This window comes from Methanohalobium sp. (genome assembly GCF_018609725.1).
GTDB lineage: Archaea > Halobacteriota > Methanosarcinia > Methanosarcinales > Methanosarcinaceae > Methanohalobium.
The window spans coordinates 1-57,671 of sequence record NZ_JAHENT010000045.1 but is presented as its reverse complement, the minus strand read 5'-3'; the positions used below and the strand labels follow the sequence as shown (position 1 = coordinate 57,671).

Genomic DNA, 57,671 nt, shown 5'->3' with positions numbered 1-57,671 from the left:
TGCATCAGGTAAAAAATAACGTTTGCTATTTGTTTAAACAATCATTTATAACCGTTCTGGTTATTTATTTTTATAAACAATTATCACTTTAAATAATTGATTGCTGTAGTTCAATTATAATTTAGGTCTGGATAAAGGAGAGTTATATTATGAATGATGAAATTGAAGTTGAATGTCCATCATGTTCACCAGATATACCTGTTTTACATGAAGTTTTAAAATCCGGTCAGAATATCCTTGTAAAATGCAAGGAATGCGAAGAGATACATTCACCAAGAATCGAAAAGGAAAAACCCGTTTATATAAAAACGGTAATAAGTAAAGGCGAAAAAACTTTTACTCATACAAGCCTGATGTATAAAGGTGAACTGGTAGAAGTAGATGATGAAATAGTGGTTGATGATGGGGTTTCAGAAGAAGTGTATCCTATAATTGTAACTTCTATTGAGTCACAAGGAAAACGTGTGGATTCAGCAGAGGTAGATTATATTGACTCAGTTTGGGGAAGGGCTATAGATGAAGTCGATGTAAAAATTGCACTTCATTCCGACCAGAAAACATATTCTATAACCAAAAGAGTATCAGGTGGTTATGAATTTGTTGTGGGTGAAAAATACAATTTCGATGATATTTCCTTTGTAATAACAAGAATAAAAATCAGAAACAATGGATTCAGGATTAAAGATGGAGATGTTGTGGAAGCAAAATACATTAAACGTCTTTTCGCACAGGAAATTTTTAGAGAAAAACATCGGGGTAGAACTGCATGGAGTATAAAGAGGAAAGGTTAAGGCTTATAGACTCTCTTAAATATCAAGGTCTGAGCCAGGAAATACTGGATGCTATGTATCGTGTCCCGAGACACTTTTTTGTTCCATCAGATTCACTAATAGATGCTTATGTGGATGCCCCTATAATGATAGGGCAAAATCAAACGATTTCTGCTCCTCATATGGTAGCAATGATGTGTGATTTACTTGATTTAAATGAGGGGCATGTTGTTCTTGAAGTGGGAACTGGTTCTGGTTACCATGCAGCTGTAATATCAGAACTTGTAGGTGAATCAGGACATGTATATTCGATAGAGTGCACCGAGGAACTAGTTAATTTTTCCAGAAACAATCTTAAAAATGCAGGATACAGTAATGTGACGGTAATCCATGGTGACGGCTCTGAAGGATATCCGGAATATGCACCCTATGACCGGATACTTGTAACAGCAGGAGCACCAGATGTTCCTGACAGTTTATTGAATCAATTAAAGCCTGAAGGGATACTGGTTATACCGGTGGGTTTCTATTTCCAGGACCTCTATCAGATAAAAAAGGAGCTTGACGGCTCTATCAGTAAAAATGAAGAAGGTGGTGTAATGTTTGTACCACTCACCGGGAAATACGGTTTTAACATGAAGTCGTGAAGTCCCCTTCCAAAAGGTAGGGGATTAAAAGACTTCTATAGATATTGTCACATAATTAATCACAAAACAATTTTTTATAGTTACAGTTATGTTAAATATTATGTAACTATGAACTATAATTTAGATAAAAGTAGTCATTCTGTATATTCACTAAATTATCATTTTGTACAATGTGTAAAATGCAGAAGGAACGCTTTGAAAAACCCAGATGTTATAGACTTACTGAAAAGAAAAATAAATGAAATCATCCAAACCTTTGATGTTGATGTTTTGAACATCGAATGTGATGAAGACCATTTCCATATGATTTTCAAATCTAATCCATCACTCGATATTCCAAAATATATCAATTCAATAAAAAGCTTAACATCAAGAGAAATACGCAGGAACTACCCAGAAGTAAAAGAGATATTAGGTAAAGATGCCTTCTGGTCAAGGTCTTACTTTCTGGCAACAACAGGTCAGGTTACGCTAGATGTTCTTAAAAGCTATATAGATAATCAAGGTGTAAAAAGTGCTTCTGACAAAGAAATATAAGATAAAACCGACCAATGAACAATTGGATGTACTCTGGAACCTACCAAAACAATACACCTTGATTTACAAATTATCGTTGTCTGAAAGGAAAGAAGTATGGAAGCGTGAACGTAAGAATATAAAATATAGCCATCAACAGGACAATCTTGCGATATTAAAAGAACAATATCCATCTCTATATTCACTTTATTCCAAGACCTTTCAGGGTGTACTGCAAAAATTGGATGCAAACTACAAATCATTTTTTTGATTAAGAAAAAATGGTGATAAGAATGCAAAACCACCCAGATTCAAGAAAAGTGTGTATTTTTTAACTATTCTATATAACCAGAGTGGATTCAAAATAGAAAATGGAAAAATAACATTCAGCCATAGATATAATAAGACATCTCTTTCTTTTAATATTCCACAACAACTCGAAAATTATAATTTAAAACACGCCGAAATCTTCAATTCCGAGCCATACAAAGGCAAAGGTGACTTCTTCGTATCGGTAGTTTATGAAACATTTCCGCAAACGAATTACAAAGACAATGAAAAATATCAAGCAATTGATCTAGGTATTACAAAAACCATCACTGCTGTAAACACTGATGGAAAAATCCTTGAAATCACAAACCCACGGTTTGACAAATATTGGGACAAAAAGATAAACCATGCAAAATCAAGGAGAGACCACTGCAAAAAATACAGCCGCAGATGGTTCAGGATAAATGATGCGATACGAGTGATGACTAAAAAGAAAAATAATCAGATTAAAGATTGGCAGCACAAATTATCCAGGAAAATGGTCGAGAATACCAGATCAAACACTATAATTGTGGGAGATCTAGATGTCAAGGACATGATAAACTCCAAAAAGCTACCAAAATCCCGACAGAAATCCTTGAACCGTTCCACACAGAACAACGGATACATATCACGTTTCATCGAATTTTTGACCTACAAATCAGAATTTTTAGGTAAACAATTAACAAAAATTGATGAAAGTTACACTTCAAAAATCTGTTACGTTTGCGGTAAGGTACACGATATGCCTCTCTACAAACGTAACCTATCATGTGATTGTGGTAATGAGATCGATAGAGATAGAAACAGTGCAATAAATATCATGGTCCGTTACCTATCACAGAATGCCATTTGGACAGGCTACAGGCGATTCGCCTATAATCTACGACAAACAGGTTTATTGACATTCGATGTTTATAAAATACATCCAATGGATGAAATAAACACTCGTAGAAATCTCCATGCGTAAGCGTGGTGTAGTTCAATAAGATATTAATAACAGGCATGATTATTATTATGTATGACTGAGGATGATATGCTACAAGTCAGTGTAAAGGGAGTGTATGTTGTCAGGGTCAGAGAGGGGTTTGGTGCACCAACAGTTTTGCTTGAAGACAGCACAGGGCGCATCATGCCTATTTATATAGGTCATCCCGAAGCGTTATCAATTAACATGGTATTAAATCAGGAAACCATGCCAAGACCGATGACCCATGACCTTATGATATCTATCCTCGATAGGCTTGAAACGGATGTTGTAAACATATTTATTGATGATAAAATTGAAAATACCTATTATGCCAGACTGGTGATTAACAGAGACGGGCTTTCAATGGACATAGATGCAAGGCCCAGCGATTGTATCGCACTTGCTCTCAGGTCCGAGGCATCAATATATGTTAAAGAAGATATATTTGAATCGGTTGCTATAGACAAAGATAGTCTGCAGGATATAGAATCCCTTGACACCTTTTAAAATTATACTCGAATCTGAAAGGAGTTAACAATGGTTTCACGTGTATTTTACAATCCTTTCAGTATTGTTTTCATGTTTCTACTGCTAATTGTTTTATCAGTTATTGTAGGGATTCTTTTTTTCAGCCTTGTAAGTACCGCCTTTACAAAAATTGGTTTTGCTTGGTATGATGCTTTTTTGCTACTGATTTTATCCCTTTTTGGTAGCCATGTTAACATACCGGTTAAAAAACTCAAATCCAGTAAGCCAGTTGTAGAAAGAGAATCTGTACGTTTTATGGGTATGGTTTATAAACTTCCTTTCAAAAAAGCAGTTCAAAAACAGACAACTATTGCAGTCAATCTGGGTGGTGCAGTTATACCCGGACTTGTATCCCTGTATTTACTGTTGAAATTCCCTGGGGCATTTTTTTATTCGATTGCTGGAATTTTACTCGTTTCGGTTGTGACTTATTCAATATCAAAACCTGTCAAAGGGGTTGGAATTGTAACACCAGTTCTGGTTTCACCGATTGCCGCTGCTCTGAGCGCTATACTAATCGTATCAGTATTTTCAGTACCACATGACCTCATCTTTGTTATAGCCTACACAGGAGGAACACTGGGCACTCTTATAGGGGCGGATATATTCAATCTGGATAAAATCAGAGACATTGGAGCCCCTGTAGCCAGTATAGGGGGAGCAGGAACATTTGATGGTATTTTTCTTGCAGGAGTTATTGCGGTACTCCTTGTCTAAATATTGTCTAGCATTACCTATTAATATAGGGATATATTCATAAACATTCATCCATGCTTACAAAAAGAATAATTCCTTGTCTTGACGTAACCCTTGATAGCGAAGGAGGAACTGTTGTAAAAGGGGTAGAATTTTTTAACCTCCGACATGCAGGTGACCCTGTAGAATTTGCAAAACTTTATAATGAACAGGGTGCGGATGAAATAGTATTTCTGGATATCACAGCGTCCCATGAAGGCAGAACCACCATGATAGATGTCATTGAAAGGACAGCAGATGAAGTCTTTATACCTCTTACAGTAGGTGGTGGTGTTGGTTCAGTAGAAGATGTACGACAGATTCTTCGTGCAGGAGCGGACAAAGTATCAATAAATACATCGGCTGTAAAGAATCCAAATCTTATTAAAGAAACGTCTGACATTTTCGGTTCACAGTGTATAGTAACTGCAATCGATTGTAAACGTAATACTAATGTAGCAGATAATTCTGACAAGACAATTCTGACCCTTGAAGATGGAACGCCTGCATGGTATGAAGTAGTTATATATGGAGGTCGTAAACCCACAGGTATAGATGCTGTTCAATGGGCAAAGAAGGTTGTAGAACTTGGTTCAGGTGAGATAATGCTCACAAGTATGGACAGAGACGGCACATATGATGGATTCGATGTACCTGTAACAAGGGCGGTTTCTGAATCTGTTGAAGTACCTATAATAGCTTCAGGGGGTGCAGGTAACCCTCAACACATGTATGAAGGGTTCACCAGTGGAAAAGCGGATGCGGCGCTTGCTGCAAGTATATTCCATTTCGGTGAGTATACAGTACCTGGTGTAAAGGAATATTTAAAAAACCATGACCTCCCCATCCGTATTTAAACCCTTTTTTATTATCAAGAATCGAATTAAAAACTTATAAATACCCTGGGAATTTATTTTCTAAGGGTAGCGATTTATGGGGGGAACTTTAAATTCTTACAGAATAATCGCAGCAATTGTGGCTGTAGTTATTTTCATAGCATTTAGTGGTTGTGTTGAGGAAACAGCAGAACCAAGCCGTTTGAGAGTAACAAACATGGATATTTCTGCAGATGAAGTGCAGATATCCTATGTTGATATTAATGTGACTACCTATATCGAAAATCACGGTGCAAATTCTGATAATAACACATCACTTCTGTTGAAAGCATATAATGAAAACACCGGTTTATTGGAAACAGAAAAGCTAAAAGATATTGGTGTTGTGGAAAGTGGGAAGACTCATCGTGTAATACAGTCGATGGAGCTTCCAAAAAAAGGTGATTACAGAATAACAGCCACTGTTTTTGAAAATGATAAACAAGAAAGCACCGGTCAAATAAAAATACATAATCTGGAAAATTTACAGGCTGACGTTTTAAAAACCGGAATCGAAATTGGTGAAATTGATTTCATAGTTAAAAGAGTTGAAGATGGTAGAGCATTAATCCAGAATGATATCTACCTTACAAATGAAGGTCGCAGTACAAGCAGTAATTATCGCATACTTGTAAAGGCACGACAGGTTGATTCCGGTTTGATAGCCGATAAAGAATGGACAAGTACAGCTTTTATCCAACCTGAAAATACTGTAATAAAAAGCATCGACCTTGAAGTACCGGATAATTACAACTATCGTGTTGAAATATTGCTATGGAGCAATAATACCATAGTCAACAGAGGTGTGGATTATGTACAGCTTGAACCCGAAAAAGAAATAGACAAGGATACCCGTACTGAAACAAAAGATATTGAGACCAGTGACTTTGTAAGTGATACTCGATCAAGAACGGAACCAGAAGAAGGAGAGACATCAGGATTCAAAGTCCTTCCGGGTATAGCTGCTATCTTTGCAATGGTATTAATCCTGAAGAGGAAGTTGAATTGAACAATACAGACACAACTAATAATTCGCAGTCCAGAACCGTAGTAATGGAAGATTACTTTAAAAAAGGTGTATTTGCCCTTGCAATGGGATTTATGGTTCTGGCACTCTTCCAGACTTATTTCTTAATAGATGATATAATCGGGATGTGGTTTAAAACCAGATATATTCCGGTGTTTAAGGCTATTTTTAATCTGGTTGTTCTTGGAATCAGTCTGTATATAATAAGGCTTTATCTGATAAAACGATAATAGAGTTCAACCAGACAACCGATATTTTATATAAAAACCTCCTGTTTTATTGGTGTTAATATGTTGAAAAAACCTGAATTGACGGCACCAGCAGGTGATATGACCTCTCTTACAGCAGCAGTGGAAAATGGAGCAAATGCAGTATATCTGGGGATGAAAAACTTCAGTGCCAGAGGTTATGCAAATAATTTCTCACTGGATGAACTTGTAGAAGCGGTTGATTACGCCCATTTAAAAGGTGTAAGGGTATATGTTACATTCAATGTGCTTGTAAAAGATAGTGAACTTGAAGATGCTGTCAACCTTTTATATTATCTTCATGATATAGGAGCAGATGCAGTGATATTGCAGGATTTGGGTTTAATTACACTTGCAAGAAATCTTGTCCCTGAACTTCCAGTGCATGCAAGCACCCAGATGACAGTACACAACCTTGAATCAGTTCGTTTTCTTGAAGATATGGGTGTAGGGAGAGTTATACTGGCAAGAGAACACAGTCTTGAAGAATTAGAATACATTAAAAAAAACACAGGTATAGGTATAGAAACCTTTGTTCACGGAGCTTTATGTATATCCTATTCTGGACAGTGTCTTTTTAGCAGTATGATAGGCGGTCGCAGTGGTAATCGGGGATTTTGTGCCCAGCCGTGCCGTAAAGAATACAATCTGTGTAAAAATGGGAAAAAAGTTGAAACCAGTGGGAAATATCTTCTAAGCCCGAAGGATTTAAACACCGCAAAAATACTGCCTGAACTTATCAACACCGAAGTAGATGCGTTCAAGATAGAAGGACGTATGAAACGTCCTGAATATGTGGCAGGTGTGGTGTCCATATACAGAAAATTGATAGACCGATATATAGATAACCCATCAGGTTATTACGTTTCCGATGATGAATTAAAACAACTTGGACAGCTTTTTAACAGGGATTTTACAACAGCTTATCTTCTTAACAAAACTGTAAATCTCATCAACCCTATTCGTCCATACAATCGGGGACTTCCGGTAGGTGATGTGATTGTATATAATCGCAAACATAAAACCTTGCAGATAAAACTTTCAGACACATTAAACATCGGTGATGGAATAGGAATAGAAGGGGAAAAAGATACAGGAGATACTGTAACCGGTATATATAAAAAAGGAAAGAAAATCAATAGTGCAGATTCAGGTTCTATAGTAGAAATACCCTTTAAACACAGAGTAAAACCAAGGAGCAGGGTTTACAAAACCTTTGATAAACATCTCAATGAAACCCTTGAGAATACCTTTACTTCTTCTATCCCTAATAGAAAGATACCGGTTTCTATAATTTTAAAAGCTTTCTCTGGTTCAAATCTGGAACTCCAGATAAGTGATGGAACAAATAATGTTTCAGTAGTTTCTGATTATGTGGTCGAAAACGCATTAAGTAAACCAACCTCAAAAAAACAGGTTGAAAAACAGATTTCAAAGATGAGAAATACCGCATTTGACCCTTCAGAAATAACCATCCATTCAGACAATAAAATATTCATACCAATCAGCCAGCTAAACAGTATAAAAAACAAGGCTATAACTCGACTTAAAAAAAAGCGAACAGAAAAATGGAGACGTTCCCAAAAACAGGGGGATGAATCCTACAGGATGTATTTGAACTCGGATTTTATAACCCCCAGAAGTTCCTCTCCACAAATTGCAGTGAATGTGGTATCAACAAAACAGTTGGAATCTGCTGTTTCAGGTGGAGCTGATTTAATCTATTTCGAGTATTTAAAATACCAAAATTCTGAGGTTATAAACAATGATTTTGGAAAACTGGTGGAAACTGCTCATAATTCTGGATGCAGGATTTATCTTAATACTCCCAGAATAACAACTGATAATGAGATGGATGATATAAAAAAGGCGCTTGACCGTGCGAAAAGTAATAATTTTGATGGAGTCTTGGTATCAAATCTTGGCGTTTTAAGGGTAGCAAAAAGTATGGGTTTGCCTGTAATAGTGAATGCTTCGCTGAATATTTTCAATAAAATATCCTTTGATTTCATGTTCAAATGCGGTGCTGAAAAAGTTGTGTTATCTCCTGAATTTACAATTGACCAGATAAAACCAGTTTCATCTAAAGGGCAGGCAGAATGTATTGTCCATGGACCATTGGAAGTAATGGTGTCTGAATACTGTTTTATTGGTGGTATATTTGGCAACAAAAAATCTTGTGGATATCCCTGCAGGAACGCAGAATATGAGATTGTTGATGAAAAGGGATATAGTTTCCCGTTGGAGATGGATGAAAACTGCAGGACACATATTTACAACTCAAGGGATATATGCATGCTTGACAATATTGATGACATCCTAAAATCGGACGTTTCCAGTATAAGGATTAATGCAGGGACGTATAAACCCTCTTATGTTGATAAACTGACAAAAACGTACAAAAAAGCAGTAAATGATAGTACAACATCTGATACAGGGTGTACAGATATTTTAAAAGGACATACAACAGGTCATTATTATAGAGGTGTATTATGAAGGTATTCTTCTCAGGTTCTATACGTGGAGGACGGGATATGCTCCCTGTCTACAATCATATTTGCAATTTTTTGTACAACAATGGGTTTAGAGTAATGAGCTGGTATGTGGTGGATTCCAATCTGGAAGATACCGAATCCGAAATGAGTGAACAGGAAGTTTATAATAGGGACGCTGGTTTAATCGATAAAAGTGACCTTCTTATAGCTGAAGTCAGTGTCCCGTCTATAGGTGTTGGTTATGAAATTTGTTATGCAATATCCAAAAATTTGCCCGTTATTTGTCTGTATAAATCAGGATCAAATGTGTCTTCCATGGTTCTCGGAAATACCTATGATAAACTGATAGTTGCTCAATATTTGAATACTGATGAACTGAACAAAATAATACAAAATTCAATAACATCGATAACATCAGAGGAAAATTTGTCATCTCAGTAATTTTTATATAAACCTAATACCTCTTTTGAAAGGGATAAGTATGCCTATAATACCAACACCAGAATTATCGGTTATAGTAATAGCAATAATAGCAGCAGTAGTATTGTATATATTACTAAAATCTGTAAAAAAGCTCATCATAAATACTGTAATGGGACTTGTCGTTCTTATTGGTGCTAATATCGTCTTTGGATTAGGTATTGCCTATTCCTGGATTGTATTCCTCATATGTGCAATAGGCGGTGTCTTTGGAGCATTGCTAATAATCCTGTTGAATTATCTTGGAATAGCGTTTTAAAACATTTGTGCAACTGCACGTATATGGTGTCTGGTGTAGGTGTCACCATTAAACCTTTTTTCGGTTTTTATATTCGTTATATCGGTTATCTGGAAATTGTATTTTTTCAGAACTGATTCTATTTCTTTATCTGTAAAATAGTGATAGATGATTCCACCGTTTCGAAGGAATGTATTCTCCTCTTCTACATCATCACCCTTACCATTCCTCATATCATCCACCCCGAAAACTTCCAGAACCAAAATACCGCCAGAAGTAAGGACTCTGGAAAATTCGGATATTGTCAATTCCCTTTCATGTTCATAAAAATGCTGCAATACACCCAGTGAAACTACACCATCAAATATGTTGTTAGAAAAGGGTAGATGGGTTACAGTAGAAACACTGTGATGTGCAAAACAATTGTTTTTTTCAAGGTGGAGTTTTGAATTTTTGAGTGCGGATGGAGATATATCAATCCCTGTAACATGATAAATTTTTGACAGAGGGTGAAGATGTCGACCGTTTCCACACCCTGCATCCAGTATCTTATGTCCCGGTGAAATTCTGGAACTCACCATCTCTATAGACCTTGAACCACCCCATTTGACATGGGAATATTCCTGTTCCCATGCCAGATATAGGGATTTTAAGTTTTTCTTTTCAATTTCGGTAATCATAAATTAGGGACTGTATGTTGAAGCCTCTTTGAATCTTTCAATAAGGAAATCCTTATCAAATGAAGAAAGGAACCAACCAGCTTTTGGACCTGATTTTTGCCCAAGTATTGTAATGTAGATGGCTTTAAACAGGTTTTTGGGATTAGGTTCCAGTTCATCTGGGTTAATGCCGAGAATATCAGCCATTTTTGTATGTATTTTTGAACCTCTCTCCTTTGCCTGATAAACCATATTATGATATTCTTCACCGCTTAGGTAACCGCTTTCTTCGATAACTTCAGCAAGAGCACCAAGAAACGCTTTTTGTTCATCTGAAAGGTTTGCTGCTTTCTCGGGTAATTTTTCTTTGACACTGAATTTAACAAAATCCGGTGCATACATCTCAAGCCAGTTTTCTACATTGCTGACAAGCTCACGTATACATTTTTCATTCTCTGTATCATATCCGGCTCTTTTTAAAATCTGAATTATCTGGTCAAAATCGCCTCTAGCAACTTGATATACTGTTACCATGTGTTTGAATGGGATGTCTGTATGGCAGATACCAGAAGCATGTGAAAGTTCAAGTACTTTTTTGTTAGCTTCATCAATGTCATCACTGGATTTTAAACGTTCAAATTCATCAACAAGTGTTAGCAAAGGCATGCCTGGGTCGAATGAAATATGTTTTTCCGGTTTAGTTTTGATTATCAGGTATCTCAATACTTCAGGAGGTACAACTTTAAGCATATCTGAAATCGTTACTACTACACCACTTGATGAAGACATGGCGCCCTGTTTACCGAGCATAATCCATTCATAAACTACAGGATAGGGGGGTTCATATCCATAGATTTCTTTTGCTATCCGTTCACCGGTATCATATGAGCCTCCTCTTGAAGCATGGTCTTTTCCAAAGGGTTCAACCGTGACACCAAGTATTTGCCATCTTGCAGGCCAGTCCACACGCCAGCTAAGTTTACCCCCACCGGTCATTGAAACAGTTCCAGAGTGACCATAGGAACAGACAAAATCAACGGTTTCGTTTTCAATATCGTAATCGACTACTTTGGTGGTGTTTATCCTGCCACAAACGTTGCATATAGGGTTGAACGGGCTCCATTCAGGATCAGGGTCTTTTCCGGTTTCTTCTTCTATGATTCTTGATATTTTATCCCTGTTTAAAAGAGCAGTTTTTATTGCATCAGTATATGCGCCACTTTTATACAGTTCATCCCCTTTGTACACTTTTGGATGAATTCCCATCTTGCTAAGAGATTCAAGGAAAGGGGTTAAAAAATGCTGTACGTAATTTTCACAGTTTCCACACGGACAGGGAATTTCTGATAGTGGTTTACCTATGTGTTCTGAATAGCTGTCAGGGAGGAAGGGATATACCTTCCTTAATGGGTCATAGGTATCTGCGATATAGATGAGTTCAGCATTTTGATCTCTATCAAGCAATGCTCTGTAGACTGCATCGGCGGTTACTACTTCTCTCATGTTGCCTATATGTATGTGACCAGAAGGAGTTATACCAGTTGCAACAAGATGTTTTTGTCCGTGTTCCATTGCTTTATCTGCTGCAACATCTGCCCAGTGTTTGATATCTGCCATATTGTTTCACCGATTTTACACTTTTATATAAATGAATAGAAATTAAATTCCGGCTGTACTAAACAGCAATAATATATTAACTTTAAACCAGTTATCGTTTTATTTCTATATAAACCTCTATCCTGATTATTATTAGATAAAAATCTAATGATAAAACAGATTTGTTCGTATTTATACGAACTGAAAGTATTTAATAACAAATAGACGATATTAGAACGTTATTGTAATTGATAAACTTAGTAACACACTGTTGGTTCGTGAAAGTGAGAATATTTTCGCCATTTTTCTTTTTATATTTTGGTGGGTTGGGTTTTGAATAGTAATTTTCTGGGTTCTTCTTCCAGTCTTTAATTGATTGGAAGAAAGATTTCCAGTTTTTATCCATCATTTTTAGTGTCTGTTGTGCTGTTTGTTTGGGTAAAATAGAATAATTTTCAGTACCTTTTAACTGTTTATTTAGTTCTTCGTATCTTATCCAATCACCTTCATCATTTAGAGATTGCTTAACTATGAAGTTTGCCTGGTTGTATAAGTTCTTGGAAATATGACACAACCAGCTAAGGTTTTTATCATAATTTAGGTGTATCGTTTCGGTTCTTTTTACCATAACAATCTCCATGATGAATATAATTGATTATATTTTATGTTATCAATTCTTATATTTTTTACTTATAAAGTATACTATAACCATATCATTCATATATAATTGATTTAATTACTAAAAGACTTTTTATATACAGTACGTATTATAATAAGGGTTGTATTTATTAATTAGAAAACAGATTATAGGAAAATAGTAAAACCAATAAAGATATAAAGATGTATAATATCCTCAATATTGATATATTTTAACATAGGAGGAGCTAAATTGACATTCGGAATAGAATTTGTACCAAGTGACCCTGTACTTAAAATCGCTCATTATGCAAAATTAGCAGAACAGAGCGGATTTGATAATGTATGGGTGACAGACCACTTCAACAACCGCGATGTATATACTACATTGGCAGTACTTGCCAATAATACCAACAGCATCAAACTGGGTACTGGTGTTACAAATCCATATACCAGAAATATAGGAATCACCGCATCAAGTATAGGTGCTATAAACGAAATATCTGGCGGCAGAGCAATTCTTGGAATTGGTCCTGGAGATAAAGCAACCTTTGATTCAATGGGTATATCATGGGAAAAACCATTAACAACAACCAAAGAATCTGTAACCGCCCTTAGAGGATATTTCGCAGGAGAAAATGTATCTCTTGATGGAGAGATGGTCAAAGTCGGCGGAGCAAAAATGGCATTTAAGACTGGAGACATCCCCATATACTTGGGTGCCCAGGGTCCAAAAATGCTACAGCTCGCAGGAGAAGTTGCAGATGGAATACTGATTAATGGATCCCATCCAAGAGATTTCGACGTCGCTCTTGACAAAATTAAAGAAGGCGCGGAAAACGCTGGTAGAGATATGAATGATATTGATATCGCAGCCTATACATGCTTCTCGATTGATAAAGATGCTGAAAAAGCAAAACAGGAAGCCAAAGTAGTTGTTGCATTTATTGTAGCAGGCTCACCAGATGTGGTACTTGAACGCCATGGTATCGACCCAGAAGCCAAGAAAAACATCAGTGACGCAATATCCAAAGGTGATTTCAAATCATTGATGGGAGATATGGTCACCGACGATATGGTAAATGCTTTTTCAGTATGTGGTACACCTGAAGACTGCAAACAGAGAGTGGATGAATTGTTCAATACAGGTGTAACACAGATTGTTGTAGGCTCTCCAATCGGTCCCAAAAAAGAGAAAGCCATTAAACTCATAGGAAAGGAAATTATCGGAGGAAAATGATTGCACCCAAAAATATTGGATGTTATTGAAAACGATGTATGTACAGCCTGTGGGGCATGCGCTGCCGTATGCCCCGTCGGGGCTATAACAATTGATAAAAAAGCACAGATACGTGACCCGAATAATCTGGAACTGTATGAAAAAGGAGCTGCACCTTCGGTATGTGAAGATTGTTACGCTTGTGGTAATGTATGCCCGGTGATTCACGGATATGTAGAAGATGAACTGTACAATGTCAAGCAGTTCTTCGGAGCCAGAAGTAGCATACCTGGGCAGGACGGTGGAGTCACATCTGCTATATTAAAATCCCTGCTGGACAAGGGTGAAATTGATTGTGTTGTAGGCATAACCAGAAATGAAAACTGGGAAACCGAACTGGTGTTAATGACAGAACCATCACAGGTAGATCAAACCGCAGGTACAAAATATACCTATGATTCAGTAATTTCTGCCCTTAGAGAACCATTTAAAGACTATGACAGGATTGCTGTTGTAGGTGTACCCTGTCAGGCTCATGGTGCTCGTCTGATATTTGAAAACATAAACGATAAAATCGCCGTCATAATAGGATTGTTCTGTATGGAAAGTTTCCATCATGAAACCATGTTAAATGATATAATACCAAAGGTTCTTGGGCTTGATATAGAACAAGTCGTTAAAATGGACTTTGCCAAAGGAAAATTCTGGGCATATACAAAAGACGGTGAAGGACACAGTGTAAAAATCCCTACTGTAGCAGAATACGCCAGAAACCCGTGTCATAACTGCTGTGACTATACCGCAGTCCATGCAGACATATCCATAGGTTCAGTAGGTGCCCCTGATGGCTGGAATAGTGTACTTATACGCACCGATATAGGAGAAAAGTACTTCAAAAAAGCCAGCAAAGACCTGGAGATGATGGAGAACCCAGAACCTGGAATGGACCTTATCAAAAAACTGCTCAATATGAAACACGAGAAAAATGAACCACATTATCTGGAAGCCTGTGAAAAATTCTCATTTGAAGCAGGTGGAATAAAATAACTTATTTTACAAATCTCAACTATGCACAGGAAAAGAGCATTTTATATCGGACGATTCCAGCCCTACCATCTGGGGCATAATTCTATTATCAACCGAATCGCCGATGAAGTCGATGAAGTAGTTATAGGAATAGGTAGTGCCCAGAAAAGTCATAGTCCATCTGATCCTTTCACAGCCGGTGAAAGAGTGATGATGATTCGTAATGCTCTTGAAAAGGAAAAAATTCCAAATTATGCTCTTCCTATCGAAGACATCCAGCAAAACTCATTATGGGTATCTCATGTACTTTCAAGGACTCCTTTATTTGATGTGGTCTATTCAAACAATCCACTGGTAATACAACTGTTTGAAGAGGCAGGAATACCTGTAAAACAGTCACCCATGTACCAGAGAGAACAATATTCAGGCACAAGAATTCGGAAAAAGATGATTGAGGATAATGACTGGAGACACCTTGTACCTGATGCTGTAGCAGACATTATCGATGAAATAGATGGCATCACACGATTAAAAAATGTTTCAAGAACCGACATGGACTAAATGAACTGTTAAAATTTTATATATAAAAAATGCTCCAAAAAATTTTTTGAAATATTAAGACAAATATTAAAATATAGTAACTCATTATCTTTATAAAAGTGGGGCTAATCAAAAGGAGGTTTTATATTGGCTGATAAAAAAAATCCACCTATTTTTTGTGAAAAGTACTGCATCATCTGCAAAGGTGCAAGATCAGGAAATAAAATCTGTAAGACCATACAGAATCTGGAATTAAAAATTTTTGGAGATAAAGGGTGTCCTTTCGGTCAAGCAAGAGCTGAATATTATGGAGTTAAACCTGATGAAAAGCTACCTATTGAAGATGAAGAATGACCTATGAAATTATGAAGGTTGCTGTAACACGTTTACATGAAAAAGATGATGGAACATACAATCTTTTCAAAAAGTATGGACTTGATGCAATTCTAATACCCACCATACAATCACGTGAGCCTTCTGATAAATCATCTATGCAAACTCTTATAAAAAAGTTGGAATCGCGGTGTATAGATTTTCTCATTTTTACAAGTACACTTGGTGTTATCAAATTTTTCAAGTGGACTACAGAAATTCCCGATAGAACCAAAGTAATCAGTGTGGGTCCCAAAACAGCAGAAAAGATAAACCAGTATGGATACCAAACAGAAGTACTAGATTCATACTATTCTGAATATTTTACAACACATCTTGGTGAAAAGGTACCAGGCAAAACTGTCGGCATCTCCAGAGCAAATACACCTGATTCAGGGCTTAAACAATCTCTGCAGTCAATGGGAGCAACTGTTATTGAAGGGTTCTGTTATGAACTCATAGAAACCCCTAATGAATTGAAAGATTACATAGTGGATAAAAAAATTAGAGGTGTTGTGTTTACAAGCACAAAATCCTTTCTGGCTTCAAAACTTACAAATTCTGACGTCAAAGATATCATCACAGTGGCGATTGGACCAAAAACAGCAGAAAGTATGGAAAATCACGGTATAACACCCACTCTTGTAGGCTCAGGTACTCTTGATTCATGTGCTCTTTTGCTTAAAGATTTAGAATAAAATTATACAAAGTTCTTGGCCAAGTTTCGACATTCTTAGTAGGGTAAACAACTAAACACAATTTATTTAAATATTAGTACACTCTAACCTATTAAAGGAGGAGTCGTATGAACTGCCAAATTTGCGGAGTTGAAAGTGACAGTAAATACTGTCAGGAATGTGAAAAAATCCTTAATGAAGTAGTTAGAAGAGTAGGGGAAGCACGCTGGAACGCTATGGAAGATTGTTCATTTATATATCCAATGATAAAAAGAGTTGCAAAAGGTGAACTAACAGTAAACGATATAATACAGCAGTTGGAAAGAGAGGATTAATTTCCAGTTTTCCTTTTCATTTTATAATCTTTACCAATTAATAAACTGTTTTTCCATTAGAGGAGATGTGATTGACAATAAACCTTAAAGATCAATACGTATGTACTGTATGCAGTTACAACATGGTTGGATATTTACCTGAAAGGTGTCCTTTCTGCAATGCTCCCAAAGACAAATTCATAACCGCAGAAAAATGTTCAAGAGATTATGATGTACAAGAGACACCTGTAATAGATTCTGTTACCAGGTTAAGTTCTGTTCCAAAACTGGGTATCGAACACGCTTCATATCAGATTAATAAAGACAACAAAACCTACCAGATAGACTGCCCGTCAAGTTTTGACACCAGTATAAAACCAATGGATGAAATCATATTCACACATTTCCATTTTCTTGGTGCATCCAATCTATACAGAAAATATTTTTCATCAAAAGTATCTATTCATCAATCAGATTCTGATTTCAAATTATGCAGAGGATTTAGTTTTGACAATACGTTCCAAACCAGTTTTATAAAAGATGGGATAGAAGCCGTTCATATTGACGGGCATACTCCGGGATTTACATGCTATTTTTTTAAAGATGTTGCATTTATCTGTGATTATGTTCTTTTTAGAAACAACAGAATGATATTTAACCCGTTTGGACCTCAAACAAGGACTGTAAAAGGTGGGCATCATCTCAAACAGCTCCTTGACGAGAGGAATATAAACAAAATCTGTGGAGTCAATTACGTTATGGATTTTGAAGACTGGTATCCAAGATACAAAAGTCTGCTGGAATCAAAATCTGGATAATATTACGTTCGTCATTTAAAATTTATTGTAAAACAATGGAAAAAATACATCAACCTTAAAAGTGTTGAGATTCCTATAGAATCAAACATGGGACGTGAAATAAAATTACTCCACACTGCTGATACACATATAGGCTACCGCCAATATCAGAGCGAATCTCGCCGACAGGATTTTCTTGATGCTTTTTCCACTGTTATAAACGACGCTATTGAAATGCAGGTTGACGCTGTTGTACATGCAGGAGATCTTTTTGATTCAAGAAACCCAACACTTGAAGATATACTGGAAACTATGAGAATTATTTCACATTTGAAATCATCAAATATCCCATTTCTGGCTATTGTGGGTAACCATGAAAGTAAACAGCACACTCAATGGCTTGACCTTTTTGAAAAAATGGGCATTGCCGTAAGGCTCGAGTACGAACCTTATAGAATAGATGAGGTTAGTATCTTTGGAATCGATAGTGTTCCAAAATCAAAAATTCCCTACTTCGATTATTCTGTTTTTAATAATTATTCCGATAATTCACAATATAACCTTCTTGTAATGCATCAGCTCATGAAACCATTCGCCTTTGGAGAATGGGATTGTGAAGAGGTGATTGAATACACTCCATTTGATGTACATGCCATTCTGCTTGGTGATTATCATAAACATGAAAAGATAGACGTCAATAATACATGGGTCACATACTGCGGAAGTACCGAACGTACCAGTTCATCAGAGCGTGAAACACGCTCCTACAATATTGTTACAATAAACGATTCAGGCATAGATATCAGCAGACGTAATCTCCCTACCCGTGATTTTGAATTTATACCTGTTACGATAAAAGACAAAGATAATGCATATGATGATATTTTCAATACTGTTAAAGAACACAATATCGAAAATAGTGTTACCATTGTAGAAATTTCCGGTGACCCAAACATCACAATATCATACAGTGAAATAGAAGATTATCTGTTAAACCAGGGTGCTCTTGTCCCAAGAATAAGGGATTTGAGGACCGGCAACGATGAACTGGATGACGTATCAATGGATGTTTCATTTTCAGACCCTGACGAAGCTGTCAGGGAAGAACTCAAACATATAAACCTTACTAAAGGCGGATTACTGGTAGATGAAATTGTACGGGACATGAAAGTTGTTAAAAGTAACATAGATTCAAAAATTGATGACGAGATGGAAAAGCTGCTTGAAGACATAGATTTTACAAAACCTGTTCCATCTCCTAATACTGAAACCCAGAAACAAAATGAATCCAGTAAGGATTACAGTAAAGACTGTCAAGATAATAAAGATAATCCTATAGAAACAGGAACAATAACCGATAAAAAAAATGAATCTGAAAATGAACAGACATCAGTAACAATCGAATCATCTGAAAACTACAATAAAAAACAACCTGCAGACAAAATAAAAGATAATACAAAAAACAAACCTGAGAATGTACCAGAGAATTATGGTTATAACTGGGTGGAAGACAGAACAGATAATAAACAACATCAAAAGAAAAAAGCAACACATAAAAAATCCGCACCCAAACAGCACAATCTTGGAGATTATCTATGAAACTCAAACGTTTATATGTCGAAAACATTAGAAGTTATGAAAATCTCGACCTTTCATTCAATAATGGTGTATCCGTAGTATCCGGTGCTAACGGGAGTGGAAAATCCAGTCTACTTGAGGCTTTTTTTACCGGGCTTTTTGGGAGCAGGACACTTTCAAAAGAATATGTTCTGGCAGATATGATACGCAAGGGTGCTTCAAAAGCCAGTATATATCTGGAACTGGAACAAAATGAAAATGAATACATAATCGAGCAGGGTTTCAGATACGATACTAAAAATGATAGGGCTTACAATTCTAAATCCATATTTAAATCCAATGGTAATATAGTGGTAGACCAAGCTACCCAGACTTATGATGCTGTTTGCAAATTACTCAACATGGATGAAGAAGCGTACAGAAATTGTGTGTACATAAGGCAGGGTGAAATCGATATACTCATTAATGCAACCCCTAAAGAACGCCAGAATATGATCGATGACCTATTACAAATTGGAAAACTGGAAGATTATCGAGAACGAGCCAGCAATGCTAAAAAAGGTGTAAAACGGCATTTTAGAGATGTAGATAATCGAATCAAAAACACAGAATCTGAAATTGACAAGATTAAAAATGAAAACCCCTATGAAAACCTGAACAAACTCAGAGAAAAATCCAAAAATATACAATCCAAAATCGATGAACTAAACCAGAAAAAAGATAGCGCCAAATCCAAAATCGATGAACTTAATAACAGTATTACTACTTATTCAGAACTGGAAGAGAAAAAGAAATCGATAAACGAAAAAATCCAAGATTTCAACAACAAAAAAACTCAGCTGTATAAGGACATCGAGGATATAAAAGCAGATATCAGTAAAAAACGCCAGTATTTAAAACAACTTCAAGATAAAAATTCAGAACTTGAAAACCAAATCGATTTCAATATTGATGACATTGAAAACACTGTATATAAAAAGGAAGAAGAAGAACGGGTTGTAAGAGAAAATCTGAATACTGTATCCAATAACCGGGCTATCAAAGAAAATGAACTGAAACTCAAGAATGATACCTTAAAAGATATCGATAAACAGATTACTGAAAGCCATAAAAATATCCAGAAAAAGAAAGAATCCATAGAATCGGTTCAAAAAGAAATCGAAAATCTTGAAATTTCCATGAATGAATGGGAAAACAAGAAAAACACTGCACTTGAAAACGCAAAATCTCTTGGATTTACCGAGGATAAACTGGACAACATCGATGACGCAATGGAGCTTTTAAACGACCAGCAAAAAGACCTTCATGGCAAGGAACGTGAACTCCAGACCTCAATATCAGAAGTGGACAAACGTTTAAATGAACATAAAAAATTGCTCGAAAAGGGTAAATGCCCTACCTGCGGACAGGATTTGAAAAATTCCAGCATAGAAGAATCTACATCAGAGGATGGAAAACAGAAAAAATCGCTCGAGGAACAGCTATCAAAAACCAGAGAAGATTTAAAAAGTGTACAGGAAAGACTGGAAAAAGTAAAAACCGCCAGAAAATACAGTAAAACTATCAACGACAGCCAAAATGAGATACAGATAATCCAGAACAAAATCGAGTCGCTAAAAAAACAGATTGAAGATTATAACAACAACATAGAAGAGGAAAAGGAAAGTATCAATGAACTTGAAAACCGCAAAAAGGAAGTCAACAGATTAATCGATGAACTTAACAAAGAAATATCAACCTTGAAACAAAAAGAAGAGACTGCAGAAAAAGAACATCAGAAAGTCCTAAATAGCCTTGATATTGTTAAAAATATCCGAAACAACCTCAACGAATACGAAAAAATCCAGAGCGATATAAACCAGCTGGAATACAAGATAAAAAGCAATCAAGATAATACATCTCTACTTGACAGCCAAATTACAGAACGCAGAGAGCGGTTAAAAGAAATAAAAGATAAAATGGGTGATGTTGACATAGATGTTTTGAGAAAAACACTCAAACAATATGAAAGCGCCCATCAAAACATTACAAACGAAATTGATAAATTATACCAGGATAAAGACAGCGTCCTCAAAGAAGCCGGTCGACTGGAAAACGAAATTAACCGCCTGAACAACCTGCACAAAGATTTACAATATCTGGAGAATAAGAAGAATTATCTTAATAGTGTCTATGAAGATGCTGAATCTCTTGAAAATATGTATATGCGTATCCGTGCCAATCTCCGCGAAAAAAATATAAAAGCTCTGGATTCATTGATAAATGAAATATTCACTTTCATGTATTCCAACAATGCTTACTCACATATACGGCTCGATTCAGATTATAATTTCACTATTTATGAAAAAGACGGCACCCCGCTCGACCCCAAACTATTAAGCGGTGGAGAACGAGCAATATTCAATCTGGTTCTTAGATGTGCTATATACAGGCTTTTATCATATGGCGTCAGCAACAGTTCCAGCAGTTCAGAATTACCCCCACTAATACTTGATGAGCCGACTGTTTTCCTTGACAGAGGACATATCCATCAGCTTATAAAACTTATTGATATGATGAGGGATTCCGGAGTAGGACAGATTCTGATAGTATCCCATGACGAAAGTTTAATCGATTCTGCTGATTATGTATATCAAGTGGAAAAAGACTCTGTTACAAATACATCCATGATATCTGCAAAATAAAAACAACCACAACTTATATCACATCTCTACGTACATAAAAATCTTATAAGATTAAATATATAAAATTTGAGGGATGAATGAATTTACGAGGTAACATAAAATATGGGCAATGAAAACAGGGATTTTGTTATTGAAAGACTTGAAAAACAGGTCGCTGAAAAAGAGCAGGAAATCAAAAAAATAAAAGATTCACTCAAAGATTCAATCATCGAGGAAATTCATCAGGAACTTGATATTAACAACCTTGAAAATAACGGCTCAACAGAAGATGTAGAAGAAATGGAAAAACGTGTGGGCAATCTTGAAGATAAGGTCAAGGAACTTGGAAAAACACTTGAAGGCATGATGGAAGAATTGCTGGACCAAAAATCAATTCTTAAAAACCTCGAAAATCAATCCCAAACATCAACCTCAAATGGATATAAATCTGGTAATTCTTCAAATACAAAATCCCTTGATTCTAACAATATTGATAGCGGCTATGCAAACTTTTCAGGCGATACATCAGGGTCAAAAATATCAGAATATACAAAAAAATTTACAGGAAAAAATGACCAGAACGTTGATGAAAATGCTTCTGGTAGTTATACACAAATACAGGAAATCGATACTATACAACTTCAAGAGCAACAAGGTGAAAGTGAAAACAACGTTTCTGTAGAACCCGAATATATAATTGCTGAAAGTGGAGAGAAAAACCACAAAAAAAAGCCCTCTATGGAGAACAGTTCTGAATATATAATTGCTGAGAGTGGAGAAAAGGGTTCATCAAAAAAAGGAAGACCGAAAAGAAAAAGTAATGAATATATTGTTGCCGATGGAGATGATTCATCTACTCATAAACCCGAACCTGAAGAAAAAGTTGAACATCGAGAAGATGAAGATGCTGAAATTATCACTAATGACAAATAATTTTTAAAGAGGTTGCACGTGTACATAAAGGAAATTGAATTCCTGAATTTCAAATCCTTTGGTAAAAAGGTAAAGATACCATTTTTTGACGATTTTACAACCATATCCGGACCAAATGGAAGTGGTAAATCAAACATAATTGATGGTATCCTATTCGCACTGGGTCTGTCCAATTCAAGAACTATGCGTGCTGAAAAACTTACAGACCTAATTTATAATCCCGATTCCAGTAATAAGCCACAGTACGCACAGGTTAAAATCCGTTTTGACAACTCTGACAATGAAATGCCTGTGGAAGCTGATGAAGTTGAGATTACGCGAAAAATAAAGGAAACTGAAAGTGGGTATTACAGCTATTTTTATTTTAACGGAAAATCTGTAAGTTTGAAAGACATTCATAATTATCTCGCCAAAGCAAAAGTTACACCCGAAGGATACAATGTTGTCATGCAGGGGGATGTCACCCAGATTATAACCATGACCCCTGTAGAAAGGAGAAAAATCATCGATGAAATCGCAGGTGTATCCGAATTTGACAACAAAAAAGAAAGAGCGATGAATGAACTTGAAACCGTACGAGAACACATTGAAAGAGTAGACATTATAATCGAAGAAGTTAACAGCCAGCTTGATAAACTCAAGGATGAACGGGACCAGGCACTTAAATACCAATCATTGAAACAGGAAAAAGGAAAGTATGAAGGTTTTGTTATCCTTTCAAAATTAAAGGACGCAAAAAAAGAGCTTGAATCTGTAAACAGTGATATTGAATCCAAGAAGAATTCAGTAGAAGAACTACAAAAATTACTGGATGAAAAAAATGCACAACTGCAAGAACTTGAAAAAACCCTCTCTGACCTTACAAACCAAATCCAGAATATGGGTGAAAAGGAACAAATCCAGATAAAAAAGGATATTGAAGAGATAAGGGGAGAGATTTCAAGGTGTAATGGCAGTATTGAAATTGCTGAAAACGAAATACAGGACATAGATACCCGACGACGTAAAACTCTTGTAGATATCGATGAAGCCAAATCCAAGGTTGAAGAACTTGAATCAAAAATCAATGATGAAGAAATACGCAAAGAAAGTATCAATTCTGAACTCAACGAACGTAAAAACGAACTGAAACTTCTGCAGAGCAAAATCAATGATGTTGATGCCAAATTTGCCGAAACCCGGGACAATCTGTCTGAACTCAAAAATGAACGTGAACAGATTAAGAATGAAAAAAGTGAACTGATTCGTGAAGAAAACCGCTTGCTTGATGCAGTAAGACGTAAATCCGCAGAAAAAAGGGATATAGAAAACGAAATACAAGATGCTAAAGAAAAAATCGAATCTTCAGATAGCGATACCCGCTCTGTTCAACATGAAATTGATAAACTGAACGAAAAAATCGAGTCACTGAACAAAGACCTCGATGACCTTGAAAGCAACCGCTCCCAGCTTAAAGAAATATTGAATGAACATGAAGAAGAACTCCGCAAACATCAGCAGGAATATGCACAAGTTGAAGCCCGAGTCCGTGCTGCAGAGGAAAACAGCAAATACTCAAAAGCGGTTGATACGGTTATATCTGCAAAAGATAATAAGAAACTTCAGGGAATCTATGGAACTATTGCTGAACTGGGGCAAGCAGACGAAAAATATTCTACCGCTCTGCAGATAGCTGCAGGTGGACGTATGCAGGCTGTTGTTACTGAAAATGATGAAGATGCATCAGAAGCAATCGAATATTTAAAGCGGTATAAAGCTGGAAGAGCAACATTCCTCCCTCTAAAAAAACTTGAAAAACGCAGACCCTACAAAGACCTCTCGGATAAAGAAGGCGTTGTAGGTTATGCGATAGATCTTATTGATTTTGATGATAAATTTGAACCTGCTTTCTGGTACGTATTCAGAGATACTCTGGTGATGGATAGTCTGGAAAACGCCCGTAAACTCATGGGCGGACTCCGAATGGTAACCCTTGATGGAGAACTTGTCGAAAAAAGTGGAGCCATGAGTGGCGGATCCAAACAGCAGCGTTCAGGTCTTTCTTTTGCCGCGGCAGAGAAGGAAAAGCTTACAAAAATAGCGGAAAAAATCACCGAATACGATTCCAAACGCAACAACACAATCAAAAAACTTGATGATGTTGAAAGTCAAATTTCTGATGTCAAACAGGAAATCAACGATTACGAAAATGAAATATCCAAAAAACAGATGCAACTTGAGGAAATCTCAAGCAGAGAGGAACGACTATCCCAGCTCATAGAATCCAAAAACAAAGAACTTGAAGAAATAGAAGAATCACGTAAAGAACTCAAAGAAGAGATGGATAAGGTCGTTGCAGATAAGGATGAGAAAACCAAAAAAGAAAACGAACTTGATGAGAAAATATCAGAACTTGAAGAAGAACTTGCCGATTCTGAAATACCTGAACTCAATGAAAAAGCTGATAATCTGAACGAAGAAATCCAGAGGCTGGAAGGACGTATACGTGATATTGACAGTAATATCAATTCATTGAATCTTGACCTTGAATACGCCAACAAAAGAATTAGCGATGATAGGGAACTCATAGAAGAGCTTGATGAGAAAAAATCAAGCCATCAAGATCGTATTGAATCCTTTAAAGAAAAAATTAAAGAATTGGAAAATAATCTTGCCAGCAAACAGGAAAGGGAAAAAGAGCTGGGTGATGAACTCAAAGAGTTACAGGATGAGAGGTCGAACAAACAAACCGAATATGACAACCTCAAAAAAGATTACAATTCCATCAAATCCAAATTTGAAAATGCAAGTAACCGACTCCAAGCGCTTGAATCTACAAAAAGCTCTCTTAAAGAGCAAATAGATGAATTAAGAAGCGAACTGGAACAGCGGGGAATAGAGGAAACTGAAGAAGTCCCCAACTATGAAACTGTACGTACAAGGATTGCATCGATTGAAAAAGCCATGGAAGACCTTGAACCTGTCAATATGCGGGCTATCGATGAGTATGATGAGGTTTTGAATAGACATGAAGAGATGAAAAACCGGAGAGACACCCTTTCAAATGAAAGGGAGCAGATTCTGGAACGTATAGAGCAATATGAAAAGCTCAAAAAAGAAACGTTCATGGAGACATTTAATGGAATAAATGAAGCATTCTCATCCATATTCAATGAACTTTCAGATGGAACAGGTGAACTAGCTCTTGATAATTATGAAGAGCCGTTTTCTGGAGGACTTACACTCAAAGCCCAACCCAAAGACAAAAGCCTGCAACGTCTGGAAGCAATGTCAGGCGGAGAAAAAAGTCTGACGGCTCTTGCGTTTGTTTTCGCAATCCAATCTTATCGTCCAGCTCCATTCTATGCCTTTGATGAAATCGATATGTTCCTTGATGGTGCTAATTCTGAAAGGGTCGCACAGCGTATAAAAAAATCCGTGAACGATGCTCAGTTTATAGTGGTCTCACTCCGGAAGCCCATGATTGAATCTGCTTCAAGGACTCTTGGAGTTACCATGCAGGAAAATAACAATACCAGTATCACAGGCGTTAAACTGTATTAAAACTGTGGTGAAAAACGTGGAAACAGATCAGGTATCAAAAAACGTATACGAAATTGAATCAGGTTCATTTGGTGAAAATAAAAACGATACCAACCATGATCCTGAATATATAAAAACTTTTCAGATGCTTGGTCTGGATGAATCCCAGATTGAGTTATCCGATGATGTAATGAATGAACCTGTTGAAATGCTGGTAAATCTTGCAAATGATGGAGATATCGATCCATGGGATATTGATATCGTTGATATTACAGATAAATTTCTGGACAAGATTGAACAAATGAAACTGATGGATTTAAGGATATCAGCAAGAACTTTGCTTTATGCTTCCGTTTTACTTCGTATGAAATCCACCGGCATCATCCAGGAAGAAGAAGAGAATGAGGACGAAGAGCCTGATTCTCTGGATATGGATGATGAAATCGAATTTTCAGAAGTAGAGGATTATCCTGTTCCAAATCTTCCTGTAAGGCGAAATTCCAAGCGCCCTGTTACTTTAAATGAACTCGTTACAGAACTAAAAAAGGCTGAAAAAGTAGATTCCAGAAGAAAAGAGCGAAATCATAGTAAAAAAGAGATAGATAGAAAAGAGGAAATAGAACAATCCTCTACCGATGATGTACTTGATATTGCACATGAGGAAGATATTACCGGTCGTGCAGAAGGTTTGTACGAAAAACTGGAAGAAATGTTTAAAAACAAAAGCTACACTTCTTTTTCCGAAATTTCCAATGGTGAACGTTCTGAAAAGGTCATGACCTACCTGTCCCTTCTGTTTCTTGCTGCTGACAGAAAAATTAAATTGAATCAGGAGGAGCTTTTTGGAGAACTTTATATATTTCCCAGTAATGGAATGTCTGAAGGGTAAGATGTTTTATGGCTAATGAGAACAAAAAATTAAGAGACAAACAAATTATCGAAGCAGCACTTTTTGCTGCCGGTAATACAGTTGATATACAGACACTCACAAGAATTATAAGCAAATCCAAAAAACATACCATATCAGTTGTTCAAACACTTATTGAAGAATATACTGACGGTGATACAGGACTTGAAATACTGGATCTTGGAGAAAGATATGTGATGCAAGTTAAACCTGAATTTAGCGAACTTGTCAGCAAACTTGCTCCAAGAGAACTCAGTTCACCTATACTTAGAACCCTTTCCATGATAGCTTACCACCAACCCATCACCCAATCTGACCTTGTAGATTTAAGAGGTAATTCTGCCTATGAACATGTTAAAGAACTCCAAGACAGGGGATTTATCCGCACAAGTGCATATGGAAGAACAAAATTACTTGAAACCACTCCACTATTTGTCGATTATTTTGGACTTGAATCCAATGACCCTGAATCGATAAAACAAAAAATTATAGAACTTTCCCGTGAACAGAGCGGACAGAAAGGTCTTGACAGATGGCTTGGAAGGAAGGTTATAGCGGTCACCCCGATGTACGAATCACTTATGGAACTGTGCGGAATCGACGATTACAGAGTCATTAATATTTATAACCCAACTGAAGATGATATCGATTCACTGGAGGATGTTTACAAGCTTATTATTCCAAAAGGATATTCAGAAAATGTAAAAGGATATTACGATGGAGAAATCATCGAAGTTAGCTCTACCACTTTCGACGATCTGATTGAATCGATAAAGAAACTGGAAAACATATCAGACAGTGATAAATCACAGGAAAGCATCGATTATATCAGGGATTTAAAGGATAAATACTTATCAAAAGCACTTGTCATCAGCCGTAAAGTCAAACCGGAAACAAATATGGTAGCAAGACTGGTGAATGACCTCAGACTCAGTGTATCTGCTGACGGTATTTTAATCGGACCTGATTATGGCGAATCAAGTGATGGAGAGGAAATTGGTAAAAATGCTGATATACTTATTTCCACCCATCAATCCGACATCCACTTGATTGACAGGGTCTGTAAAAGATATGATACAATAATCAATGGACTGGATAACATTGAAGGTCAAAACTGATGTTTTATCATTATTATAGTTTTATTTGCGAATAAACATTGGATATTCCTTTTAATGCTGCGTATCCTTTTCCAGTTATAATATAGTCTCCCCTCTCACTTATTTGCTGTATCATACCTGTATTAAGAAGTTTGTCGAGATGAAAGAGCAGATTACCACCATTAAGACCTGTTAATTTGGATAGCTGTGTGAAACTTTTTGTGTCGGTTGCAATAGATTTTAGTATTGTAAGCCTTTGTTTATTCGCTATGGGATCACATACATCTTTAACAACTTCTTCCACGGGAAGATTTTGGATTTTTTCTTTATCATCTTCTTTTTCATATATTTTTAATGAACGCATAAGGTTAACCTGTTTTTCAAACAGTTTTGAAGCCTCAGAAAAACATGTCTCACATTTTGGATACTTTGCTTTTTCTTTTTTCAATTCATTAAATTGTTCATAATACTGCTCGATTGTTTCTGGGTCTACACTGTCATTATTTAATAGTTGAGCAGTTCCCTGCAGAAAATCATTAAATATTGATTCACAGAAATTTTTCATCTTACAGTCCTGTATCATATTTTCATCAAGTGAATTTTTGCTGTCCTCGACAACATAATCAATAAGTATTCTGGAAAAATTGTTCTTCATATCCTGCAATATTTGTTCAAGATATTGTTGATTCGAATATTCAAAAAAACGGTTGAATTCCTTACGCATGGAACTGATTTCTTCTTTTATCTCTTGGAGTTCGTTTTTATATTCACTCTCAACAGTAGACATTGGTAGACCTCCATAAACCTAATCAAAACTAAGTTATTGTTATACACCAAATAAGTTATTAGTATATAATTATAACGATTAACTATATATTTGTGACTGACAATAGGTGATATTAGTGAAAAATATGAGTATAAAAGATGACATCCACAAACAGATAAAAGAGGCTCTCCAAAGTGCAGAATTCCCGATAAACACACCTGAAGAATTATTGAACGCATTCCCCGAAGGAGCAGATACAACCTGCAAATCAGAAGATGTAGAAGTCACCGCTGGAGAAGCAGGAAAACTACTCAAAAAAGACGATTTTCCATTTAACAGTGCAAAAGAAGTAGCAGATACTATCGTAAATAGGGCAAACTTATAAACCCTGCAGATTATAAATTTATATAGGGGCATCAATGGACTGCGCCCTATTACTTCATACCTCTGATTTCAAAATTTACTTTTTTTACTTTTAATACTATAATTTTGCGATATTGTGATTTCAAATATCCAAAACATTTTTAAAAAAAACATGTATTTAAGTAACTTTTATAAATGAATAAATTACTTTTTGCTATTATATATAAGGATATAAAAAATATAGAATAATCAAATAGTCAGGACCAAAAATATGGCAGATTATAAAGAAGATTACAACATCAAAATCGAAAACGTGGTGGCTTCCACCAAACTTGCAGAAGAATTTGATTTAACAAAAATAGAAGCAGAATTTGAAGGCGCAGAATACAACAAACAAAAATTCCCAGGTCTTGTATACAGGGTATCCAATCCAAAAGCTGCTTTCCTTGTTTTCACTTCTGGTAAAGTCGTCTGCACAGGCGCCAAAAATGTGGATGACGTGCATGTTGTTATCGGAAACATGGCTAAAAAGCTCAACGACATCGGTATTGAAACCATCAAAGACCCAGTAATTACTGTTCAGAATATTGTGGCATCTGCTGACCTGCATGCAGTACTCAATCTGAATGCTATTGCTATAGGTCTTGGTCTTGAAAACATAGAGTATGAACCTGAACAGTTCCCTGGTTTAGTATATCGTATTGATGACCCAAAAGTAGTAGTTTTGATATTTAGTTCAGGAAAACTGGTAGTTACCGGAGGTAAATCCCCTGACCACTGTGAACGCGGGGTAGAAGTGGTAAGAAACCAGTTAGATGGTATGGGGCTCCTATAAAGGGATGAATGTGAATACTCCAAAAAACGAAAACGTTTGTATACTAATACCCACCCTTAATGAAGAATCTACCATTGTAGAAATAATAAGGGGTTTCAAATCTGAAGGATTTGACAATATATTCGTTATCGACGGCAACAGCACAGATAGAACCTGTGAACTGGCAGAAGGAGAAGGAGCCAGTGTAGTTGTCCAGAGCGGCAAGGGTAAAGGTCAGGCAGTACAGGAAGCTTTCAACATAATAGAAAGCGAATATGTTGTGATGGTAGATGGGGATGGAACGTATCTACCATCGGATGTACATGCAATGCTATCTCCTGTACTAAATGGAGAAGCAGAGCATGTTATAGGTAACCGGTTTGCAAATTATGAACCTGAAGCTTTTACCCGACTAAACCTTATAGGAAACCGGGCTCTTAATAAATTATTTAGTTATGCATATAGGAAAAAATTGAACGATATCCTATCTGGATACCGTGCCATTACCCATGAAGCTATAAAAACACTGGAACTTAAAGAAACCGGTTTTGAAATCGAATCAGAAATGACGATTGAAAGCATCAAAAAAGAATTTAGCGTAGTTGAAGTTCCAATCACTTATCTGGCAAGACATGAGGATGCAGATACCAAACTCAACCCACTAAAAGATGGTTTCAGAATAGGAATGACAATATACAAACTTGCAAAAATGCATAATCCGATGTTTTATTTTGGTGTCATCGGTGCAGTGGTAATTATTCTTGGCACACTTACTGGCATTTTTGTAGTAATTGAATGGATAAAAGGGATTACTCATCTGCCTCTAACAATTCTTACAGCACTTCTTATTATCTCGGGTATACAGATGTTCATATTCGGGTTAATGAGCGATTTGGTTGTATCACTTCACAGAGAAACAATGCGTAATCTTCGTTCTATAAATAAAAAATAATCTTAAATTTAAACACTACATCCGCAATTTTTTTCTTTCAAAATATTTACCTGCTTCTCATATGAATCTATGAATTCATCTTGTGTATTACTGCCTGTTGCAAATCTGGTATCAAGAGGAGATTGATGATTATATCCTCTTTTATCCATTTCTTCGACCAGTTTTTCATGTCTCAAATACAGTGCTCTAAGTTTATCCTTCCAGCGCAGAGTTTCAGGATGATTTGAATAAGCCTTCTTATTGTTGATAATTATTGACCACAATGCATGAAGCTCTCTATGTTCACCGAGTAAATGGTTTCGGCATAATTTATCAGGAGGTATATCCCATATCCTCATACAAGACTTTTAGAAATAAAAGGATAAAAAACTTACTGGTTTCGATATTAAATAAACCGTAATAATATTTAAAGGTATTAAAAATTTCAACGCTGTTAAATTTTAATCAGCGTTTTTGTTAAATACAATTACAACATTAGAAGGATGCACGGTCGAAAGTTTTAGTGGTTTTTCTTTCGACCCGAAAACCTGCGATTGAGAGTCAAAGGGGGCTCTCAATCCAATGCGGGTTGGGAGTGGGGTTATTTACTATGGGGAATATGTATATTACGATGCCTCTTGTCCTTATTTTATGTTGAAGAGAGGAGAGGAATGAATCATTATATCAAAATACTCCAAACAATTACCTTTATACCTCGCTAGTAGTTTAATAATATAAATTATACCATTAAACTAATATTATAACAATAATATAACCCGAGATATAATACTTTTTTGGGTTTTTACTACAGAAAAAATCCAGTTGATTTATCACTACTATTACTTAAAAAGTTTTTAGAAAATATAGATTTTAAAACTAAACAATTCATTTTTATAATAGCTTTTTAGTTATATGATACAATATTAAACCAATCATTATCAAAGATTTAAGAAACTGAATTTGTTTATACGCCTATAGAGTTCCATTACCAAGAAATTTAAAATCAAATTTACTTGATTAGAACTAAAGAATATTTTTTGACAAGTTTTAAATAAAATATTTGCATAGAAACGAACAATAACAAAGTTAACTTTAAAGAGGTCTGATTATGACACTATTAGAAGATGCAGTCAATGGAAAAATAACAGATGAAATGAAAGTTGTTGCACAAAAAGAGGGTCTTGACCCCGAATATATAAGAAGAGGAGTAGCCAACGGAAGAATTGTTATACCAACTTCCCCTTACAGAGATGTTAAACTATGTGGAATTGGTGAAGGGCTTTCAACAAAAGTGAATGCTTCTATAGGCTCATCATCCGATATATCCAACATAGGTCTTGAGGTTGAAAAAGCAAAAGCTGCAGAAGAAGCTGGTGCAGACACTCTCATGGAACTTGGTACAGGCGGAGACTTCCTTGAGGTAAGGAAAAAAGTTGTTGATAATACATCCCTGTCAGTTGGGTCTGTACCTCTCTATCAGGCATTCATAGAAGCTGCACAAAAACGCGGTTCTATTACTGATATGACCGAAGATGACCTGTTCAAAGCCACCGAAGAACAGGCAAAACTTGGTACAAATTTCATGGCTATACACACCGGAATTAACAACGTCACACTGGACAGGCTCAAAAAACACGGCCGTTACGGAGGTCTCTGTTCCAGAGGCGGTGCATTCATGAGTACATGGATGCTTTACAATGAAAAAGAAAACCCTCTCTACAGTGAATTTGATTACCTGCTTGAAATCCTGAAAGAACATGAAGTAGTTCTCTCAATGGGCAATGGAATGCGTGCAGGTGCAGTCCATGATGCCACTGATAGAGCACAAATTCAGGAATTGATTATAAACACTGAACTTGCCGAACAGGCTCAAAATGAAGGTGTTCAGGTAATAGTGGAAGGTCCCGGTCACGTACCAATGGACGAAATCGAGACCAATGTCAAACTCATGAAATCCATGAGCGGAAACAGACCATTCTATATGCTTGGGCCATTGGTCACTGATGTAGCACCAGGACAGGACCATATTGTTACATCCATAGGTGCCTCAGCCTCGAGCGCAGCCGGTTGTGACTTCCTGTGCTATGTCACCCCAGCAGAACACCTTGCACTTCCAAACGTTGATGATGTAAGAGAGGGTGTCAAAGCCTCAAAGATTGCCGCTCATGTAGGAGACATGGTAAAACTTGGCAAACGAGACAATGACCTTGATATGGCACGTGCACGCTGTAACCTTGACTGGGAAAAAATGTATAACCTTGCCATAGACCCCCAGAATGCAAGGTCAATCAGAAATGACAGAGCCCCTGAAGATGAAGATGCCTGCACTATGTGTGGAGACTTCTGCGCACTTAAAATTGTAAACCAGCATTACGACCTTGCAAAGTAATGCTTTTACCTTACTTTTTTTAATTTATCCTATCCTGTATATAATCAATAATTGTTTATAGAACCAGACAAATCTTTAGTATATGTCGGTTATTACGCTCCTTAATGATTTTGGCTCACTGTATCCTGCCGCAATGAAAGGCGTAATTTTAAAAATAAATGATAGTGTCGATATCGTAGACATCACTCATTCAATACCTCAAGCTGACATATATACAGGTGCATTTTCTCTATATTCGGTCGCTGAATATTTCCCGGAAGGAACCGTCCATATCGTAGTCGTTGACCCAGGTGTAGGTACAGAACGTAGACCTGTTGCAATACGTGCAGGAGGTGACTATTTTGTAGGACCTGATAATGGGCTTATGATGCCTGCCGCACGTAAAATAGGAAACAATGATTTTGAAGTTTTTGAAATTACAAACAAAAGTTTAACAGGTTCTAAAATTTCGGCTACTTTTCACGGACGTGATATATTTGCCCCAGTGGGAGCACATATTTCAAATGGTTTAAAAATTGAAAATGTAGGCCATAGAATCGATGATTATGTTGATTTGGATTTTGGAAAAGCTAAATTGCAAAACGATACTGTTGAAGGTAGAGTAATATACATCGATGATTTTGGAAATATTATAACTAATATACCTGCAGAAACAATTTTTAAACTCGCTGAGTTTGGAACATATTTAAAAATATTCAACAAAAAAATGCCTCTCCTGCAGACCTATGGATTTGTAAATGAGAATGAACTGGTAGCCCTTATATCAAGCAGTGGATTCTTTGAAGTTTCGGTTAACAAGGGTAATGCTGCAAATAAACTGAACGCCGGTGTAAATGACAAAATAAATGTTCAATTGTTAAAAAATTAACAGATTACATCCAGTCATAATTTTTCATTACTTCTGGTTTAAATTCGTAGAGTAAACTATTTTCAACATAACCAAAAAACAGACAACCCTGACATTGGTTTGTAGTTTCTCTTACATTATGCCTTGATGAGCTCCAAACGTTTTCTATCCCCTCATTTATATGACCTAGTTTATTTCTGTGAACCCTACAATTCTCTATAGTACCATTCTCTGCTATATTTAGAATAACATCGTTAGCATGGCATTTATAACCCATATCCAAATCTCTCACCATTTTAAGATAGGTTAAGGAATTGATTATTGGATAACCCTGTTTTTTCATCTGGATTATCCTGTCAACTGTGCGATGATACTTATCCATATCCTTAACGCCGAACTCATCCCACACTTCTTCTGAAATACCTTCAAATTCATACATGGGCTCAAAAGATATTTTAACTCCAAGTTCATCTGCCAGATTTATCAGGTCAACAATATCATCCAGATTCTTACCACTGATAACACAATTAATCATAAGAGGTAGCCTTTCTTTTGCCTTTTTTATACCCGGAAGTATAGTTTCAAAATCAATACCTCTTATATCTTTATAACTATCCAACCCGTCAACAGAAACAGAAAGCAAATCCAAGTATTCCAACTCATCAAGTTTTTTTTCAAGAAGCTTTCCATTTGTTATCAGAGATGTCATCATACCAAGATGGTGCGCATGTTCAAGAATTGAAGAAAGATCATCTCTTAAAAGCGGTTCAACTGTCCATGCATTGTAAACCCCTATACCGAAAGATTTTGCATCATCAAGCATTCTGAAAATTTCATCTGTACTCATTTCCACTTTATCTTCCTTCCAGTATTCACAGAACTTACATCTCATGTTGCACTGTGAATTTATGGCATGAGATAGTACAAAAGGTCTTTTTCTAATTTTAAGCTGCCAGAATGCCTTTAAAGGGGTTTTGAAAGATTTCATCCTTATAGTGACAGTAGTCTATTTGTTTATATAAGAGAATTGGTAGATAGAACTGATATACAGTTTCAACCCTACTAATTTATTTTAATATAATACGTTAATGAAAATATATTTATTGATTCATTATAATATTATTTTACAACTTCAGAAACTATTGTATTTGTTAGTTGAATAGTACCCAAGGTTAGATAAATCCGGATTTATAAAGGGATATTATGATTAGGAATATACATATTATACTTATTTTACTGATTGTTGTTATATTAATTCCCTTGTTCTTTTATATTAACAGAATAAGAAAAACTAAAGGTTTGGTTAAAGAAGGTGAATTGTACAGATACGCCAATAGGCACAAAGATGCGCTGCATATTTTCAATAGAGCTCTAAAATTAAATCCCAAAGATGTAACCGCATGGAAGAATAAAGGATTTGAACTTAATACACTTGAAAAGCATGAAGAAGCACTGGAAGCGTTCAATAAAGTTGTTGATATCAAACCTGATGATAATATTGGATGGATTGGAAAAGGCATTGCTTTAACGGCTCTTGAACGTTATAAAGAGGCTACAGAAGCTTTTGATGAAGCCGCAAAAATAAACTCTGAAGACAGTGTAGCATGGAAATGTAAAGGATTATCGCTTAAAAACCTCAACCATTATGATTTGGCTCTGGAAACTTTCAAAAAATCCAGTGATTTAAACCCCGATGATGATTTTATCTGGATTGAAAAAGGTATATTGTATGATGGTTTAGAAAAATATGAAAAAGCACTGGAATCATATGACAAAGCCCTTGAAATAAATCCAAATAATGAAACTGCATGGATTAATAAAGGACATATATTAAACAAACTTGGAAGTTATGAAGATGCCCTCAAAGCTTTTAACAAGGCTATCACAATAAATCCGGATAATGAAGAAACATGGGATTACAAGGGTACTGTTCAGGAAAAACTTAACCTGTATGAAGATGCACTGCAATCCTATAACAGAGCAATCAAATTAAACCCCGAAAGCGGATATTTCTGGGCAAAGAAAGGCTACGTTCTAAAAATACAGGGGCATAGTGAAAAAGCTTTAGATTCATACAATAAATCACTAGAATTAAATTCAGAATATGATGTGGCATGGTTTTACAAGGGTACTATTCTTGAAGGATTTGGAAAATATAATGAAGCTCTGAAAGCATACAACAAATCTCTGAAACTAAACCCGAATAAATCAATTGTCTGGTACAATAAAGGGTTTTTATTGACCAAAATGGAAATGTACAATGAAGCTTTAGAAGCATACAACAAATCTCTGGAATTAAAACCCGAAGATGACAGTAACATTGACCAGTAAAGGGCTTATATACACCTATATGGGTCAATATAACAAAGCATTAAAAGCCTATGATAAAGCCTTAAACATTAATCCAAAATATGCCAATGCATGGTACAATATGTCCTGTGTATATTCATTATTAGATGACACTGACAGTGCTTTGTTGTATTTAAAATTTGCAATTGAATATGACAGTTATTATAAAGAAAGAGCAAAAAAAGATGCAGATTTTAAGAAAATGCAAAACCGTGAAGATTTCAAATCACTTTTAAAATAAAAGTATTATCAAAATGCATCTTTTATTCTGGCAGCAATTTCGTCCAGATTATCAGTTTCCGGGTTTGTGTGAACTATTGATTTCATTCCTCCTCCTCCATCACCTTCGTATCTCGGTATCAGATGGATATGTACATGCGGCACTTCCTGTCCTGCAACTTTGCCGTTATTAAGCCCTATATTTGAACCATCTGCAGAAACTCCTTTTTCAACAGTTTTTGCAATTTTGTTAACTGATTTAAAAAATGATGCCGCATCGTCAGGAGACATTTCATTGAAATTTTCTATATGTTTTTTTGGCATAATCAGTGTATGCCCGGTGGACGAAGGTGCTATATCAAGAAATGCGTATACAGATTCATCTTCATAAACCTTGCTGGATGGAACTTCACCTGATATTATCTTACAAAACAAACAATCCATAACTATCACCGTGATAAAGATAGAAATACAGGATTATATAAATAACTGAAATATCAACATCACCGACAATTTTTTATTGACAAATGCACTATTGTTAATTTCAAAAATAAATCAAAGGTGACTACGGCGATGGGAGAAAATCTATTCAAAAAAGTTGCAGATATTACGTTAAAAACAGGTGTATTTTTTGCTTGTATGTATATAATCCTAGCCTATCATCATGTGATTTAAAATTATCCGTGTTATAAAATTGGATTATTCAATTTTTTACCGGATTAAAATCCGGTAAGTTATAATTAGTTAAAAAAGTAGAAAAATACCTGCAAAAGGGTTTGCAAGTATTGTATTTTTATTTTGCCACCAGATTTAGCCAAAGAGTGCACCGAGTCCAGCCATTCCGCTTTCTTCGGATTCCTCTTCTTCCTCTTCTTCCTCTTCTTCAGCTGTTGATTCTTCAGCTGCACCGCCACTTTCGCCTGATGGTGCTGCTCCTGCTGCAGCTGGTGCTGCGAAAGCTGCCTGTGACATTGCTTCTTCGATGTCTACATCTTCGAGTGCGGCTACAAGTGCCTTTACACGTGCATCATCGACTTCTATGCCTGCTGCATCAAGTACATTTTTAACTGAATCTTCTGTTATGTCTTTTCCAGCGTTGTGTAATAAAAGTGCTGCATATATATATTCCATTTAAATCACCTATATTTTATTAGCGTTAGACTACATTGTCAAATTATATAATATTTTGTAAATCAATAGTTACTATAAATTGTTTTTAAGTTTTAAATTTTATCCGAAATAAAGGAAGATTAGCCAAAGAGTGAACCAAGTCCAGCCATGCCACTCTCTTCTTCGCTTTCTTCCTCTTCTTTTGATTCTTCTGTCTCCTCTTCAGTTGTTGTTTCTGGTTCTGTTTCCTGTTTGGATGTTGCAGCCGATGTAAGTGTTTGTTTTAAATCTTCATCAACTGCATTTTCATCTTTATCATATACAATCTGTGCTACCGACAGCATCTGTGAATATGCTTTACTCAGGTGTGTATCCATAAGCTGTGGCTCTATAATGGTTGCATTGACACCAAGGTTTCTTGCCTCGGATACACTCTTTGATATAAGAGTTGTGATATTTTCAGCTGTCGGATAAGCGGCATTAACAGACAGATTAAATGCCTGACGTACTGCTATTGTAAAGTCAGAGAAGTACTGGTCTATATCTATTGCCAGTTGATCAGATGTAAATATAGAACCTTCATATGTTGCAGCCTTAAGATCAAGTCCTACTTCATCAGGATATATTTCAAGGCGATTCAACATAGCCGCCAATTTTTGAGACACCTTTTCCCCTTCTTTGGCAACAGTAGTTGTCTCACTTATACTGACTTTACCAGAATCTATTGCAGCCGATATACCAACAGATTGCAGGTCACCGATAATCGGTCCCGGCGGGAATCCAGTTGCACCTTCCTCTACAACAATATCCTTGGGTGCTATCGCACCGGGTTTTATTGGAGAAGGAGATTTGCTCTTTTCAAGTATTTTGTAAATCTTGAACGGATTTTCATTTGTAAATATAAGTCCTATCTGAGCATCAACATAATCTTCTAAATCCTTAGCAGTTCCACCGGCTTTTTCCAGTGCCCTTGCTACGAGGGTATTTCTGGATACTTTCAAAACAGCTATATCCTTAAGTTCTCTTCGCATGACCTGTAACTGTTTTGCAGGGATACCGCTTATGCTAACGATACCGAACAATGAATATGACTGGATTAGGTTTTTAATATCCTCTACTTCTTCAATTTTCCATTGAGGCACATGCTCAGTGTGATGTACTTCCTCCGCTGCTGCCTCCATCATACCACCTTCACAGAACTACCCATGGTAGTAGTAACATAAACCGACCTTAAATTCTGTCTTCCTTTTTCCAACGAGTTTTCAACTCCACTTATAACAGCATCAATATTATCAGCCAGTTTGTCTGGATCTTCGTTCTTTTGTCCTACTGAAACGTGGAAACTTGGGTTATCCTTTGACCTTACATGAACTGTGTTTTGCGCACTTTTGATAAGTTCGGAGACGTCTTTATTTGGAGTCAAAGGAGTCGGCATTTTTCCTCTGGGACCCAAAACAGTCCCCAGTGCTTTACCTATGGTTGGCATATACTGGGCTTCTGCAATAAAGAGGTCGCATTCTTTTGCCAAGCTTTTAGCCCTCTTTTTGTCAGATGCGAGGTCATCAATATCTTCATCTGAAAAAACGTACTTTGCACCTGCATCTTTTGCTTTAAGACCTACTTCTCCTTTAGCAAAAACACATACATTTCTTGATTTACCCAAACCATGAGGCAACGAAATTTCCTTATCGACTCGGTTATGGGGCTTACTTAAATCAAGGTTTTTTAGGTTAATCGCCAAATCCACACTTTCAGCAAAATTGCGGTTTGGTGATTCTTCCAATAATTTATTAATAGCATCTATTGTACTTTGATCTGCCATTTCTACCCTCCCGTAGTAATTTTGACCGTTTCGGTCTCCTACGGTTTTTAATATAATAGAGAAATAGATATGATATCTATCTCTATTTACTATAATAGATTCTACAGTATTTGAGCAATTCTTTTAAAGTTTACGGTTAATTATCCTTAGGCTTCTATAGAATCATCAAATTTGCCCTGATCAATAGCTTTTTGGCAATCTTTCGGGCTCATACCTTCAACTGTAACACCGATAGGAACACAGGTACCCACAATCTCTTTCATTGCATTCTTAAATGAGTATGAAAGAACATCCTCTCTTTTTAGGCGTGTAATCTTCATTATCTGATCCATTGATAAGTTACCAACAACATTGTAGGTGTCTCCTGTACCCTTCTCAATTCCCACTTCTTTCATAATCAGTGCAGATGTGGGTGGTGTTCCTACTTCAACTTCAACATTTTTATCATCATCTACGATGACTTTTACAGGGACATCCATTCCGTTGTATTCTTTTGTTTTCTCGTTTATCTGTGCTATTACATCTTTTATATTGATTCCCAACGGTCCAAGTGCAGGACCCAGTGGTGGTCCAGGTGTTGCTTTACCTCCTGGAACTAATGCTTCAACAACATTTGTCATTTTATATCACCATATTTAATTTGATTATCTGATAAACTGGAAGTTCGAATGAGAGTTGATTAAATTTAAACTTTTTCTTCCTTCTTCAGTACCCTTACCGTGTCACCACGTATTGTTATAGGTATTGGTATAACTGCATCAAACAGTTCAACAGTTATTTCTTCATGACCTTCATCCACGCGTTTTACACGTGCTTTTTCGCCTTTGAATGGTCCAGATGTTATTTCTATTATTGTGCCTTCTGTGATTCCAGTTACTGTTGGTTTTGGTGTCAGAAAATGCGTGATTTCATCAATACTGGATTGGCCTTTAACAAGCGCTTTAGCATGAGGCACTCGCTGTATTGCCTGTTCTACTGTAGCAGAATCAAGTGCTTCTACCAGTACATAACCCTTGAGTTCATCAGGAGCTATTACAGCCCGGATATCAAGTTTATCCTTTCTTGTTACTTGAGCAACCATATTTGCAACCGAACGCTCCTGATTGGCAGTTGTTTTCACGACAAATATGGCGGATTCATCTTCGCTTTCTTCACTCATAAAATTACACCCACTGAGGTATTTCTGTCATCAGGATATAGATAACAAACCCGACGAATCCAGCAGCCAGTATACCTGCACCAGCAACTTTTGCAATCATTAAAAATTCGTCTCTGGATGGTTTTTTTGTTAACTTCATCACCCTGAGATAAGACCTTAATTTCTGGCGAGGGTTAACATTTATTTTGTCCGTATTAAACTTATTGTCTGCCAAATTATTCACAACCACTTATGTTAATTACAATTACAAATGTTATTGATGGGTATACAAATATTTAAAACTATGACGCTTTGATGATCTAAAATGGTAGGTGATGGTAAATAATATCTACCATAAAAATAGTTTTCGATTCGATGAAATATACAATGATAAATTAAAAAAGTATTGGTGTGGATAACCAATATCTTATTTTACAAAATCAATACCGTATCTCCGGGTCACATTCTGTGCACTCCCCTGTCCATATATCTGGGGAGATTTTACTCCTGTAACAACTATCATTGTGCGAACAGTCTGTTCAAGTTCAGGGTCAACCTGTGCACCCCATATGAGTCTGGCACTTGGGTCTATTCGGTTGTGTACTTCCTGTACCACACTTTCAGCTTCAGAAACAGTCATGTCCTGACCACCGACTACATTAACAAGCGCTGATGTTGCACCTGATATATCCAAGTCAAGCAGTGGGCTTCTTAATGCTTTCTGTACTGATTCAACTCCCTTGTTTTCATCATCGGACTCTCCGAGACCAATCATTGCAACACCGCCGTTTTGCATAACGGTTCTGACATCGGCAAAGTCAAGGTTGACAAGTCCTGGTTTTGTGATTAGCTCGGTTATACCTTTGACAGCTCTCATAAGAACTTCATCCGATACTTTGAACGCCGCCTGTAGTGGTAGTCTTGGTACCACTTCAAGTAATTTATCATTAGGAACCACTATTACGGTATCAGCAACATCACGCAGCCTTTCAAGTCCTGCTTCAGCATTAGTACGTCTAACTTCACCTTCTACTCCAAACGGCAGTGATACAACTGCGATTGTCAGTGCACCTGCATCACGGGCTGCCTCTGCTACAACTGGTGCCGACCCAGTACCTGTACCACCACCAAGACCTGCAGTGATGAACACCATATCACTACCCTGGACTGTCTGGTTAAGCTCTTCCACACTTTCAAGTGCCGCATCTTCTCCTATTTGTGGAAGACTTCCTGCACCAAGTCCTTTGGTTTTCTTCTTACCGATAAGGATTTTGTTATCAGCATTTGTATTTAAAAGATGCTGTGCATCAGTATTCAAAGCAAGAAGTTCTGCACCCTGTATTCCTTCATCCAGCATACGTGCGATACTATTAGATCCTCCACCTCCGCAACCTATGACTTTGATATTTGTCTGTAACTGATTTAACATCTCCTCGAGTTCAGCGTTAACGTCGTTTTCCTCTGGGTTATTTGGATTGGTCCGTTCTTCCTGTGCAGAACGTGCCATTGCTTCTTCTACTATAGAATCCATATTGTATCCTCCGATATAATGAAATATAAATTATATTATGTTATATATTTAGGTAATCATTGCGTTTAAATTAATTGATTTTCTGTTTACCTCGTGTACCGATTCTGGTTCAATCTGTTTTCCATTTACATTAACTGATTGTCCATTTGCCAGTTTACCAAACTTGGGACCTTCAGAAACTCCCATTTTACGGGCAAGTTCAGGATTAAATCTTTTATTTACAATATATAATATATTCCCTTCTGGTGAATGTTCGATTTCATGATTTTTCTCAATAAAGTTTATACATTGTTTTACCAGATTGTTAGCAATTGTTTTTACTTCTTGTCTGTCAACACCAAGAATAACATTTGCAAGAGTTGAATTGGCATTTTCTAAATATGCTATTTCCTGATTTTGCAAAAATTCTATAATTTGTTTCCTGCTAATTTTTTCTGTCTCTTTTAACAAATTATCATCTATAATAGCAGCTTCAACAGTTAAATCACTGGTGTTTATTGTTTTTAATCTCTTTTTAAACCTGTCAGTTAATTTGAGGTTTGAATCTGGGCACAGATTCATTGTTTTATCATATAAACGTTTGAAAAACTGCCAAGGTACTTCATCCATTTCTCTGATGTCACTTTCCCGCAAAACATCAATTTGCAGTGATTTAACAATATCCATTATCCGGTTTCGTTCTTTTGTAGACATTGATTTTCTGTCAAAATAAACAAAATCAGAACTTGATTTATTAATTGCCTGACTGACTATATCCATATCAACATTTTCCAGTTGGTAATCTGGAATGATATGTCCAAATGTGGTGTAAGTTTCAAACAGCAATTTCGATTGCCGTTTAGCATAATGCCCTCCACCAAACCCCAGTGCAACCGGACAATGTTTACACTTATCAAAATCAACCGATAATATTGCATTGGCTATTATCCTTCCCGGTTCAAAGTCTTTCCACTGTCTTTGTGTACTTCCAATTTCAACATATACAGATGGTGTTTTTAATTCTGAAGGACCATGATGTGTGGCTTCCATTGATACATCATAATCCAAATTTTCAGATTGTTTTTTTATCTCTGTAAGTATCGTCCGCATGGCATAAGGTGCTGCTACCGCCAGTTGTTTGGGGTTTCCTCCATAATCAGCAGTTCCCGTATTACCTGTAAAATGGGCGGTTAACAATTTGTACTCATCTTTACTTCGATGTTTGGATGCAAAAATGAGAAGGTATGAAGGAAATCCATATTCATCCAGATTTTTATCTATACCATCTGATTGGGTATGATGCATGTCCAATTCTACTATCCTGAAACTACCAGATTCATAGATAGAACTGACACCAAAATTTTCCAATTCCTTTGGGTTTTTTATTTGCTGCCAGTTATTTAATGTAAGCATATGGTCTTTGATATTCCGACTTGCCTGGTCCACTGAAGAACAGATAATAGTTATCTTAGATCCGTTTTTCATATCTATCTTTTGATTTGTGGTGTTTATCATTGATGTATACCGGGTGGTTTTTACGGTTGATTTAATCCTGTTTTATTATATAATGACGGCTAAGTGAACTACCACTTGGCTAAAGACCAAGTGGCTTCATAAGGAGTTTACTCCAAAGAGTCTTATCCTTTTTGGATGGTTCACACACCCACTATCGGTTATCCCTGTAAAGAAAAGGGAATCACCGACTACTTTTCTTAGGATATTCAATGCTCCATTAACATCGGCGTTAAGCAGTTTACCAGTAGAAGATTGAAACAATCCTCTCTTGACTCTTTTACCCATGTATTTTTGGTGTTTTTCAATGGGTTCTAATGCAAGAGCATCGGTTTTACTGGTATATGCCTCATCAACCTCTATGCAATTGATACCGTAGTATTCACATTTAGACCTAAGTTTTTGCTTGAATTTACCAAAGGGTATAGTTTGAAAAGTCTGGTTGTTCTTTTTACCCATATTGGAGTTGTGTTTAATGTCTTTCAGTTCTCCGATTATGATATTGCCTATTTTGTATTCTATACAGTGTTTAATGATATGATTAACACTTTGATTCATGAAATCATTGAGTTTGTTCTTCCTTTTCTCGAACAACCAGTTCAGTTTCTGACCTGATTTAATACCCTGTTTATCATATACAGACTGCAACCTGCTTTTGACTTTGTTCCACCAACGGTTATAAGATTTCAAGCCCCTACCTTCTATGATGAAGGCAGTCCCATCGGTATCTACACAGGTTGCAAAATTGTTTACTCCCAGGTCTATAGACAGATGTTTATTGTAGTCTACGTCAACTTTTTCACCGTCATCTCTATAGACGTATTCTATTTCAAACCATTGTCCGTTATATTTGGGTATAATCCTTACTTCTTTTATATGTTTACCGATTATATTTTCAGGTAACTTGAAATGTAAGTATCTCACACCATGATACTTATAGAAATCCCTGCCCATAGACAACCTGATGTTATCATCGTCGATTTTGAACATATCTTTTGGAAAGATACATACTGATTTACCGTCTTTTGGTAGATATTCAGGCATTTTTACAGGTCGGTTGTAGTTACCCTTTTTTCTCTCACCCAGAATCCTGAAAAACGATTTCATGTTCCTATCTACCACCTTCATGGTCTGCTGTGCAACCTGTGAAGGCATCATCCTGTAATTCTCATTATCTTTTACCAGATGATAAGTGGATTCATGGTTAAGATATTTACCATTTTCAAAATAGTATTGTCTTGTAGTGTACAGAGTAAAATTGTACAGGTTTTTAGATAATTTAGTAATCCTTTTCAGAACTTCGTATTTCTGTTTATCCGCTTTGATATGGTTTTTCTGGGTAAGATACATTTTACTATATTTTTTGTAATTAATCTATTTAAATGTTACGTTATGTGTTAGACGCTTACATCCCCATGTTTCATTTCAAAGAAATGAAACTCGCATTAAATCTACGATTTGATACGATGCTAAAGACATCGGGGTTTTACGCCTCATTTATAAAAGGTAAAGATGATTTTGATTTGTTCCCAGAAAAAGAAGCTAAAAAATACCGTTCAGATGATTCATCAGTTATGGAATCCGGTGAACCGGTTTATAATTTAGAAGAAACATATACTACATCAGAAGGTGAAAACGGGTGGGCTCTTACATCCAAAGTACCCTATTTTGATTCTGAAGGAAATGTTATTGGAATAGTTGGCAGTTCACTGGATATCACTGAAAGAAAACAAATGTATGAGAATTTGTACAAATCAAAAAAAAAAGAAAAAGAAATTATTCTCAATTCCACTTCTGAACATATCACCTATCAGGACCTTAATCACAGCATTAAATGGTGTAATAGAGCTGTCACTAATTCTTTGAGAGTGGACTATAACGATATAGTAGGGCAGCGCTGTTATAAACTATAGATTGGAGCTAATGTTAATACTCCATGTGAAAACTGTCCTGTTGAAACCTGTATCGAAACTGGAGAATATAGTGAAGGTAATATGGGTACTCCTGACTGTAAAGTATTTCATGTAAGTGATGACCCAGTAAAGGATTCGAATGGTTGTATGATAGGGGTCATCAAATTATCCAATGATATTACGGAAAAAGTAAAAAATAGAAACAAATTGAAGAAATATTCCAAACAGCTTGAAAAAATCAATAGAGAACTTGAAAAACGTGTCCAGGATAAAACAGAACAAATCAAAAATGCAGAAAGAACGAGGGAACTGGAACTTCACCATCGGGTTAAAAACAACCTGCAAGTTATATCTAGTTTACTCAGTCTCCAGTCAGAAAAATTTGATGATGAAGAGGTGTATGAAGCATTTAAAGATACACAAAACCGTGTAGTATCGATGTCCCTTGTCCATCAAAAACTCTATCAGACAAACCATCTGGAAAATATAGATTTGAATGATTATGTTAATGACCTTGCCAGTCACCTCAAAGGTTTATACGGTGGAAAATATATCAGTCCGAATATCGATGTTAAGGACATACATTTCGGGCTCGATACAATTATACCTCTTGGAATGCTTATCAATGAAACAGGGTCTAATTCGCTAAAATATGCGTTTTCTGAAGATGAATCAGGTAAAGTAACTATAAAACTCTATCATGATGAAGAAGGATATAATACCTTGATAATAGCTGATAACGGCAGGGGTATATCAGAGAATGTAAATATAAAAGAATCTGAATCGCTTGGACTCCAGCTTGTTAACAGTCTGGTCGACCAGCTTAACGGTGATTTTGAACTGGATACAAGCAATGGAACAAAATTTATCATAGAATTTGATAGCAGTTAATTATAATTAAATCACAGCCTCAACTCCAGATTCATACTGTTTGACTTTGGATTCCCTCTCATTTTTCATAGGTCTGATTTTACCCTTTTAGATTATCAGGCCGTAATCCTCGCCATCACCGTAATAAATCATCTTCATAACATCAGTAAAGACCTTGGTCAAAAACGTAATCATGGGTTCAACGGTGTTCAGGGTCTTGAATTTCCTATTGAATTTTTACAAATCTCGGCTGTTCATTATGACTGAAAATAGCTCCCCAGTCCATCATGAACCAGTTAAAACTGTTGGCTTCCTGCTCCATATCTCGTGAAGTCAAATAACGTAGCAATTGTCGTAAAATGATTTTCAATTTAGTAAATATTAACTAATAATGTTTATACAGGATTTTTATGGGAGAAAAAGCAAAAATCTTAACGTTTATTAAAACGTAAAGGTTAAATCCATCCTTTAATTTAGAAAAACATCGTGATTGTAGCTGGGTTTGAAGATATAAATTGGTACAAAGTTAACATTTGGACTTTTTCAGTCAATTCTGTTTTCTTGGATTTCTAAATGTAAATCTACTCCCTTTACCAGGTTCACTTTCAAGCCATATTTACCATTATGCATTTCCACCAGTTTTTTGACAAGGGTTAAACCAAGACCAGTTCTTCCAAACTTACGATTAGTACCAGAATCCACCTGTTTAAATGATTCAAATATTTCGTACTGTCTTTTTTAAGGAATTCCTATACCAGAATCAACAACATAAAACAGGTAATTACGAAGAAGGGGCAACAGGATTACGTGAAAGCCAACGGTTTCTAACCGCCTCCTTAAATCAAAACACTCTAAATTAAAAATTTAGAGTTAAACTTAAATCAGAGATTTAAGTTGTTTAAAGGATATCTTTAAACTTCATTTAAAGATTGATGAAACAACCCCGTTGTTTATTTGTTTTTTAATCATAAATCTTTTAACGTAGTTAATCATATTTAGATGTGTACAAAAACAATACTTTCAGTGTACAATTGCTTTGAGCAAGTTGCCTGATATAAGACATTGTTAAATTCAACCAGTTGTTTGTGTATCATCAAATTCCATCAGGTATTGTTTGGTGTCGAACACAAACAATGCGATGCAGACAGAGTTGTATCGTACGGGAGTACTGGCGCCCCGCAAGTGGCAACATCAAGATGGGTGATGACCATAGAACCCAATGGATTTATCCGTTGGAGTATGTCAGAATCTGCCTGTTAATACATTTCCCATCTGCAAAACCATACAGAACCACCAGTTTCTTGTTCTATACTATCGTAACGACTTAGTAGATTTTTAGATTTCTAAAAAAGAAAAAGGCTGGTAAAGGGAAGTAGAGGGGATGAATGATTCACCAGCCTAATCATTATTTTAGATACAGTTTCCTGTCGATATTTTCAAATTGCTCATAGTACTTGGCCCTCTGGAACAATTCCTCGAAGTATTCGTCCATTTCTATCACCAATACTCCATATGACTTCCTAATATTTAAACAAGAGCCAAGCGGTGTGAAAATAATCGCATTTTTAAATGGTAAACTATAAAAACAGCATGCATATAAATTATAATTACTTTTTCTATAGGTTAAATCTGCAATCAATTTTGATGGTTATGATATGTAAAAGAAAAAAATAACTAATTTGTGTATATACAGTCTTAGGTCAACTACTCTTACCTTTTGGAAGGAGCTTGAATGTCAGTTAAGCATTCGTCTGGGTGGCTGACAAACACCCATGGGATTCCAGGGTATACCTGAAATCCCGTGTTCTGTGTTCAATGTTCATCGCACCGTTTAGGTCTGCGTTGTTTTCATAACCACAGATTCCACATTTAAAATTCAATCGACTCCGGTTGTTCTTTGAGATGTGATTACAACGATTACAGGTTTGAGAAGTATATGCTGGGTCTTCTCTTGCTTTGTATTCGATAAACGATTGTAACTGTCGGAATGCCCAGCTACTGTAGTTATATCTGTTCTTTTTAGGGATTTTGGATATCGTAGATTCACGTATACCTGTCAAATCTTCCAGACCTATTGTGGACACACCATTTTTGATTGCGAACTTGACTATCTCTTTAGAGACTCTGTGGTTTACATCTCGCATAAGACGTTTCTCTTTACCTGAGATATGTTTTAACATACGTTTTGCAGATAAAGTTCCCTTCGATTGTAAACGTATTCACATTGATTTGTATTGGTTGCGATGATTTTTTATTTCACCACCATCAAAGAACTTGCAGTTCTTGTCAGTGGTACTTGCAACAGCCAGATAGTTCATACCAATATCAAATCGAAAGCTTTTTCTGGAACAAAAATAATAAACTTTTTATTATAATAAGTGTTATTATATAATTAGAAAAATCAATCAATTAAGGATTGAAATTGAAACATTTGGAAACAAATACAAAACAACGGTAGATTATTTCTACAAAAATACCTACTAGGTGATTAAATGGAACAAAACGAAGAAGAATGTCCACCAACGTGTTCTTATTGTCCTTATACATTTGGAGCTTCCGTTCTTTGCCCTTTTAATTATTGATTTTGTTTTTCACAATTAAAATCAGACCTATGTATGTATTGTCCAGGTAAGTTTCATTTGTATTTTGTCGATGGTATAAGCTAAAACAAATTTCTGAACAATAACTAACTATTTTTATCTACAATACCAGACATATTTATAAAAGTTATATGTTACAGAAATTGATTTAATATGCAAAAATTGTAGGAAGTATATTGATTACTCTATAAGCATATAGCCTTAAATGAAAGGTTATTTATTCCATCTTTTTAAAATCAATCCCCCACCTGCTAATGCCGGGTGCCACATTCCCACATCTTCGATAATAAACAGTCTCCAAACCAATTTTTTTAGCGCTGTTAATAAATTCAGGGATTTCAGATTCTGGTTTAAAAGTATAAAAGTGAATAAAACCTTTAATTTTTACAAATTCTGCTATATATAAAAGGATGTTGTCCATACCATATGGAGTGGGAACAATAACCCTGTCAAAATCATAACTGTTAAGGAAAGTAGATATATCTGTAACATCCTTTTGGATAAGTGTTATACTATCTTTCACTTTATTCAAACAGACATTTTCCTGCAACCATTTAAAAGCTTCTGGATTTTTTTCTATTGCAACGGCTTCTAAACCATGAAAAGCTGCAGGAATAGCAAAAGGACCTACTCCACAAAAAGGGATCAGAATTTTTTCATATGGATTTATCTTTGCAATCAACCTTTGCCTCTCATAAGAGAGACGATTGTTGAAAAATACATTCCCTACATCGAGTTTGTAGCTAAAACCGTGTTCCCTGTGAGTTGTTATAGTTCCATTCCCGAATAATTTTTCAAAATCTGATGTTCTTTTATACCCATCCACTTTATTCGTTTTATTAAGAACTGTTTTTAGATTTCTGTGAACCGCTGTAATAGCTCGGACAATATCAAATTTATAATTGTCAAGTTCATAGGGTATTGATACCACTGCTACATCCCCTATGATATCAAAACGTTTTGGAACACTGCTTAACAGTGTTTCAGGTATACTGCCTTCCATATAACTTCTGAGGCTCATGAAATATCCAAAGTTTAATCACTTTATTTTTCAATTCTGGTAGACAATATTATATTGTTGATTTAATCATAGGTAAAAAATTTGAATAATAGACAAAACAATCCCGAATTTCAATTGCAACTTATTAACATATATACCGGTATATCAGCAACCCTTTAGGTTATCAATAAAATACAGGAAGTGATATGTTTCTTACCGATAATAAAGATAGCGACACTGTAAAAAGAAAAAAAGAAGAAAGCCGGTTTTGGAGCAAGATCAGTAATAGTTATGATGACTGGATTGAACAGGGTTTTAAAGAGCAATATAAAGTTTTCAAATCAAAAATTGCATCATACATCCAATCTGGAGATAGTGTATTAGAAATTGGAACAGGTACCGGTGAAATAGCATTCTATATTGCACCCAAATGCAAAAATGTTACAGGTACTGACATTTCACCTGAAATGATTGATATTGCCAGAAAGAAAAACACTGAATCAGGATATAAAAACCTTAGTTTTCAGGTGGAGGATGCCTATAACCTTTCTTTTGACAAAAATGAATTTACAAAAATTGTTAGCTGTAATGTACTCCAGACCATGAAAAACCCATATAAATCAATTCAGGAGTGCGGGACAATATTGGATAAAGGTAACGAATACTTAAGCATTACCTATTGTTTTGGAAATTCCAATTTATTTGAGCAGGCCAAATTGATAAAATGGGTTATACTCTATGGGAAACCAAAATACTGGAACAATTTTAAATCCGATGAGCTTATCAATCTTTTCCAAGAGGCTGGTTTTGAGATAATAGAAAAAGAATGGGTATGGGATAAACCTGCCGTTTTATTCCTGAGGTCACGGAAAATGTAATACATTATTCTCTAAGATTTACTGGTGTCAACTTTTTCTCAATCATTGCCAGTAAACTGTCACTTGCAAGTGCGAGTAATATTGCAGGTATAGCACCTGCCAGAATTCTATCAATGTTGAAACTTACAAGTCCTTCAAAAACCAGCTTCCCCAGACCTCCACCTCCTATAAGTGCAGTCAGTACCGCTATACTATTTGCAAGTAGTGCTGAAAACCTGACACCTGCAAATATGGCTGGATAGGAGTTTGGAAGGCGGATATAACGGTTAATCTGCCATCTGGTCAATCCTACACCATGTGCATAATCAATCAGCGATGGGTCAATATTGAAAAGACCAATATATGTATTTTTTACAATCGGCAACAATGCCCTTACAAGGATGGCTATCAATGCAGGGATAAACCCAATTCCGATAAGAGGAACAACAATAGCTACCACTGCAAAACTCGGTACCGCCTGTAAAAGGTTGGTTACTTTCATAATCCAGTTCGCCAGTTTTTCACTTTCTACTGATATGAAAGCAAGAGGTATAGATATAACAATACTTGCTATTAAAGTCAAATAAACAAGGATTACGTGCTGGAGGGTAGCATTTGCAATGGTTTCCAGAGTTACCATATTTCATACCTCGAGTTAAGCCTTTTTTCAACCATGCCTGCAAACCCATCAAGTATAACCGCAAGCAATCCTGTCCAGATACCGGCAACAAGAATCGTATTAACCTCATAAAGCTGGATGCCGGTTTGTAATGTTGTTCCAAGCCCTCCAGCAGCAATCAATCCCCCGAGAGTAACCAGACCCATGGTAAATACCAGTGCTATCCGTATTCCACCTGCAATAAGGGGCAATGACATAGGTATACGTATTTTAAATAATATTTCTCTGGATGAGAGTCCAAGAGCTCGAGCAATATTAATGTATTTTCTATCCACACCTTTCAATCCAGTATATGTATTTCTTGTAATAGGAAGCAGGGAATACAGAATTGATGCTATTATAGTGGGAAGTGTTCCTATTCCTGCTATAGGTAAAAGGATTACAAGAAGAGCGATATCAGGTGTAGTTTCAAAAATATTCAATATGTTTAATACAGGATTTGAGAGTTTTGAATTATTATAAATGGTGATACCCAGAACAACCCCAATGACAGAAGATATAAAAAGTGCTATACTAAACATATACAGATGTTCAATGGTTCTCATGGTCAGTGAATTTGTCTGCCAGACCTGAACGATGTCATTTAAAACTCCCAGCAATATTCCACCATCAATTTAGATTAGATGAGTTTTAAAAAGACTTCATTGGATAAAAGAAGTCCTTTAGGTGTATCGCCATTGAAAACTACCGCAAAAGACTCATTTTTGTTTTTTAACTCAGAAAGAGCCAAAGATACTGAATGCATAGGTGAAAACGTTGTTGATAGCTGTGCAACATCCTGTAATTTTTCGTCACCTTCATATTTTAACAAATTCACCATCTCTACTGTACCCATAAAATCAGAACCATCATAAACCAATCCCAATTCTATATTATTATCAGTCATTCTGGTTACAGCATCACTAACCATTATATTTCCACCAAAAATGTACTTGTCGTCCATTGGAGACATCAGATCTTTTACGTTTAGAGTGTCCATGTGTTTGAATTTATGGTTACTGTCCACAATATCAGATACAAGTCCGTTTACAGGATTAAATATCAAATCTTCAGGTTTTCCAATCTGTATAAGGTTTGCACCATCCATAATCGCAATTCTATCACCAAGTTTGAACGCTTCTTCAATATCATGAGTTACAAAAACTATCGTTCTTCCAAGTTCCTGTTTTATTCTGCAGAATTCATCCTGCAACTGTCGCCTTAATATCGGGTCAAGTGCTCCAAATGGTTCATCCATCAGCAAAAGCGGAGGGTTCATTGCCAATGCTCTTGCAAGCCCTACTCTCTGCTGTTGACCACCACTTAACTGGTTAGGGTATCGGTGCAGGAATTGGTCAGGAGGCAAAGATACAAAATCCAGCAGAGTTTTAACCTTGTCTGTTATTTCATTATTTGACCAGCCCTCAAGTTTTGGAATGAGACCTATATTGTTCCTTATTGTCATATGAGGGAACAAACCAATGTCCTGGATTACATAACCAATATTTCTTCTCAATTTTACAGAATCAAACTGCATGATATCCTGATTATTTATAAAAATACGTCCTTCATCAGGTTCTATCAATTGATTTATCATCCTAAGGGTGGTAGTTTTTCCTGAGCCACTTGGACCTATAAGAATCAATAATTCCCCACCATGGATTTCAAGGTTTAAATCCTGAACTGCAAAACTGTTATTGTATTTTTTTGTTATATTTTCAAGTTGTATCGAATCTATCCGATCAAAAAGTTTTCTGGATGGCATTTGGTTCACTATTTTTGAAAAATTTAAAAATAAAAGTCAACCAAAGGTCGACATTAATTATTTTCTTCTATCAAACCCCTATTTTCAAGGAATTGCCTTGCAATGTCTTTTGCTTCTTTATTCTCTATATCATACTGGTAATTCAGGTTTCTCATGGTTTCCTGGTCTATAGTATTATTCAATTGTCCGAGGGTAGCCATTACATCTGGATGACTGGATGCAAAATCACTTGTCATCAGTGTTATAGCATCATAGGGTGGAAGTGCTCCTTTATCATCCTCAAGAACCCTGAGCCCAAACTTTTCATTCTTTGTGTCGGTAGTATATGCAGATATAGCATCTACCTCATCATTTTTGATGGATTGATACATAATAGATGGAGCACCCTGTTTGTAATCTTTGAATTCAAAACCATAAACCTCTTTTATACGGGGAAGTCCATCTTCTCTGGTGGCAAATTCCGGATCTGTCCCGACTACCATATCTGACGCATAACCTTCAAGTTGGCTCAATTTTGTTATATTATGCGCTTCTGCCCAATCTTCATCCACTGCAATAGCATAAGCATTTTCAAAACCAAGTCGATTTGCTATTTTTACATTATCTTCCTGCATGAGACCTTTTTTGGTTTCTTCATATATCATCTGGGGGTCCCATGTATTATTAGGTGATGGTTTTTTAAGTATCTGGCTGTAGGCTGTTCCCGAATATTCAACATAGGCGTCTATTTGTCCCTGTTTCAGTGCTTCGTAATTAACAAACGTTCCCCCAAGTCCTTGTTCTACTTCGGTATTATATCCATTATCCTCCAGTAATATTGAAAGCATATGAGCAAGTATATAGGATTCCTGAAAAAGTTTGGAACCTATTACAATAGTTTCATCAGAATTTGAATTACTGTTTGATTCATTTGTTTGAGGATTCTGTGCACACCCACTCGCCATTATAGCGGTAATGAGCATAAGTACCATAGCAATAACTTTCCATTTCATTTGTTGTTCCCCACAAGTATAGAACTATTGACATAGTTCTTAATAGTTTTCAATCCCAAATTGAGCATCATCGGTAAAAAGATTTATTATTTATGTACAATAACTTCCTGTTTTTATTGGTTACAAATAAATAAAACTTTTAATTTAAATGGTTTTCATTTATATATTTTGAAAACATTTTGGCAATTGAGGCGAATCAGATGGACGATACATTAATAGATCTGATTGAACGCGCCAGATATTACGAACAGTTCGATAATTTCGATCGTGCTCTTGATCTGGAATAAAAATGCATATAAAAAGGTTGGCCATTCATCCCCTCAGAATTAATATGTACCAACCTTCTTTTTTTTATATGCAAATCTTTTCAAATTCCGCAAGTCATATCCCGCAATTTTTCACCAAGCTTGATATTTTCAGTATAATCGACTTCCACATCAAAAACCCAGAATCCCCCTTTTTCCAGTGCATATTGGAGTTTGGAGGTTAACTCATCAGATGATTCTATTTTAACCCCGTTCACCCCAAAACTTTGAGCCATCTGGACAAAATCCGGATTGGAAAAATCGATACCGTAAGATATTTTGAATTTTTCAAGTTCATTCCACTCGATCACCCCATATTTGGAATCGTTAAATATGATAACAATCAGGTCAGTACCAAGCCGTTTCGCAGTTTCCAGTTCCTGAATGTTCATCATAAATCCGCCGTCTCCTACGACTGCAACAACATTTTTTTCAGGATGGACAAGCTTTGCAGCAATAGCTCCCGGAAGTGCAAAACCCATTGAAGCCAGTCCATTGGATATCTGAACCGTGTTTGGTTTATATGCAGGAAACAGTCTGCCTACCCAGAGTTTATGAGCCCCCACATCACTAACAAGGATGTCATCTCTGTAAAGACGGTTCCTTATATCATACAAGATTCTTTGCGGTTTCACAGGGAACGAATTATCATTCCTGTAGGACAATAACTCGTTCTCCATCGTCTGTTTAAGTTTTGTTATTGATTCAGGCACACCCTTTTCAGATTTACAGTTTTCTGTCAGGCGATAAAGGGAGTTTTTTAAATTACCTATAAGTGAACATTCGGGAAGATAACTTGAATCTATTTCCGGATGGCTATTATGAATATGTATTATCTTTTTTGAACCATCAGAATTCCAAAGACGCGGACTGTATTCAACAGGGTCTACACCTACACAGATTACAAGGTCTGCTACATCAAATCCACACATAAGATAATCTTTTCTTTGAAGCCCGACGGATCCGATATATAAGTCATTGTCTGCAGGAATGTTACCTTTACCCATGAATGTGTTTGTTGCTGGGATTTTTAACCTGTTTACAAACTTTTCAAGTTGTTCAGCAGATTGTTCTCTGGTCACCCCATTTCCTGCAAGAATTAAAGGTCTAGTCGATTGTTCAATTAGTTCAACAGCTTTTTTCAATTCTTTTTCATCATGTTCACTTTTATGGGAATACATTTTCTTTTGAAGAGGAGTTTCCAGTGTATCTTCAATTGCCACATCCTCGGGTAATTCAACATGAACTGCACCGGGTGCATCACAGGCTATGTCAAACGCTTTTCGTACAATTTCAGGTATAAAATCCGGACGTGTTATTTTTCTGTTCCAGTTTGTTATGTTTTTTAATGTATCAACAACGTTAATGTATTGGTGAGCCTCTTTATGTGTCTTTTCCAGTGATGCCTGTCCGGTTACTGCTACCAGTGGTGCCCTGTCCAGATAGGCATCAGCTATACCTGTCATCAGATTGGTAGCACCCGGCCCAAGTGTAGAAAGACATACCCCGGGTTTATGGGTCAGCCTCCCATAGACATCAGCCATAAACGCCGCACCCTGTTCATGTCTTGTTACAATGAATTTTATACTTGAATGTGAAAGCGAGTCCATTAGGTCAAGGGTTTCTTCACCTGGTATTCCGAACACATATTCAACTCCTTCATTTTCCAAGCATTTGACAAAGAGATCACTGGCTTTCATTCAGTACACCTTCATGGATTTGATATTCATGAATTCATAAAAACCAAATCTTGAAAGTTCTCTACCTATACCACTCTTCTTAATTCCGCCAAAAGGCAACCTCGGGTCGGATTTTGTAACTGAATTGACAGAGACATTGCCTGCTTCTATATCCCTTGTCAGTCGTACCGCTTTTTCACGGTCTTCTGTCCAGATGTTTGCACCCAGTCCGAATTGGGTATCATTGGCTTCTTTTATAGATTCCTTCTCACTGCTGACAGTAATAATCGGAGCCACCGGACCGAAAGTTTCCTCTGTAATTACTCTGGAATCTTTAGATACATTGGTAAGAATCACAGGTGAGTAATAGAATCCTTTACCCTCGGCTTTGCCACCTTCAAGTACCACTTCTGCACCCTTTGACACTGCATCATTTACCTGCTCTTCAATCAATTTTATCTGTTTATCAGATACAAGTGGTCCTATATCGGTATTTTCATCCATCGGATCTCCCATTGTCAGGTTTCTGGTTGCGTTTACAAATTTGGAAATGAACTCATCAGCTATACTTTCCATGACAATAAACCGCTTGGCAGATACACAACTTTGACCTGTATTGGTAAAACGGCCGGCTGCAGCAGCTTCCGCCGCTTTATCAAGGTCTGCATCATCCAGTACTATGAATGGGTCGCTTCCACCAAGTTCAAGTACACATTTTTTTATGTTTTTGCCGGCTTCTTCTGCTACATTCCTGCCTGCTGATGTACTGCCTGTAAATGATACCCCTGCTATTTCATCTCTTCCTATCAGTGATGATGTGGATTTCCCATCAAGAAGCAGTGTCTGGTAAACTCCTTCTGGGAATCCGGCTTCTCTGAATACCCCCTC

Annotated in this window: 61 protein-coding genes and 2 pseudogenes (1 of these 63 running past the window's edge); 38 read left to right on the top strand and 25 right to left on the bottom strand. The window is 36.3% G+C overall.

Annotation, left to right across the window (positions count from 1 at the left end; genetic code table 11):
- From speB to QZ276_RS02635, 14 genes and pseudogenes are all read left to right on the top strand, one after another.
- On the top strand, positions 1-19 hold the 3' portion of the coding sequence (gene speB / locus QZ276_RS02700; RefSeq protein ID WP_292485116.1) for an agmatinase. Its footprint begins 851 nt before the window's first position; the window shows 19 of its 870 coding nt (coding positions 852-870); its start codon lies beyond the left edge, outside the window; it ends in the stop codon at positions 17-19.
- 130 nt (positions 20-149) lie between these two features.
- Positions 150-791: an HVO_0476 family zinc finger protein gene (locus QZ276_RS02695; RefSeq protein ID WP_292485046.1), complete on the top strand. Its 642-nt coding sequence runs from the start codon at positions 150-152 to the stop codon at positions 789-791.
- Positions 767-1,417, top strand: a complete 651-nt coding sequence (locus tag QZ276_RS02690) for a protein-L-isoaspartate O-methyltransferase (protein WP_292485044.1) — start codon at positions 767-769, stop codon at positions 1,415-1,417. The genes QZ276_RS02695 and QZ276_RS02690 overlap by 25 nt, the downstream gene beginning before the upstream one ends.
- A 108-nt stretch (positions 1,418-1,525) precedes the next feature.
- Positions 1,526-1,954: an IS200/IS605 family transposase gene (gene tnpA / locus QZ276_RS02685; protein ID WP_292485042.1), complete on the top strand. Its 429-nt coding sequence runs from the start codon at positions 1,526-1,528 to the stop codon at positions 1,952-1,954.
- Positions 1,932-2,204 carry a helix-turn-helix domain-containing protein gene (locus QZ276_RS02680; protein WP_292485040.1) on the top strand — a complete coding sequence of 91 codons (273 nt, stop codon included), beginning with the start codon at positions 1,932-1,934 and terminating at the stop codon, positions 2,202-2,204. The genes tnpA and QZ276_RS02680 overlap by 23 nt, the downstream gene beginning before the upstream one ends.
- A 27-nt stretch (positions 2,205-2,231) precedes the next feature.
- Positions 2,232-3,212: pseudogene (locus QZ276_RS02675) on the top strand (RNA-guided endonuclease InsQ/TnpB family protein); the annotation flags it as partial.
- 51 nt (positions 3,213-3,263) lie between these two features.
- Complete coding sequence (locus tag QZ276_RS02670) at positions 3,264-3,719, top strand: bifunctional nuclease family protein (protein ID WP_292485038.1); 456 nt, start codon at positions 3,264-3,266, stop codon at positions 3,717-3,719.
- A gap of 30 nt (positions 3,720-3,749) precedes the next feature.
- On the top strand, positions 3,750-4,457 hold the full coding sequence (locus tag QZ276_RS02665) for a DUF1614 domain-containing protein (protein ID WP_292485036.1): 708 nt from the start codon (positions 3,750-3,752) through the stop codon (positions 4,455-4,457).
- A 53-nt stretch (positions 4,458-4,510) separates the two neighbouring features.
- Positions 4,511-5,332, top strand: a complete 822-nt coding sequence (hisF, locus tag QZ276_RS02660; protein ID WP_292485034.1) for an imidazole glycerol phosphate synthase subunit HisF — start codon at positions 4,511-4,513, stop codon at positions 5,330-5,332.
- Positions 5,333-5,408: 76 nt separating this feature from the next.
- A complete protein-coding gene (locus QZ276_RS02655) occupies positions 5,409-6,359 on the top strand; it encodes a hypothetical protein (RefSeq protein ID WP_292485031.1) in 951 nt (316 codons plus the stop codon).
- Positions 6,356-6,607 carry a hypothetical protein gene (locus QZ276_RS02650; RefSeq protein WP_292485029.1) on the top strand — a complete coding sequence of 84 codons (252 nt, stop codon included), beginning with the start codon at positions 6,356-6,358 and terminating at the stop codon, positions 6,605-6,607. Before QZ276_RS02655 ends, QZ276_RS02650 begins: the two co-directional genes overlap by 4 nt.
- Before the next feature lie 60 nt (positions 6,608-6,667).
- A complete protein-coding gene (locus QZ276_RS02645) occupies positions 6,668-9,121 on the top strand; it encodes a DUF3656 domain-containing protein (protein WP_292485027.1) in 2,454 nt (817 codons plus the stop codon).
- Positions 9,118-9,561, top strand: a complete 444-nt coding sequence (locus QZ276_RS02640) for a nucleoside 2-deoxyribosyltransferase (RefSeq protein WP_292485024.1) — start codon at positions 9,118-9,120, stop codon at positions 9,559-9,561. Before QZ276_RS02645 ends, QZ276_RS02640 begins: the two co-directional genes overlap by 4 nt.
- Before the next feature lie 40 nt (positions 9,562-9,601).
- Positions 9,602-9,859, top strand: coding sequence for a pro-sigmaK processing inhibitor BofA family protein (locus QZ276_RS02635; RefSeq protein ID WP_292485023.1), 258 nt, complete (start codon positions 9,602-9,604; stop codon positions 9,857-9,859).
- Here the strand turns inward: QZ276_RS02635 and QZ276_RS02630 are convergent.
- The 3 genes and pseudogenes from QZ276_RS02630 to QZ276_RS02620 form a co-directional block, all read right to left on the bottom strand.
- Positions 9,856-10,518, bottom strand: a complete 663-nt coding sequence (locus QZ276_RS02630; RefSeq protein WP_292485021.1) for a class I SAM-dependent methyltransferase — start codon at positions 10,516-10,518, stop codon at positions 9,856-9,858. The genes QZ276_RS02635 and QZ276_RS02630 overlap by 4 nt on opposite strands.
- 3 nt (positions 10,519-10,521) lie before the next feature.
- A complete protein-coding gene (lysS, locus tag QZ276_RS02625; protein ID WP_292485019.1) occupies positions 10,522-12,114 on the bottom strand; it encodes a lysine--tRNA ligase in 1,593 nt (530 codons plus the stop codon).
- 244 nt (positions 12,115-12,358) lie between these two features.
- Positions 12,359-12,721 (bottom strand): annotated as a pseudogene (locus tag QZ276_RS02620) (RNA-guided endonuclease TnpB family protein); the annotation flags it as partial.
- 261 nt (positions 12,722-12,982) lie between these two features.
- On the opposite strand from QZ276_RS02620, the gene mer reads away from it, so the two are divergent.
- The 13 genes from mer (at position 12,983) to scpB (ending at position 28,395) form a co-directional block, all read left to right on the top strand.
- The gene (mer, locus tag QZ276_RS02615) at positions 12,983-13,969 is read left to right on the top strand and encodes a 5,10-methylenetetrahydromethanopterin reductase (protein WP_013195531.1); all 987 of its coding nucleotides are present in this window, start codon (positions 12,983-12,985) and stop codon (positions 13,967-13,969) included.
- Positions 13,970-14,995, top strand: coding sequence for a F420H2 dehydrogenase subunit FpoF (fpoF, locus tag QZ276_RS02610; protein ID WP_292485014.1), 1,026 nt, complete (start codon positions 13,970-13,972; stop codon positions 14,993-14,995). It abuts the gene before it with no gap.
- 21 nt (positions 14,996-15,016) lie between these two features.
- Entirely contained in the window at positions 15,017-15,535 is a 519-nt protein-coding gene (locus tag QZ276_RS02605) for a nicotinamide-nucleotide adenylyltransferase (RefSeq protein ID WP_292485012.1), read from the top strand.
- 126 nt (positions 15,536-15,661) lie between these two features.
- Positions 15,662-15,868 (top strand): hypothetical protein, encoded by a 207-nt coding sequence (locus QZ276_RS02600; protein ID WP_292485010.1) that lies wholly within the window; start codon positions 15,662-15,664, stop codon positions 15,866-15,868.
- Positions 15,865-16,584: a uroporphyrinogen-III synthase gene (locus QZ276_RS02595; protein ID WP_292485008.1), complete on the top strand. Its 720-nt coding sequence runs from the start codon at positions 15,865-15,867 to the stop codon at positions 16,582-16,584. The genes QZ276_RS02600 and QZ276_RS02595 overlap by 4 nt, the downstream gene beginning before the upstream one ends.
- Positions 16,585-16,691: 107 nt before the next feature.
- Positions 16,692-16,898 carry a hypothetical protein gene (locus tag QZ276_RS02590; RefSeq protein WP_292485006.1) on the top strand — a complete coding sequence of 69 codons (207 nt, stop codon included), beginning with the start codon at positions 16,692-16,694 and terminating at the stop codon, positions 16,896-16,898.
- Positions 16,899-16,969: 71 nt separating this feature from the next.
- Positions 16,970-17,695: a rubredoxin-like domain-containing protein gene (locus tag QZ276_RS02585; RefSeq protein WP_292485003.1), complete on the top strand. Its 726-nt coding sequence runs from the start codon at positions 16,970-16,972 to the stop codon at positions 17,693-17,695.
- A gap of 87 nt (positions 17,696-17,782) precedes the next feature.
- Positions 17,783-19,273, top strand: a complete 1,491-nt coding sequence (locus QZ276_RS02580) for an exonuclease SbcCD subunit D (RefSeq protein WP_292485001.1) — start codon at positions 17,783-17,785, stop codon at positions 19,271-19,273.
- The gene (locus tag QZ276_RS02575) at positions 19,270-21,936 is read left to right on the top strand and encodes an AAA family ATPase (protein ID WP_292485000.1); all 2,667 of its coding nucleotides are present in this window, start codon (positions 19,270-19,272) and stop codon (positions 21,934-21,936) included. The genes QZ276_RS02580 and QZ276_RS02575 overlap by 4 nt, the downstream gene beginning before the upstream one ends.
- Before the next feature lie 102 nt (positions 21,937-22,038).
- The gene (locus QZ276_RS02570; protein WP_292484998.1) at positions 22,039-22,848 is read left to right on the top strand and encodes a hypothetical protein; all 810 of its coding nucleotides are present in this window, start codon (positions 22,039-22,041) and stop codon (positions 22,846-22,848) included.
- A gap of 18 nt (positions 22,849-22,866) precedes the next feature.
- Entirely contained in the window at positions 22,867-26,391 is a 3,525-nt protein-coding gene (smc, locus tag QZ276_RS02565) for a chromosome segregation protein SMC (RefSeq protein WP_292484996.1), read from the top strand.
- 16 nt (positions 26,392-26,407) lie between these two features.
- Positions 26,408-27,259 carry a segregation/condensation protein A gene (locus QZ276_RS02560; RefSeq protein WP_292484994.1) on the top strand — a complete coding sequence of 284 codons (852 nt, stop codon included), beginning with the start codon at positions 26,408-26,410 and terminating at the stop codon, positions 27,257-27,259.
- 8 nt (positions 27,260-27,267) lie between these two features.
- Positions 27,268-28,395, top strand: coding sequence for an SMC-Scp complex subunit ScpB (scpB, locus tag QZ276_RS02555; protein ID WP_292484992.1), 1,128 nt, complete (start codon positions 27,268-27,270; stop codon positions 28,393-28,395).
- A gap of 13 nt (positions 28,396-28,408) precedes the next feature.
- On the opposite strand, the gene QZ276_RS02550 is transcribed toward scpB, so the two are convergent.
- Entirely contained in the window at positions 28,409-29,161 is a 753-nt protein-coding gene (locus QZ276_RS02550) for a winged helix-turn-helix domain-containing protein (protein WP_292484990.1), read from the bottom strand.
- A 124-nt stretch (positions 29,162-29,285) separates the two neighbouring features.
- Between QZ276_RS02550 and QZ276_RS02545 the strand changes: the two genes are divergently transcribed.
- The 3 genes from QZ276_RS02545 to aglJ all read left to right on the top strand — a co-directional run bounded on the left by QZ276_RS02545 (position 29,286) and on the right by aglJ (position 31,269).
- Positions 29,286-29,525, top strand: coding sequence for an MTH865 family protein (locus QZ276_RS02545; protein ID WP_292484989.1), 240 nt, complete (start codon positions 29,286-29,288; stop codon positions 29,523-29,525).
- A 249-nt stretch (positions 29,526-29,774) separates the two neighbouring features.
- Positions 29,775-30,338: a TATA-box-binding protein gene (locus QZ276_RS02540; protein ID WP_013195514.1), complete on the top strand. Its 564-nt coding sequence runs from the start codon at positions 29,775-29,777 to the stop codon at positions 30,336-30,338.
- A 4-nt stretch (positions 30,339-30,342) separates the two neighbouring features.
- Positions 30,343-31,269, top strand: a complete 927-nt coding sequence (aglJ, locus tag QZ276_RS02535) for an S-layer glycoprotein N-glycosyltransferase AglJ (RefSeq protein WP_292484986.1) — start codon at positions 30,343-30,345, stop codon at positions 31,267-31,269.
- A gap of 8 nt (positions 31,270-31,277) precedes the next feature.
- Here aglJ and QZ276_RS02530 read toward each other — a convergent pair whose 3' ends face one another.
- A complete protein-coding gene (locus QZ276_RS02530) occupies positions 31,278-31,607 on the bottom strand; it encodes a pyrimidine dimer DNA glycosylase/endonuclease V (protein ID WP_292484985.1) in 330 nt (109 codons plus the stop codon).
- Positions 31,608-32,356: 749 nt separating this feature from the next.
- On the opposite strand from QZ276_RS02530, the gene thiC reads away from it, so the two are divergent.
- Entirely contained in the window at positions 32,357-33,637 is a 1,281-nt protein-coding gene (gene thiC, locus QZ276_RS02525) for a phosphomethylpyrimidine synthase ThiC (RefSeq protein WP_292484983.1), read from the top strand.
- 82 nt (positions 33,638-33,719) lie between these two features.
- Complete coding sequence (locus QZ276_RS02520; protein WP_292484981.1) at positions 33,720-34,505, top strand: S-adenosyl-l-methionine hydroxide adenosyltransferase family protein; 786 nt, start codon at positions 33,720-33,722, stop codon at positions 34,503-34,505.
- Positions 34,506-34,509: 4 nt separating this feature from the next.
- Here the strand turns inward: QZ276_RS02520 and QZ276_RS02515 are convergent, their stop codons facing one another.
- Positions 34,510-35,472 carry a radical SAM protein gene (locus tag QZ276_RS02515; RefSeq protein ID WP_292484980.1) on the bottom strand — a complete coding sequence of 321 codons (963 nt, stop codon included), beginning with the start codon at positions 35,470-35,472 and terminating at the stop codon, positions 34,510-34,512.
- A 311-nt stretch (positions 35,473-35,783) separates the two neighbouring features.
- Between QZ276_RS02515 and QZ276_RS02510 the strand changes: the two genes are divergently transcribed.
- Positions 35,784-36,815, top strand: coding sequence for a tetratricopeptide repeat protein (locus tag QZ276_RS02510; RefSeq protein ID WP_292484978.1), 1,032 nt, complete (start codon positions 35,784-35,786; stop codon positions 36,813-36,815).
- Positions 36,793-37,074 (top strand): tetratricopeptide repeat protein, encoded by a 282-nt coding sequence (locus QZ276_RS02505; protein ID WP_292484976.1) that lies wholly within the window; start codon positions 36,793-36,795, stop codon positions 37,072-37,074. The genes QZ276_RS02510 and QZ276_RS02505 overlap by 23 nt, the downstream gene beginning before the upstream one ends.
- 8 nt (positions 37,075-37,082) lie before the next feature.
- On the opposite strand, the gene QZ276_RS02500 is transcribed toward QZ276_RS02505, so the two are convergent.
- From QZ276_RS02500 to QZ276_RS02455, 10 genes are all read right to left on the bottom strand, one after another.
- Positions 37,083-37,496 (bottom strand): HIT family protein, encoded by a 414-nt coding sequence (locus tag QZ276_RS02500; protein ID WP_292484974.1) that lies wholly within the window; start codon positions 37,494-37,496, stop codon positions 37,083-37,085.
- Positions 37,497-37,862: 366 nt separating this feature from the next.
- Positions 37,863-38,183: a 50S ribosomal protein P1 gene (gene rpl12p, locus QZ276_RS02495; protein ID WP_292484972.1), complete on the bottom strand. Its 321-nt coding sequence runs from the start codon at positions 38,181-38,183 to the stop codon at positions 37,863-37,865.
- A 119-nt stretch (positions 38,184-38,302) separates the two neighbouring features.
- Positions 38,303-39,343, bottom strand: coding sequence for a 50S ribosomal protein L10 (locus QZ276_RS02490; RefSeq protein ID WP_292485114.1), 1,041 nt, complete (start codon positions 39,341-39,343; stop codon positions 38,303-38,305).
- Positions 39,343-39,984, bottom strand: coding sequence for a 50S ribosomal protein L1 (locus QZ276_RS02485; RefSeq protein ID WP_292484970.1), 642 nt, complete (start codon positions 39,982-39,984; stop codon positions 39,343-39,345). Before QZ276_RS02485 ends, QZ276_RS02490 begins: the two co-directional genes overlap by 1 nt.
- A 146-nt stretch (positions 39,985-40,130) precedes the next feature.
- Positions 40,131-40,604, bottom strand: a complete 474-nt coding sequence (locus QZ276_RS02480; RefSeq protein ID WP_292484968.1) for a 50S ribosomal protein L11 — start codon at positions 40,602-40,604, stop codon at positions 40,131-40,133.
- 65 nt (positions 40,605-40,669) lie between these two features.
- On the bottom strand, positions 40,670-41,143 hold the full coding sequence (locus QZ276_RS02475) for a transcription elongation factor Spt5 (RefSeq protein WP_013195502.1): 474 nt from the start codon (positions 41,141-41,143) through the stop codon (positions 40,670-40,672).
- 4 nt (positions 41,144-41,147) lie between these two features.
- A complete protein-coding gene (locus QZ276_RS02470) occupies positions 41,148-41,357 on the bottom strand; it encodes a protein translocase SEC61 complex subunit gamma (RefSeq protein WP_292484966.1) in 210 nt (69 codons plus the stop codon).
- Positions 41,358-41,549: 192 nt separating this feature from the next.
- Positions 41,550-42,653, bottom strand: a complete 1,104-nt coding sequence (gene ftsZ / locus QZ276_RS02465) for a cell division protein FtsZ (RefSeq protein ID WP_292484964.1) — start codon at positions 42,651-42,653, stop codon at positions 41,550-41,552.
- A gap of 48 nt (positions 42,654-42,701) precedes the next feature.
- On the bottom strand, positions 42,702-44,147 hold the full coding sequence (locus tag QZ276_RS02460; protein ID WP_292484962.1) for a D-aminoacyl-tRNA deacylase: 1,446 nt from the start codon (positions 44,145-44,147) through the stop codon (positions 42,702-42,704).
- A 96-nt stretch (positions 44,148-44,243) separates the two neighbouring features.
- Complete coding sequence (locus QZ276_RS02455; RefSeq protein ID WP_292484960.1) at positions 44,244-45,494, bottom strand: transposase; 1,251 nt, start codon at positions 45,492-45,494, stop codon at positions 44,244-44,246.
- A gap of 65 nt (positions 45,495-45,559) precedes the next feature.
- Between QZ276_RS02455 and QZ276_RS02450 the strand changes: the two genes are divergently transcribed.
- Positions 45,560-46,057, top strand: a complete 498-nt coding sequence (locus QZ276_RS02450) for a PAS domain-containing protein (RefSeq protein ID WP_292484958.1) — start codon at positions 45,560-45,562, stop codon at positions 46,055-46,057.
- An 81-nt stretch (positions 46,058-46,138) separates the two neighbouring features.
- A complete protein-coding gene (locus QZ276_RS02445; protein WP_292484956.1) occupies positions 46,139-46,948 on the top strand; it encodes a sensor histidine kinase in 810 nt (269 codons plus the stop codon).
- 522 nt (positions 46,949-47,470) lie between these two features.
- Here QZ276_RS02445 and QZ276_RS02440 read toward each other — a convergent pair.
- A complete protein-coding gene (locus QZ276_RS02440; protein WP_292484954.1) occupies positions 47,471-47,629 on the bottom strand; it encodes a hypothetical protein in 159 nt (52 codons plus the stop codon).
- A gap of 381 nt (positions 47,630-48,010) precedes the next feature.
- On the opposite strand from QZ276_RS02440, the gene QZ276_RS02435 reads away from it, so the two are divergent.
- Positions 48,011-48,187, top strand: coding sequence for a hypothetical protein (locus QZ276_RS02435; RefSeq protein WP_292484952.1), 177 nt, complete (start codon positions 48,011-48,013; stop codon positions 48,185-48,187).
- A 479-nt stretch (positions 48,188-48,666) separates the two neighbouring features.
- Here the strand turns inward: QZ276_RS02435 and QZ276_RS02430 are convergent, their stop codons facing one another.
- Both QZ276_RS02430 and QZ276_RS02425 read right to left on the bottom strand, forming a co-directional pair.
- On the bottom strand, positions 48,667-49,146 hold the full coding sequence (locus tag QZ276_RS02430; protein WP_292485111.1) for a transposase: 480 nt from the start codon (positions 49,144-49,146) through the stop codon (positions 48,667-48,669).
- A 598-nt stretch (positions 49,147-49,744) separates the two neighbouring features.
- Entirely contained in the window at positions 49,745-50,548 is an 804-nt protein-coding gene (locus QZ276_RS02425) for a class I SAM-dependent methyltransferase family protein (RefSeq protein WP_292484950.1), read from the bottom strand.
- Positions 50,549-50,733: 185 nt separating this feature from the next.
- On the opposite strand from QZ276_RS02425, the gene QZ276_RS02420 reads away from it, so the two are divergent.
- Positions 50,734-51,405, top strand: a complete 672-nt coding sequence (locus QZ276_RS02420; protein WP_292484949.1) for a class I SAM-dependent methyltransferase — start codon at positions 50,734-50,736, stop codon at positions 51,403-51,405.
- 4 nt (positions 51,406-51,409) lie between these two features.
- Here the strand turns inward: QZ276_RS02420 and QZ276_RS02415 are convergent, their stop codons facing one another.
- The 6 genes from QZ276_RS02415 to QZ276_RS02390 form a co-directional block, all read right to left on the bottom strand.
- The gene (locus QZ276_RS02415) at positions 51,410-52,024 is read right to left on the bottom strand and encodes an ABC transporter permease (protein ID WP_292484947.1); all 615 of its coding nucleotides are present in this window, start codon (positions 52,022-52,024) and stop codon (positions 51,410-51,412) included.
- Complete coding sequence (locus QZ276_RS02410) at positions 52,018-52,662, bottom strand: ABC transporter permease (RefSeq protein WP_292484946.1); 645 nt, start codon at positions 52,660-52,662, stop codon at positions 52,018-52,020. Before QZ276_RS02410 ends, QZ276_RS02415 begins: the two co-directional genes overlap by 7 nt.
- A gap of 20 nt (positions 52,663-52,682) precedes the next feature.
- Complete coding sequence (locus QZ276_RS02405; protein ID WP_292484945.1) at positions 52,683-53,807, bottom strand: ABC transporter ATP-binding protein; 1,125 nt, start codon at positions 53,805-53,807, stop codon at positions 52,683-52,685.
- 53 nt (positions 53,808-53,860) lie between these two features.
- Positions 53,861-54,799, bottom strand: coding sequence for a glycine betaine ABC transporter substrate-binding protein (locus QZ276_RS02400; protein WP_292484943.1), 939 nt, complete (start codon positions 54,797-54,799; stop codon positions 53,861-53,863).
- Between the two features lie 367 nt (positions 54,800-55,166).
- Positions 55,167-56,804 (bottom strand): acetolactate synthase large subunit, encoded by a 1,638-nt coding sequence (locus tag QZ276_RS02395; protein ID WP_292484942.1) that lies wholly within the window; start codon positions 56,802-56,804, stop codon positions 55,167-55,169.
- Positions 56,805-57,671: aldehyde dehydrogenase family protein (locus QZ276_RS02390; RefSeq protein ID WP_292484940.1), on the bottom strand; the 867-nt coding region annotated here is incomplete at its 5' end.

Coding starts and splice junctions, on each gene's coding strand:
- QZ276_RS02480 (WP_292484968.1), bottom strand. CDS start 40,604: ATGACAAATGTTGTTGAAGCATTAGTTCCAGGAGGTAAAGCAACACCT.
- QZ276_RS02570 (WP_292484998.1), top strand. CDS start 22,039: ATGGGCAATGAAAACAGGGATTTTGTTATTGAAAGACTTGAAAAACAG.
- QZ276_RS02395 (WP_292484942.1), bottom strand. CDS start 56,804: ATGAAAGCCAGTGATCTCTTTGTCAAATGCTTGGAAAATGAAGGAGTT.
- QZ276_RS02490 (WP_292485114.1), bottom strand. CDS start 39,343: ATGGAGGCAGCAGCGGAGGAAGTACATCACACTGAGCATGTGCCTCAA.
- QZ276_RS02425 (WP_292484950.1), bottom strand. CDS start 50,548: ATGAGCCTCAGAAGTTATATGGAAGGCAGTATACCTGAAACACTGTTA.
- scpB (WP_292484992.1), top strand. CDS start 27,268: ATGGCTAATGAGAACAAAAAATTAAGAGACAAACAAATTATCGAAGCA.
- QZ276_RS02630 (WP_292485021.1), bottom strand. CDS start 10,518: ATGATTACCGAAATTGAAAAGAAAAACTTAAAATCCCTATATCTGGCA.
- QZ276_RS02485 (WP_292484970.1), bottom strand. CDS start 39,984: ATGGCAGATCAAAGTACAATAGATGCTATTAATAAATTATTGGAAGAA.
- aglJ (WP_292484986.1), top strand. CDS start 30,343: ATGAATGTGAATACTCCAAAAAACGAAAACGTTTGTATACTAATACCC.
- ftsZ (WP_292484964.1), bottom strand. CDS start 42,653: ATGGATTCTATAGTAGAAGAAGCAATGGCACGTTCTGCACAGGAAGAA.
- thiC (WP_292484983.1), top strand. CDS start 32,357: ATGACACTATTAGAAGATGCAGTCAATGGAAAAATAACAGATGAAATG.
- QZ276_RS02605 (WP_292485012.1), top strand. CDS start 15,017: ATGCACAGGAAAAGAGCATTTTATATCGGACGATTCCAGCCCTACCAT.
- QZ276_RS02530 (WP_292484985.1), bottom strand. CDS start 31,607: ATGAGGATATGGGATATACCTCCTGATAAATTATGCCGAAACCATTTA.
- QZ276_RS02640 (WP_292485024.1), top strand. CDS start 9,118: ATGAAGGTATTCTTCTCAGGTTCTATACGTGGAGGACGGGATATGCTC.
- QZ276_RS02515 (WP_292484980.1), bottom strand. CDS start 35,472: ATGAAATCTTTCAAAACCCCTTTAAAGGCATTCTGGCAGCTTAAAATT.
- QZ276_RS02475 (WP_013195502.1), bottom strand. CDS start 41,143: ATGAGTGAAGAAAGCGAAGATGAATCCGCCATATTTGTCGTGAAAACA.
- QZ276_RS02545 (WP_292484989.1), top strand. CDS start 29,286: ATGAGTATAAAAGATGACATCCACAAACAGATAAAAGAGGCTCTCCAA.
- QZ276_RS02595 (WP_292485008.1), top strand. CDS start 15,865: ATGACCTATGAAATTATGAAGGTTGCTGTAACACGTTTACATGAAAAA.
- QZ276_RS02670 (WP_292485038.1), top strand. CDS start 3,264: ATGACTGAGGATGATATGCTACAAGTCAGTGTAAAGGGAGTGTATGTT.
- QZ276_RS02695 (WP_292485046.1), top strand. CDS start 150: ATGAATGATGAAATTGAAGTTGAATGTCCATCATGTTCACCAGATATA.
- QZ276_RS02520 (WP_292484981.1), top strand. CDS start 33,720: ATGTCGGTTATTACGCTCCTTAATGATTTTGGCTCACTGTATCCTGCC.
- lysS (WP_292485019.1), bottom strand. CDS start 12,114: ATGGCAGATATCAAACACTGGGCAGATGTTGCAGCAGATAAAGCAATG.
- QZ276_RS02460 (WP_292484962.1), bottom strand. CDS start 44,147: ATGATAAACACCACAAATCAAAAGATAGATATGAAAAACGGATCTAAG.
- QZ276_RS02500 (WP_292484974.1), bottom strand. CDS start 37,496: ATGGATTGTTTGTTTTGTAAGATAATATCAGGTGAAGTTCCATCCAGC.
- QZ276_RS02550 (WP_292484990.1), bottom strand. CDS start 29,161: ATGTCTACTGTTGAGAGTGAATATAAAAACGAACTCCAAGAGATAAAA.
- hisF (WP_292485034.1), top strand. CDS start 4,511: ATGCTTACAAAAAGAATAATTCCTTGTCTTGACGTAACCCTTGATAGC.
- QZ276_RS02400 (WP_292484943.1), bottom strand. CDS start 54,799: ATGAAATGGAAAGTTATTGCTATGGTACTTATGCTCATTACCGCTATA.
- tnpA (WP_292485042.1), top strand. CDS start 1,526: ATGAACTATAATTTAGATAAAAGTAGTCATTCTGTATATTCACTAAAT.
- QZ276_RS02420 (WP_292484949.1), top strand. CDS start 50,734: ATGTTTCTTACCGATAATAAAGATAGCGACACTGTAAAAAGAAAAAAA.
- QZ276_RS02645 (WP_292485027.1), top strand. CDS start 6,668: ATGTTGAAAAAACCTGAATTGACGGCACCAGCAGGTGATATGACCTCT.
- QZ276_RS02505 (WP_292484976.1), top strand. CDS start 36,793: ATGACAGTAACATTGACCAGTAAAGGGCTTATATACACCTATATGGGT.
- QZ276_RS02415 (WP_292484947.1), bottom strand. CDS start 52,024: ATGGTAACTCTGGAAACCATTGCAAATGCTACCCTCCAGCACGTAATC.
- QZ276_RS02575 (WP_292485000.1), top strand. CDS start 19,270: ATGAAACTCAAACGTTTATATGTCGAAAACATTAGAAGTTATGAAAAT.
- QZ276_RS02665 (WP_292485036.1), top strand. CDS start 3,750: ATGGTTTCACGTGTATTTTACAATCCTTTCAGTATTGTTTTCATGTTT.
- QZ276_RS02690 (WP_292485044.1), top strand. CDS start 767: ATGGAGTATAAAGAGGAAAGGTTAAGGCTTATAGACTCTCTTAAATAT.
- rpl12p (WP_292484972.1), bottom strand. CDS start 38,183: ATGGAATATATATATGCAGCACTTTTATTACACAACGCTGGAAAAGAC.
- QZ276_RS02635 (WP_292485023.1), top strand. CDS start 9,602: ATGCCTATAATACCAACACCAGAATTATCGGTTATAGTAATAGCAATA.
- QZ276_RS02540 (WP_013195514.1), top strand. CDS start 29,775: ATGGCAGATTATAAAGAAGATTACAACATCAAAATCGAAAACGTGGTG.
- QZ276_RS02450 (WP_292484958.1), top strand. CDS start 45,560: ATGTTTCATTTCAAAGAAATGAAACTCGCATTAAATCTACGATTTGAT.
- QZ276_RS02580 (WP_292485001.1), top strand. CDS start 17,783: ATGGGACGTGAAATAAAATTACTCCACACTGCTGATACACATATAGGC.
- QZ276_RS02590 (WP_292485006.1), top strand. CDS start 16,692: ATGAACTGCCAAATTTGCGGAGTTGAAAGTGACAGTAAATACTGTCAG.
- QZ276_RS02405 (WP_292484945.1), bottom strand. CDS start 53,807: ATGCCATCCAGAAAACTTTTTGATCGGATAGATTCGATACAACTTGAA.
- QZ276_RS02655 (WP_292485031.1), top strand. CDS start 5,409: ATGGGGGGAACTTTAAATTCTTACAGAATAATCGCAGCAATTGTGGCT.
- QZ276_RS02455 (WP_292484960.1), bottom strand. CDS start 45,494: ATGTATCTTACCCAGAAAAACCATATCAAAGCGGATAAACAGAAATAC.
- QZ276_RS02445 (WP_292484956.1), top strand. CDS start 46,139: ATGGGTACTCCTGACTGTAAAGTATTTCATGTAAGTGATGACCCAGTA.